Source organism: Kitasatospora sp. NBC_01266 (assembly GCF_036242395.1).
GTDB lineage: Bacteria > Actinomycetota > Actinomycetes > Streptomycetales > Streptomycetaceae > Kitasatospora.
Genome location: NZ_CP108458.1, coordinates 7,433,179 through 7,490,849 on the forward strand (window position 1 = coordinate 7,433,179; position 57,671 = coordinate 7,490,849).

The 57,671-nt window shown below is 71.3% G+C and carries 45 protein-coding genes (2 of these 45 only partly in view); 20 read left to right on the top strand and 25 right to left on the bottom strand.

Annotated features, from left to right (window positions below; genetic code table 11):
* The 5 genes from OG403_RS31965 to OG403_RS31985 all read right to left on the bottom strand — a co-directional run.
* Nucleotides 1–477 carry the beginning of an ROK family protein gene (locus OG403_RS31965; RefSeq protein WP_329570567.1) on the bottom strand. It extends 480 nt beyond the left edge of the window, so the window shows 477 of its 957 coding nt (coding positions 1–477); it begins with the start codon at nt 475–477; its stop codon lies beyond the left edge, outside the window.
* Entirely contained in the window at nt 470–1,417 is a 948-nt protein-coding gene (locus OG403_RS31970) for an SIS domain-containing protein (protein ID WP_329570569.1), read from the bottom strand. The genes OG403_RS31965 and OG403_RS31970 overlap by 8 nt, the downstream gene beginning before the upstream one ends.
* Before the next feature lie 96 nt (nt 1,418–1,513).
* Nucleotides 1,514–2,359 carry a carbohydrate ABC transporter permease gene (locus tag OG403_RS31975; RefSeq protein WP_329570571.1) on the bottom strand — a complete coding sequence of 282 codons (846 nt, stop codon included), beginning with the start codon at nt 2,357–2,359 and terminating at the stop codon, nt 1,514–1,516.
* Nucleotides 2,359–3,312, bottom strand: coding sequence for a carbohydrate ABC transporter permease (locus tag OG403_RS31980; RefSeq protein ID WP_329570572.1), 954 nt, complete (start codon nt 3,310–3,312; stop codon nt 2,359–2,361). The genes OG403_RS31975 and OG403_RS31980 overlap by 1 nt, the downstream gene beginning before the upstream one ends.
* Nucleotides 3,313–3,418: 106 nt before the next feature.
* Nucleotides 3,419–4,693 carry an extracellular solute-binding protein gene (locus OG403_RS31985; RefSeq protein WP_329570574.1) on the bottom strand — a complete coding sequence of 425 codons (1,275 nt, stop codon included), beginning with the start codon at nt 4,691–4,693 and terminating at the stop codon, nt 3,419–3,421.
* Nucleotides 4,694–5,061: 368 nt separating this feature from the next.
* Between OG403_RS31985 and OG403_RS31990 the strand changes: the two genes are divergently transcribed.
* The gene (locus OG403_RS31990; RefSeq protein ID WP_329570576.1) at nt 5,062–5,820 is read left to right on the top strand and encodes a DeoR/GlpR family DNA-binding transcription regulator; all 759 of its coding nucleotides are present in this window, start codon (nt 5,062–5,064) and stop codon (nt 5,818–5,820) included.
* Nucleotides 5,821–5,857: 37 nt separating this feature from the next.
* Here OG403_RS31990 and OG403_RS31995 read toward each other — a convergent pair whose 3' ends face one another.
* Complete coding sequence (locus OG403_RS31995; RefSeq protein WP_329570578.1) at nt 5,858–6,187, bottom strand: hypothetical protein; 330 nt, start codon at nt 6,185–6,187, stop codon at nt 5,858–5,860.
* Between the two features lie 312 nt (nt 6,188–6,499).
* On the opposite strand from OG403_RS31995, the gene OG403_RS32000 reads away from it, so the two are divergent.
* Nucleotides 6,500–7,519: an LLM class flavin-dependent oxidoreductase gene (locus OG403_RS32000; RefSeq protein ID WP_329570580.1), complete on the top strand. Its 1,020-nt coding sequence runs from the start codon at nt 6,500–6,502 to the stop codon at nt 7,517–7,519.
* A 31-nt stretch (nt 7,520–7,550) separates the two neighbouring features.
* Here the strand turns inward: OG403_RS32000 and OG403_RS32005 are convergent, their stop codons facing one another.
* Nucleotides 7,551–8,075: a GNAT family N-acetyltransferase gene (locus OG403_RS32005; protein ID WP_329570582.1), complete on the bottom strand. Its 525-nt coding sequence runs from the start codon at nt 8,073–8,075 to the stop codon at nt 7,551–7,553.
* A gap of 66 nt (nt 8,076–8,141) precedes the next feature.
* On the opposite strand from OG403_RS32005, the gene OG403_RS32010 reads away from it, so the two are divergent.
* A complete protein-coding gene (locus OG403_RS32010; RefSeq protein ID WP_329570584.1) occupies nt 8,142–8,711 on the top strand; it encodes a TetR/AcrR family transcriptional regulator in 570 nt (189 codons plus the stop codon).
* 132 nt (nt 8,712–8,843) lie between these two features.
* Nucleotides 8,844–10,283: a DHA2 family efflux MFS transporter permease subunit gene (locus OG403_RS32015; protein WP_329570585.1), complete on the top strand. Its 1,440-nt coding sequence runs from the start codon at nt 8,844–8,846 to the stop codon at nt 10,281–10,283.
* Nucleotides 10,284–10,405: 122 nt separating this feature from the next.
* Here the strand turns inward: OG403_RS32015 and OG403_RS32020 are convergent, their stop codons facing one another.
* Nucleotides 10,406–12,370 carry a phosphocholine-specific phospholipase C gene (locus tag OG403_RS32020; RefSeq protein ID WP_329570587.1) on the bottom strand — a complete coding sequence of 655 codons (1,965 nt, stop codon included), beginning with the start codon at nt 12,368–12,370 and terminating at the stop codon, nt 10,406–10,408.
* Nucleotides 12,371–12,549: 179 nt separating this feature from the next.
* Nucleotides 12,550–13,437: a transcriptional regulator CynR gene (cynR, locus tag OG403_RS32025; protein ID WP_329570589.1), complete on the bottom strand. Its 888-nt coding sequence runs from the start codon at nt 13,435–13,437 to the stop codon at nt 12,550–12,552.
* A 125-nt stretch (nt 13,438–13,562) separates the two neighbouring features.
* Between cynR and OG403_RS32030 the strand changes: the two genes are divergently transcribed.
* From OG403_RS32030 to OG403_RS32065, 8 genes are all read left to right on the top strand, one after another.
* A complete protein-coding gene (locus OG403_RS32030) occupies nt 13,563–14,177 on the top strand; it encodes a carbonic anhydrase (RefSeq protein ID WP_329570591.1) in 615 nt (204 codons plus the stop codon).
* 99 nt (nt 14,178–14,276) lie between these two features.
* A complete protein-coding gene (gene cynS / locus OG403_RS32035; RefSeq protein WP_329570593.1) occupies nt 14,277–14,747 on the top strand; it encodes a cyanase in 471 nt (156 codons plus the stop codon).
* Nucleotides 14,748–14,860: 113 nt separating this feature from the next.
* Nucleotides 14,861–15,361: a nucleoside deaminase gene (locus tag OG403_RS32040; protein ID WP_329570595.1), complete on the top strand. Its 501-nt coding sequence runs from the start codon at nt 14,861–14,863 to the stop codon at nt 15,359–15,361.
* Nucleotides 15,362–15,371: 10 nt separating this feature from the next.
* Nucleotides 15,372–15,779: an NUDIX hydrolase gene (locus OG403_RS32045; protein WP_329570597.1), complete on the top strand. Its 408-nt coding sequence runs from the start codon at nt 15,372–15,374 to the stop codon at nt 15,777–15,779.
* Between the two features lie 137 nt (nt 15,780–15,916).
* Complete coding sequence (locus tag OG403_RS32050) at nt 15,917–16,318, top strand: hypothetical protein (RefSeq protein ID WP_329570599.1); 402 nt, start codon at nt 15,917–15,919, stop codon at nt 16,316–16,318.
* Between the two features lie 75 nt (nt 16,319–16,393).
* The gene (locus tag OG403_RS32055) at nt 16,394–17,035 is read left to right on the top strand and encodes an RNA polymerase sigma factor (protein ID WP_329570601.1); all 642 of its coding nucleotides are present in this window, start codon (nt 16,394–16,396) and stop codon (nt 17,033–17,035) included.
* Nucleotides 17,032–17,376 (top strand): hypothetical protein, encoded by a 345-nt coding sequence (locus OG403_RS32060; RefSeq protein WP_329570603.1) that lies wholly within the window; start codon nt 17,032–17,034, stop codon nt 17,374–17,376. Before OG403_RS32055 ends, OG403_RS32060 begins: the two co-directional genes overlap by 4 nt.
* A 122-nt stretch (nt 17,377–17,498) precedes the next feature.
* Nucleotides 17,499–18,827 (top strand): phenylacetate--CoA ligase family protein, encoded by a 1,329-nt coding sequence (locus OG403_RS32065; RefSeq protein WP_329570604.1) that lies wholly within the window; start codon nt 17,499–17,501, stop codon nt 18,825–18,827.
* Between the two features lie 56 nt (nt 18,828–18,883).
* Here the strand turns inward: OG403_RS32065 and OG403_RS32070 are convergent, their stop codons facing one another.
* From OG403_RS32070 to OG403_RS32080, 3 genes are read right to left on the bottom strand one after another with little or no spacing between them, the layout of a single operon-like run.
* Nucleotides 18,884–21,487 (bottom strand): acyl-CoA reductase, encoded by a 2,604-nt coding sequence (locus OG403_RS32070; protein WP_329570605.1) that lies wholly within the window; start codon nt 21,485–21,487, stop codon nt 18,884–18,886.
* On the bottom strand, nt 21,484–22,683 hold the full coding sequence (locus OG403_RS32075) for a LuxE/PaaK family acyltransferase (protein ID WP_329570606.1): 1,200 nt from the start codon (nt 22,681–22,683) through the stop codon (nt 21,484–21,486). Before OG403_RS32075 ends, OG403_RS32070 begins: the two co-directional genes overlap by 4 nt.
* Nucleotides 22,680–23,828: a GNAT family N-acetyltransferase gene (locus tag OG403_RS32080; RefSeq protein ID WP_329570607.1), complete on the bottom strand. Its 1,149-nt coding sequence runs from the start codon at nt 23,826–23,828 to the stop codon at nt 22,680–22,682. Before OG403_RS32080 ends, OG403_RS32075 begins: the two co-directional genes overlap by 4 nt.
* A 729-nt stretch (nt 23,829–24,557) precedes the next feature.
* Here OG403_RS32080 and OG403_RS32085 point away from each other — a divergent pair.
* The gene (locus OG403_RS32085; protein WP_329570609.1) at nt 24,558–25,733 is read left to right on the top strand and encodes a Rieske 2Fe-2S domain-containing protein; all 1,176 of its coding nucleotides are present in this window, start codon (nt 24,558–24,560) and stop codon (nt 25,731–25,733) included.
* Nucleotides 25,734–25,820: 87 nt separating this feature from the next.
* Here OG403_RS32085 and OG403_RS32090 read toward each other — a convergent pair whose 3' ends face one another.
* From OG403_RS32090 to OG403_RS32120, 7 genes are all read right to left on the bottom strand, one after another.
* A complete protein-coding gene (locus tag OG403_RS32090; RefSeq protein WP_329570611.1) occupies nt 25,821–26,339 on the bottom strand; it encodes a hypothetical protein in 519 nt (172 codons plus the stop codon).
* Between the two features lie 239 nt (nt 26,340–26,578).
* Nucleotides 26,579–27,634 carry an MDR family NADP-dependent oxidoreductase gene (locus OG403_RS32095; protein ID WP_329570613.1) on the bottom strand — a complete coding sequence of 352 codons (1,056 nt, stop codon included), beginning with the start codon at nt 27,632–27,634 and terminating at the stop codon, nt 26,579–26,581.
* Nucleotides 27,631–28,662, bottom strand: coding sequence for a methyltransferase (locus OG403_RS32100; protein WP_329570614.1), 1,032 nt, complete (start codon nt 28,660–28,662; stop codon nt 27,631–27,633). Before OG403_RS32100 ends, OG403_RS32095 begins: the two co-directional genes overlap by 4 nt.
* A gap of 14 nt (nt 28,663–28,676) precedes the next feature.
* The gene (locus tag OG403_RS32105; protein ID WP_329572669.1) at nt 28,677–30,362 is read right to left on the bottom strand and encodes a phytoene desaturase family protein; all 1,686 of its coding nucleotides are present in this window, start codon (nt 30,360–30,362) and stop codon (nt 28,677–28,679) included.
* A gap of 40 nt (nt 30,363–30,402) precedes the next feature.
* Nucleotides 30,403–32,163, bottom strand: coding sequence for a phytoene desaturase family protein (locus OG403_RS32110; RefSeq protein ID WP_442911019.1), 1,761 nt, complete (start codon nt 32,161–32,163; stop codon nt 30,403–30,405).
* Nucleotides 32,075–41,542 (bottom strand): non-ribosomal peptide synthetase/type I polyketide synthase, encoded by a 9,468-nt coding sequence (locus OG403_RS32115; protein ID WP_329570618.1) that lies wholly within the window; start codon nt 41,540–41,542, stop codon nt 32,075–32,077. The genes OG403_RS32110 and OG403_RS32115 overlap by 89 nt, the downstream gene beginning before the upstream one ends.
* Nucleotides 41,543–41,826: 284 nt before the next feature.
* Nucleotides 41,827–43,113: an LCP family protein gene (locus OG403_RS32120; protein ID WP_329570619.1), complete on the bottom strand. Its 1,287-nt coding sequence runs from the start codon at nt 43,111–43,113 to the stop codon at nt 41,827–41,829.
* A 587-nt stretch (nt 43,114–43,700) separates the two neighbouring features.
* On the opposite strand from OG403_RS32120, the gene OG403_RS32125 reads away from it, so the two are divergent.
* From OG403_RS32125 to OG403_RS32150, 6 genes are all read left to right on the top strand, one after another.
* Nucleotides 43,701–44,807, top strand: coding sequence for a serine hydrolase domain-containing protein (locus OG403_RS32125; RefSeq protein WP_329572671.1), 1,107 nt, complete (start codon nt 43,701–43,703; stop codon nt 44,805–44,807).
* A gap of 63 nt (nt 44,808–44,870) precedes the next feature.
* A complete protein-coding gene (locus tag OG403_RS32130; RefSeq protein ID WP_329570621.1) occupies nt 44,871–48,992 on the top strand; it encodes a Pls/PosA family non-ribosomal peptide synthetase in 4,122 nt (1,373 codons plus the stop codon).
* Nucleotides 48,993–49,319: 327 nt separating this feature from the next.
* The gene (locus OG403_RS32135) at nt 49,320–49,817 is read left to right on the top strand and encodes an SsgA family sporulation/cell division regulator (RefSeq protein ID WP_329570623.1); all 498 of its coding nucleotides are present in this window, start codon (nt 49,320–49,322) and stop codon (nt 49,815–49,817) included.
* A gap of 349 nt (nt 49,818–50,166) precedes the next feature.
* Complete coding sequence (locus OG403_RS32140) at nt 50,167–51,210, top strand: alpha/beta hydrolase (protein ID WP_329570625.1); 1,044 nt, start codon at nt 50,167–50,169, stop codon at nt 51,208–51,210.
* A 378-nt stretch (nt 51,211–51,588) separates the two neighbouring features.
* Nucleotides 51,589–52,338 (top strand): dienelactone hydrolase family protein, encoded by a 750-nt coding sequence (locus tag OG403_RS32145; RefSeq protein WP_329570627.1) that lies wholly within the window; start codon nt 51,589–51,591, stop codon nt 52,336–52,338.
* Nucleotides 52,339–52,533: 195 nt separating this feature from the next.
* Nucleotides 52,534–53,208 (top strand): hypothetical protein, encoded by a 675-nt coding sequence (locus tag OG403_RS32150; RefSeq protein WP_329570629.1) that lies wholly within the window; start codon nt 52,534–52,536, stop codon nt 53,206–53,208.
* A gap of 36 nt (nt 53,209–53,244) precedes the next feature.
* Here the strand turns inward: OG403_RS32150 and OG403_RS32155 are convergent, their stop codons facing one another.
* The 5 genes from OG403_RS32155 to OG403_RS32175 all read right to left on the bottom strand — a co-directional run bounded on the left by OG403_RS32155 (nt 53,245) and on the right by OG403_RS32175 (nt 56,462).
* On the bottom strand, nt 53,245–53,694 hold the full coding sequence (locus OG403_RS32155) for a hypothetical protein (RefSeq protein ID WP_329570631.1): 450 nt from the start codon (nt 53,692–53,694) through the stop codon (nt 53,245–53,247).
* Nucleotides 53,642–54,049, bottom strand: a complete 408-nt coding sequence (locus OG403_RS32160) for a hypothetical protein (protein ID WP_329570633.1) — start codon at nt 54,047–54,049, stop codon at nt 53,642–53,644. Before OG403_RS32160 ends, OG403_RS32155 begins: the two co-directional genes overlap by 53 nt.
* A 774-nt stretch (nt 54,050–54,823) precedes the next feature.
* Nucleotides 54,824–55,222 carry a nuclear transport factor 2 family protein gene (locus OG403_RS32165; RefSeq protein WP_329570635.1) on the bottom strand — a complete coding sequence of 133 codons (399 nt, stop codon included), beginning with the start codon at nt 55,220–55,222 and terminating at the stop codon, nt 54,824–54,826.
* 198 nt (nt 55,223–55,420) lie between these two features.
* Nucleotides 55,421–55,846, bottom strand: a complete 426-nt coding sequence (locus OG403_RS32170) for a DUF4231 domain-containing protein (protein WP_329570637.1) — start codon at nt 55,844–55,846, stop codon at nt 55,421–55,423.
* Between the two features lie 334 nt (nt 55,847–56,180).
* A complete protein-coding gene (locus OG403_RS32175; RefSeq protein ID WP_329570639.1) occupies nt 56,181–56,462 on the bottom strand; it encodes a hypothetical protein in 282 nt (93 codons plus the stop codon).
* Nucleotides 56,463–56,600: 138 nt separating this feature from the next.
* Here OG403_RS32175 and OG403_RS32180 point away from each other — a divergent pair, with 138 nt between their 5' ends.
* Complete coding sequence (locus OG403_RS32180) at nt 56,601–57,308, top strand: RICIN domain-containing protein (protein WP_329570641.1); 708 nt, start codon at nt 56,601–56,603, stop codon at nt 57,306–57,308.
* A gap of 107 nt (nt 57,309–57,415) precedes the next feature.
* On the opposite strand, the gene OG403_RS32185 is transcribed toward OG403_RS32180, so the two are convergent.
* A protein-coding gene (locus OG403_RS32185) for a nuclear transport factor 2 family protein (protein ID WP_329570643.1) crosses the window boundary here: on the bottom strand, nt 57,416–57,671 show its 3' portion. 71 nt of this gene lie beyond the right edge of the window; the window shows 256 of its 327 coding nt (coding positions 72–327); the start codon falls outside the window, past its right edge; the stop codon is at nt 57,416–57,418.

The window sequence follows — 57,671 nt, forward strand, 5'->3', positions numbered from 1 at the left end:
CAGCGGGTGGCCGTCGCTGATGACGGCGGCGGAGATGCCGGTGCCGATGGCCACGAAGAGGACGTCGCGCGCACCGCGGGCGGCGCCGCGGACCGCTTCGGCGTACCCGCCGGCCCGCACGTCGTGGCCGAGCGTGACGGGCAGCGCGGTGCGCTGCTCGAGGAGCTCGGCGAGCGGGAGATCACGCCAGCCGATGTTCGCCGAGTAGACGGCGCGGGCCGACTCCTCGTCGACGATGCCGGGCACGACCACCCCGGCCCGGCGGACCGCCAGGCCGCGCTCGGCGGCCTGGCGGGCGAGGAGCAGCAGGGTGGCGGCGATCTCGTCCACCACCGCCTGTGGGCCGGCGCCCCGGGGGGTCGGCCGGCGCACCGTCCGCAGGGCCGTCAGGTCCCGGTCCAGCAGCGCGCCCTTCATACCGGTGCCGCCGACGTCCAGGGCGATCACACACTCGCCCTCAACGGGCTTTTCAGGCAACGGAGTTCTCCAGGACGACCGAGCGGGTGAGGTTCAGCGGGCGGTCGGGGTCCAGCCCCTGCGCCTCGGCGATCGCGACCGCCAGGCGCTGGGCCCGGATGAGGTCGGCGAGCGGGTCCAGGTCTTCGGCGGCGTGCTGGGAGCCGGCCACCAGGGTGCCGCCGACCCGGGCGATGTCGCCGGCCAGGCCGGTGGGCAGCGCGCCGAACATCCAGGTCACCCGGCCGGGCCTGGTGATGCTGATCGGGCCGTGCCGGTACTCCATGGCGGGGTAGGCCTCGGTCCACGCGCCGGCGGCCTCGCGCATCTTCAGCCCGGCCTCCAGCGCCAGCCCGTAGGTCCAGCCGCTGCCGAGGAAGGTGAACTGCTCGGCGCCGCGGACCTCTTCGGCCAGCGGCGCGGCGATCGCCCGCTCGGCGTCCTCGGCCGCCCGGGCGAGGGTGCGCACGCCGGCCGGCAGCGCGTCCTCGGCCTCCAGGTGGGCACGTAGCAGCGCCAGCGCGGTGGTGGCGAAGCGGGTCTGCACCACCGACTCCTCGTCGGCGAAGTCCAGCACGGCCACGTCGTCGGCCGCCGTCATCACCGGCGTCGCGGGATCGGCGGTGATCGCGCCGGTGCGCACCGTGCCGCGCACCTGGTCGAGCAGCGCCAGGACCTCGGTGGTGGTGCCGGAGCGGGTGATGGCCAGGATCCGGTCGTAGTCGCGCGGGCCGGGGAACTCCGAGGCGGCGAAGGCGTCGGTCTTGCCGTGGCCGCCGCTCTCGCGCAGCACCGCGTAGGACTGCGCCATGAACCAGGAGGTGCCGCAGCCGATGACGGCCACGCTCTCACCCCGGCGGGGCAGGGCGGCGGCGTGCTGGGTGAGCGAGGCGGCGGCCTGGCGCCAGCAGTCGGGCTGGGAGGCGATCTCGACGCTCGTCCGGGAGGGTGTGGTGGGCATGCGCAAGCTCCTTCGGAGCAGAGGGGGTTGGGGCGGGAGGTGGGGCGGTTGCTTCACGCAGCGGGTACTTCAGGGAGCGGCTACTTCGCGGAGCGGCTACTTCACGGAGCCGGCGGTCAGGCCGGAGACCACCTGGCGCTCGATGAACGCGAAGAGCACGACCACCGGCACGATGGCGATGACCGATCCGGCGAAGAGGTAGTTCCACTGGACCGTGTAGTCGCCGATGAAGCTGTTGATGCCGACGGTGAGCGGCTGGCTGCTCGGAACGGTGGAGAGGGTCAGGCCCATCACGAACTCGTTCCACGCCGAGATGAAGGTGAAGATGACGGCGGTGACCACCCCCGGCATGGCCAGTGGCAGGATCACCCGGCGCAGCACGCTGAGCCGCCCGAGCCCGTCGATCATGGCGGCCTCCTCCAACTCCACCGGGATCGAGGAGATGTAGGCGGTGAGGATCCAGATCGCGAACGCCAGGTTGAAGGCGGCGTTGCACAGGATCAGCGTCCAGACCGAGTTGAGCATGCCGAGCTGGAAGAACTCGCGGTACAGGCCGACCAGCAGCGAGGTGGGCTGGAACATCTGGGTGACCAGGACGAGCAGCAGGAAGTACTTGCGGCCGCGGAACTTGATCCGCGCGGTGTAGTACGCGGCGGGCAGCGCGACCAGCAGGGCCAGCAGCGTGGAGCCGGCGGCCACCAGCAGGGTCACCTTCAGGTTGTCGCCGAGGGTGGAGTCGCGCCACACGTCGATGAAGTTGGACCAGGCGAAGTGGTGGGGGAGGTAGCCGGGATCGCGCAGTTCGTCGGCGGGCCGCAGCGCGGTGATCACCATCTCGGCGTACGGCAGCAGGAAGACCATGGCCAGCAGCCAGGCGACGGCGGCGACGACCATCGTACGCGGTCGCAACCGCGGCTTCACGGAATCCGTCTGACGGTTCATCAGCTCTCGTCCTCCTTCCAGCGGCTGACCTTGAGGAAGACCAGCACCATCACCACGACCAGCGCGAAGTTGACCACCGACATCGCCGCGGACTCGCCGATGTCGGTGTCCTTCAGCTGGTACATGAACACCGTCGTGGTGGAGGTGGCGTTGCTCGGACCGCCCTGCGTCATGCCCCAGATGATCGGGAAGGAGTTGAAGACGTTGATCAGGTTGATCACCACACCGACCAGGAAGGCCGGGCGCAGCAGCGGCAGGGTGATCTTGCGGTAGGTCTGCCAGGTGGACGCGCCGTCGACCCGCGCGGCCTCGTACACCTCGCCGGGGACGGTCTGCAGTCCGGCCAGCAGGGTGTAGGTGGTGAAGGGCAGTGAGACGAAGATCGCGACGAACATCATCCACGGCCAGGCCGTGTCGGGGGAGCCGAGCCAGTCCTTGGGGCCGCTGATCAGGCCGAGGTCGGTCATCGCGGTGTTGAGCACGCCGGCGGTCTGGTTGAGCATCCACTTGAAGCCGATGGCGGTCATCAGCACGGAGGCCGCCCAGGGCGCGATCAGTGCCCACCGGGTGAGCCGGCGGCCCGGGAACTCCTGGTTGAACAGCTGCGCCAGGGCCAGCGAGAGCAGCATCGTCAGGCCGACGACGGTGACCGTCCAGATGACGGTGGAGACCAGGACGTGGCCGAGGTCGGGCTCGGCGAAGAGCTTGCGGTACTTGTCCAGGCCGGCCGAGCCGCGGACGAACCCGCTGCTGCTGATCCGCAGGAACGAGGTGTGGACCATCTCGTAGACGGGCCAGAGCACGACCAGCACGATCAGCAGGACCGCCGGGGCGATCCAGGGCAGCGGGCCCAGCCGCTCGAGGCCCGAGCGCCGCGGCTTCGCCTGGGCCGAGCGGGGCGGTTCGCCCCGGCTCGGCCCGGGGGCCTTGGGGGCGGTGGAGGTGAGGGACACGGGTGGTGCCTTCCGTGTGTGTGCGGCAGTGCCTGCCGTACGGCTTTCGACGTGCGGTGCGCGGTGGGTGGGGGGAGCGGCCGTCCCCCCACCGGCGTCCGGGGGCCTAGTTGTCGGAGGCGGCGTCCTGGGCCTTCTTCTGCAGGTCGCCCAGCACCTTGGCCGGGTCGCCGCTGACGGCGGTGCCGATGCTCTGCTTGATCTGGGCGGAGACGGTGTCCCAGGTGGTGTTGCCCACCGGGTAGAAGGCGGCCTGCGGCAGCAGCGCGAAGAACGGCGTCAGGTCCGGGTGCTTGCCGCTGGAGGTCATCGCCTGGAGGGTGTCCTGGGTGACCGGCATCAGGTTGTAGGTCTCGTCGAACTTCAGCGTGTTCTGCTCGGAGTACGCGAAGTCCAGGAACTGCTTGATCTGGGCCTGGTGGCCGTTCTTCTTGAAGGCCATCATCCAGTCCGCCACGCCCAGGGTGGACTTGAGCGCGCCGTTCTTGCCGGGGATCGGCGCCACGCCGTAGTCGACCTTGCCGGCGGTCGACATCTGGATCAGCGAGGGGTGGCCGTTGAGCATGGCGGCCTTGCCCGCGGCGAAGTCGGCGAAGGCGGTCTTGCGGTCGGTGGTGGCGGGGTTGGCGTAAGTCAGGCCCGGGGCGACCAGGTTGCTCTTCAGCCAGCTGAAAGTGTCGATGTTGGCCTGGCTGTTGAGCGTGTACTTGCCGGAACCGTCGGTGGGGCCACCGCCGTTGCCGAGCTCCCAGATCATGCTCTCGCCCTGTGCCTCCTCGGGGCCGAGCGGCAGCGCGTAGGGGGTGACGCCGGGCACCTTGGCCTTGATCAGGGCCGCGTCGTTCTTGATGTCGTCCCAGGTCTGCGGCGGGGTGGTGATGCCGGCCTGGGCGAAGATCGTCTTGTTGTAGAAGAAGGCGCGGGCCGAGGAGACGAACGGGATGCCGTACTGGGTGCCGTCGACCTGGCCGGCCTTGGCGAAGCTGGGGATCAGGTTGCTCGCGGTGGCGGGGGACAGGACGTCGGAGGTGGGGTAGAGCAGGTTGTCGGCGACCTTGTCGGCGTAGCCGCCGGTCTGCAGGATGTCCGGCATGTTGCCGCTCTGGATCATCGTCTTGACCTGCGTGTCGATGTCGTTCCAGTTGATCACCTGGACGTCGACCTTGATCTTCGGGTTGGCGGCCTCGAAGGTCTTGGTGAGGTCGTTCCAGTAGAGCGAAGAGCTGTTGGACGCCTGGTCGCCGTAGTCGGCCGCGACGAGCTTGAGGGTGACGGTCCCGTCCGCGGAGGCGGACCCGCTGCCGCCACTGCTGCCGCACGCCGTGAGCGTGAGGGTGCTGATCGCACACGCCGCCGCAAAGCTGAGCACACGCTTGTTCACTGCAGTTACCGCCTTCGCACCGTCGGACCCGCGCCTGTGAGGGTCCACTCCTGGGATGTGCAAGGTCTGACGAGCTCGGGCAGCGTTGCGTCGCCCCGACCATAGGATGCGTGAAGCTGATCAGACCTGGCAAGTTTTGAGCAGTTCCGAAAAGGATGCTGCCGCGCCGCGAAGTATTCACGAAGGTGGACTCATGGGTCCAGGGGTCGTTACTGGACCGTTGTGATCTGGCGATGCTCGCTCTTGCTCAGTTGGCGTCAGGTGTGAGCAGTGGCTACGCGGCGCCAGTCCACCCGTAGCGGCCGCTCTGAGCTGTGATGAAGGGTGATTCGGGCGGTATCGGGCCGGTCAGCGGCTACACTGCCGCCATGCTCAAAGCTGATCGAATTGCGCGCATCCTTGACCACGTCGCCAAGGCGGGCAGTGCCGACGTGCACGCACTCACCGAGCTGCTCGGCGTCTCGAGCGCGACGATCCGCCGGGACCTGCAGTCCCTGCACGAGCAGGGGCTGCTGCACCGCACCCGGGGCGGGGCCGTGACCGGTGCGGTCAACCTGGAACTGCCGTTGCGGCACCGGGCCGGACGGCAGCAGGCGGAGAAGCTGCGGATCGCGCTGGCCGCCGCCCAACTGGTCCCGGAGGGCGCCGTGGTGGGCATGACCGGCGGCACCACCGTCACCGAGATCGCCCGGGTGCTGGCCGAGCGCAGCGGGCTCACCATCGTGACCAACGCCGTCAACATCGCCGCCGACCTGATCGTCCGCCCCGACAACCGGCTGGTGGTCGTGGGCGGCAACGCCCGAACGGCCAGCTACGAGCTGGTCGGACCGGCGGCCGAGCGGATGCTGAGCCAGTACCACCTGGACGTCGCCTTCATCGGCGTGGACGGCCTGACCGCGAGCGAGGGCTGCACCACGCACGACGAGATGGAGGCCCACACCGACCGCGCGTTCCTGCGCAGCAGCGCCCGCTCGGTGGTGGTCGCGGACAGCACCAAGATCGGCCGGGTGACCTTCGCCGGGATCTGCCCGCTCGCCGAGATCGACGACCTGGTCACCGACGACGCGCTCGCCGCGGAGCAGGAGGACGCCATCGCCAAGCACGGCGTCCGCGTCCTGCGCGCCTGACGCGCGGGCTCACCCGTGCCAGCTCACCCGTGCCAGCTCAGCCGTACCAGGAGACCTCGGTCGGCCGCGATCGGTGCAGCGGCACCCGCTCGGTCATCTGAAGCCGCACGTCGTCCTGGAGCAGGACACTGGTCGGCTCGCCCGTGATGCGGCCGGGGAGGCTCACCTGTACCTCGATGGGGCACGGCGGGTCGGTCGGCAGCACGGTGGTCAGCGACCGCACCTGGGCATGGTGGTCGTGGACGCGGTCGACCGCCACCTCCTTGCCGTCGACCAGCAGGTCGACTTCCCGAGTCCCGCCCAGGTACACCTCGGCGGTCACGGAGCAGCCGGCGTGTTCGCAGTGGAAGTGGTAGTCGCGGCCCATGACCGCCTCCGATCGCGGCGAAGATCCTGCGGTTCCAGCGTGGCACCCGGTGACGGTGAACGCGAGGACGGGCGGTCGCGGCCCAGCTGGTGGGTGCGGGCGATCCCGACCTCGCTCCCGCGCCAACTCGGCGTGTTGCGGCAGCATTGCAGGTTGTGCCACCGGGTACCGCGCTGACCTGTGCTGATGCCGCTCTGGTCGAAACCGGTCGCGCTCTGTGCCCGCTGCGGGGCCGGTGCCTCGGTTACAGTCGGCTGCCGTGCGCGCCTGCTCGGTGCGCACCCGGCCAGGACCCGGACGAGGGAGGAAGCTGTGCCGCTGGAGGCGGAGCCGCTACGGAAGTTGGGCTTCCTGACGATCGGGCTGTTCGAGGAGGACGACCCGGGGCGGGGCCACGAGGCGACGCTCGAACTCATCGCCCTGGGTGAGCAACTCGGATTCGACAGCGCGTGGGTGCGCCATCGTCATCTGCAGTACGGCATCTCCTCTCCGGTGGCCGTCCTGGCGGCGGCCTCGCAGCGCACCAGCCGGATCGAGCTGGGCACGGCGGTGATACCCCTGGGCTGGGAGAACCCGTTGCGGCTGGCCGAGGACCTGGCGACGGTCGACATCCTCTCCGGCGGCCGCCTCAACCCGGGGGTCAGCGTGGGGCCGCCGACGCACTACGACCACGTCAAGGGCGCGCTCTACCCCGACACCGGCGACAGCGAGGACTTCGGCTTCGACCGGGTCCGGCGGCTGCTGGACTTCGTCCGGGGCGAGCCGGTCAGCGAGTTCAGCGGGACCGAGGGCTTCGAGGAGTTCTCGAAGCGCGTTCAGCCCCACGCTCCAGGCCTGGGGCGCCGGTTGTGGTACGGCGGTGGCAGCCTGCGGTCGGCGCGGTGGGCCGGCGAGCACGGGATGAACCTGCTGACCAGCAGTGTGGTGAAGGCCGAGCAGTCCGAGGACTTCGCCGAGATCCAGCTGTCGCAGATCAGGACGTTCCGGGCCGCCCACCCCGAGGGCGACCGCGCCCGGGTCTCCCAGGGCCTGGTCGTCATCCCCACCGACACCGCCACCCGGGAGCAGCGCGCCAGGTACGAGGAGTACGCGCGCAAACGGGCGCCGCGTACCGCCGCGCCGCAGGGGCCGGCCCGCCTGATGTTCGCCCCCGACCTCGTCGGCAGCTCTGCGGAGATCGCCGAACGGCTCTACGCCCACCCGGCCTTCCGCGAGGTCGACGAGGTCGCCTTCGCGCTGCCCTTCACCTTCCAGCGCGACGACTACCTGCAGATCCTCACGGACATCGCCACCAGGCTCGGCCCCGCGCTCGGCTGGCGACCGGCGGCCTGATCTCGAGGAAGGGCGGCAGGAGGGGGGCGGTCTAGCCCTGCCCGGTGGGCTGCTCGCTCCGATCGCGGCAGAGCAGCCGGGTGATGCTCCCGTCCTCCTCGGTGAGGTCCCTGAGCTGCCGGAATCCGAGCTTCTGAAGGGCCGTCAGCGAAGCGGCGTTCTGCTCCGCCACGGTCGCGTAGACCTGCGCCAGGTCCGGCGTCCCGAAGCCGTGGGTGACCACGGCCCTCGCCAGCTCGGTGCCGAGGCCGCGCCCCCACAGCTCGGGGGTGAGGGCGTAGACCAGCTCGTGCCCCTCGACGACCTTCGCCGGCTTGATCTCCGCGTGGCCGACCAGGCGGCCGCCCTGGCGCACCGCCCAGACGTCGAAGCGCTCGCGCTGGTAGGCATGGGCGAAGATCCGGGCGAACGCGGCGCGGTAGTCGGCCTCGGGCCAGGGTCCGTCGCCCATCCACCGGGAGACCCGGGCATCCATGAAGAGCGCCACGAAGTCGTCCTCGTCGGTGGGTGCGTACGGTTCGAGCAGCAGCCGATCGGTGTGCAGCGTGGGAGTCATGACGGGGGACGCTAATCGCCGGGCAGCCCCTTGACCAAGTTAGTGAGTGACCAATAACTTAGTTCCATGGCAAGGACGAGCATGCGGATGTCGGCGGAGGAACGGCGCGAGAGTGTCATCCGCGCGGCGGTGATCGAGTTTGCCGAGCGTGGCTACAACGGCACCTCCACCCAGGCGATCGCCGCCCGGGTCGGTGTCTCCCAGCCGTATCTGTTCCGGCTCTTCCCGAGCAAGCGGGCGCTGTTCGAGGCGGCGGTGCGGCGCTGCGTGCACGACGTCAAGGCGACGCTCATCGGGGCGGTCGAGGGGCTGGAGGATCCGGAGGCCCGGGCCGCGGCGATGGGTGACGCGTATCTCGAGTTGCTGGCCGACCGCAGCCTGCTGCTGATGCAGATGCAGATGTACGTCTCCACGGCCGCCATGGAGGCGCAGGGGGAGGCGGAGGTGGGGGAGGCGGTACGGGCGCTCTGGCTCGACCTCTGGGACTCCGTGCAGGAGGCCTCCGGCATGAGCACGGAGAAGGTCACCGAGTTCTTCGCGCACGGGATGCTGATCAACACGCTGCTCGCCATGGGTTTTCCGCGCGACCACCGGATCTGGGACGGGTTCGGGATCAAGGGTGACCGCTGCGGGTAGCGGCGGGCTGCGGCCGGACCGGCGCTTGGCCGCGCGCCCGGTGGTCCTGGGCTCTTTCTGCCCACGAAAGTTATTGAGCAATTACTACCTATCTCCTGTCAGCACCACCTGGTTCTCGTGAGGAGTTCCGTCATGCGCAGAGGCAGCCCGGCGATCTGGGCCTTCGTCATCACCAGCACCGCCGGATTCATGGCCGCGCTGGACAACCTGGTCGTCACCACCGCACTCACCGCCATCCGGCGCCATCTCGGCGGCGGCATCAGCGACCTCGAGTGGACCGTCAACGCCTACACCCTCAGCTTCGCCGTCCTGCTGCTGTTCGGCGCGGCGCTCGGTGACCGGTTCGGCCGCCGCCGGATCTTCACCGTGGGGCTCGGGGTCTTCACCCTCGCCTCGCTCGCGGCCGCCCTGGCTCCGAACATCAACGCGCTGATCGCGGCCAGGGCCGTGCAGGGAGTCGGCGCGGCGATGCTCACGCCGGTCAGCCTGACGCTGCTCACCGCGGCGGTGCCGGCGGCCAAGCGCGGGCTGGCCTTCGGCGCCTGGGGCGCGGTCAACGGAATGGCCGTGGCGATGGGCCCGCTGATCGGCGGGACCGTGGTGGAGCACCTGTCCTGGCAGTGGATATTCGCCCTGAACGTTCCGCTGGGCCTGCTGCTGCTGCCGCTCGCCCGGCTGCGGCTGACCGAGAGCGTGGGCCCGAACGGCCGGCTCGACGCCACGGGCACCGCCCTGGTCAGCGCCGCGCTCTTCGGCATCGTCTACGCCGTCATCCGGGGCAACGACGACGGCTGGACCAGCGCCCCGGTGCTGACCGGCCTGATCGGCGGTGGAGTGCTGCTGATCGCCTTCCTCGCCTGGGAGCGGCGCAGCTCGGCGCCGGCGCTGCCGCTGCGGCTGTTCCGCAGCCGGGCCTTCTCGGCGGTCAACGCGGCCACCACGCTGATGTCCCTGGGCATGTTCGGGGCGATCTTCCTGCTCAGCCAGTTCCTGCAGGCGGCGCAGGGGTTCAGCCCGGTGGAGGCGGGCGTGCGGATGCTGCCGTGGACCGGGATGCCGATGCTGGTCGCCCCGGTGGCCGGGCTGCTGGCGGACCGGATCGGCGGCCGGAACATCATCGCCGCCGGGCTCGCCCTGCAGGCGCTCGGCCTCGGCTGGTTCGCGGCGGTCGCCACGGCCGACGTCAGCTACGCCGCGCAGGTCCCGGCCCTGGTCATGTCCGGGGTCGGGATGGCGCTCTTCTTCGCCCCGGTCGCCACGCTGCTGATGGGCTCGGTCCGCCCGCAGGAGCAGGGCGTCGCCTCGGGGATCAACAACGCGCTGCGGGAGGTGGGCGGTGCGCTCGGCGTCGCCGTCCTCACCGCGGTCTTCACCGCGCACGGGGACTACAGCAGCGCTCGGCGCTACGTGGACGGCCTGGTCCCGGCGCTCTGGGTGGGCGCGTCGGTGATCGCCGTCGCGGCGCTGACGGTCCTCGCCGCACCGCGCCGCACCGCGACCGAACCGGCGGACGAGGTGCGGGCGGGGACGACCGGCCTGGCCGCGGAGCCCCAGCAGGCGCTGCCTGCCTGACCGCCCCCCGCCCGGCGGGCCCGACGAACCGTCCTGCCGGGCCGTACGACGGCACCGCGTCCGCACGGATGCGGGGCCGTCGTTGTCGGGCACCCCCGGACTTGGGCTACCGGGCTACCGGGTTACTGGGCGTACAGGCGCCCGGCGAAGCGGCGGGCGAAGCCGTCGCCGGTGTTGGCGGTGACCGTGAAGTCGTACCGGCCCGCGCTGGTGGCGTGCAGCGTGGCGGTGGCGGTGCCGCCGGCCGCGACCGTCACCTGGGTGGCCGAGCCGCCGGAGGCGAGGTAGGCCGCGTTGGGGTTGATGGTGAAGACCGCGGCGACCGAGCCCGCGTTGCTCAGCGTCAGGGTCAGGGTGGCGCCGTCCTGCGCGTCCACCACGTACGCCTCGGGGTGCGCCTTGGTGCTGCTCGACCAGGTCAGCACGTTGCCCTGGAAGCCGCGCAGGTAGCCGTCGGGGCCGTGCAGGTCGATGTCGTACGGGCCGCCGCCGTAGGTCTTGGCGGAGAAGTAGTCGGAGATCGAGCCGCCGGCCGCGCAGGTGTACGGCCAGGCCGCGTAGGTGCGGTCGTTGACCGTGTAGGCCGTGAAGGCACCGGCGAGCGCACCCGCCGACACCGTCTTGAACCAGATCCGGCCGGTGGAGGTGTCGGTCCAGGAGGTGGTGTTGAAGACGTAGCCGAGCGACTGCGCGCCGCGGTCGCCGGACTCCTGGGCGGGCAGCGCGCCCGCGCTGGGGACCGTCGGGGCGGGCAGCGACTTCTCGTTGTTCGCGGCGGTGACCAGCGCGGCGGTGTTCGGCAGGTTGGTGGGGAACGCCACCGGGCTCACACCGAAGGTGAAGGCGCTGGTCAGGTCGCCGGAGACGGCGCGGCGCCAGTCCGAGATGTTGGTGCACCGCACGCCGGTGACCAGCTCGGCGAAGCGCAGCGGCGAGGTGTGGTCGAAGGTCTGCGAGCAGACCCGCCCGCCGGTGGACCAGGGCGAGATCACGGTCATCGGCACCCGCGGGCCCATGCCGATCGGCAGGCCGCTGACGAACTCGTCGGTGGTGCCGGACGGCGCGGTCGGCGGGGCGACGTGGTCGAAGAAGCCGTCGTTCTCGTCGAAGTTGTAGAAGACCACGGTCGAGTCCCAGGTGGCCTGGTCGCTCGCGATGGCCGCCAGCACGCCGCTGACGAAGTCGGCGCCGTCGGCGGGGCGGTTGGCCGGGTGCTCGCACTGGGCGGTGGGGGCCACCACCCAGGAGACGGTCGGGAAGGTGCCGGCCGCGATGTCCGAGGTGATCGCGCCCGCGATGTCGCTGACCCGGGCCATGCCGTTGACGTACAGCGGGTCGCTGGTCGCGGCGTTCTGGAACTGGGTGAACCAGGCCAGCGGGTTGTCGTCGAAGTTGTCCGCCTCCTGGTAGACCCGCCAGGAGACGCCCGCGTCCTGCAGCATCTCCGGGTAGGTGGTCCAGGAGTAGCCGGCCTCGCTGTTGTCGGTGACCGGGCCGCCGGCGGTGCCGTTCGGGTCGATCATGCCGGTCCACTGGTAGAGCCGGTTCGGGTTGGTCGGGCCCTGGACCGAGCAGAAGTACTGGTCGCAGATGGTGAAGGCGTCGGCCAGCGCGTAGTGGAACGGCAGGTCGGTGCGGTTGTAGTAGCCCATCGTGTACCCGGTCTTCTCCGGGATCCAGTTGTTGTTCAGCCCGCCGTTCCAGGCGCCGTGGGTGCCGCTCCACGAGTGGTCGAGGTCCTCGACCTGCTGGGCGTCGGTCAGCGCGGTGTTCAGGTGCCAGGGCAGCAGGATGCTGCCGCCGCCGGCCGAGCCCTTGGTGTTCTGGTTCCAGACGTTGGAGCCCTTCGGGAAGCGCAGCAGCGAGGTGTCGCCGTAGCCGCGCACGCCCGACAGGGTGCCGTAGTAGTGGTCGAAGGAGCGGTTCTCCTGCATGAGGATCACCACGTGCTTCACCGAGGAGAGCGAACCGCCCCCGGTGCTCGCAGCCATCGCTCGGCGGACCGAACCGGGGAGCACACCGAACGCACTGCCGGCACCGATGGCGGCGGCCGAACCGAGCAGCGCCCGGCGGGAGATCGGGGACATGCGAGGACCTTTCTTCGGGGCAGCGCGGAGCCAGCACCGCGCTGCACTCGTGGGTCATGACTACCGAGAAAGGTGGGCCAGCGGCAGGGAACTTGTCTGGACAACTTCGCTGTACGGCACATGAATCGGAGGCAACGAAAGCGTCGCCGGACGGCCACCGGCCTTGCGGCCAGCGGGTTTTACTCTCCGCCGGCCGCCGGCCGGGTGGCGAGCGCGGTGAAGGCGCGGGCGGCGGCGCTCTGGTAGGCGGTGTCCCGGCGCAGCAGGGTGACGGTGCGGGCGGGCAGGGCCGGGTCGAGGCGGACCGGGTGCAGGTCCGGGTGTTCGCGGGTGATGGCCTCGGGCAGGACGGTGGCCAGCGCGGTTCTGCGGACGAGTTCGGTGAGCGCGGTGATGGTGTTGGCCTCGACGCTGACCTGCGGTCGGCAGCCGTGCTCGGCGAAGTACCGGTCGATGTGCCGCCGGGTGGCGAAGTCCGGGCTGAGCAGGGCGAGTCGGTGGGAGTGCAGGTCGGCGACCGGCAGCGGATCCCGGCGCCGCGCGTACGGGTGCGCGGCGCCGACGACCAGGCCGAGGGTCTCGCTGAACAGCGGCTGGGCGGCGAGCTGCGGAAGATGCTCGCCGCTGAAGGCGATGCCGAGGTCGAGCCGGTCGTCGAGCAGCGCCGACTCGAGCTGATCCTGCGTCAACTCCTGGATCTCCAGGGTGATTTCAGGGTACCGAAGGTGGAATTCGGCGGTCAGCGGACCGATCAGGTAGGCGGTGGGCGTGGGGGTGGCCGCCAGGCGCAGGGTGCCGCGGGTGAGGTCCTGGACGTCCAGTACCGAGCGCTCCGCCGCCGCCAGGTCCTGCAGGGCCAGGCGCGCGTAGTGGGCGTAGCTCTGGCCGGCGTCGGTCAGCCGCACGGTGCGTCCGGTCCGGTCGAGGAGCTGGACGCCGAGCTGCCGCTCGAGTTGCTTGATCTGCTGGGAGAGCGTGGGCTGCGAGACGCGCAGCGCCTCGGCGGCCCGGGTGAAGCTCGCGTGCTCGGCGACCGCGAGCAGGTACCGGAGGTGGCGCAGTTCCATGGGAACAACTATAGGTGTGGCGAATAGCTCCGATGGTCACTGCGTCTTGGACACTATAGGTGCAGCTCGGGCAGGGTGGAACGCGTCAGGCCGAAGGGGCAGGGCCACTGAGAAGGAGCGCAGTCGTGAACGAGATCGCGGACGGATTCAAGCGGTTCAAGCAGGACGTCTTCCCGGTCCGGGCGGAACTCTTCGCGCGGCTGGCGACCGTCCACCGGCCGACCGCGCTCTTCATCGGCTGCTCGGACAGCAGGGTGGTACCGGAGCTGATCACCCAGCGTGAACCGGGCGAGCTGTTCGTCATCCGCACCGCGGGCAACCTGGTGCCGCCCTATGCGCCCGGCGCGGACGGCATCGCGGCGAGCATCGAGTACGCGATCGGCGTGCTGGGCGTCGCGGACGTGGTCCTCTGCGGGCACTCCGACTGCGGCGCGATGACCGCGCTGGCCTCGGACGGCTCGCTCGACCGGCTGCCCGCCGTCGCCGGCTGGCTGCGCCACGCCGACGCGGCCAAGGCCCGCACTGACGCCGAGCAGCACGCCACCCGGGCCGACCGGGTCGCCGCGCTGGTCCGGGCCAACGTGCGCGGTCAGCTGGCGAACCTGATGACCCACCCGGTGGTCGTCCGCGCCCTGGCGCAGCGCACGGTGCGCCTGCACGGCTGGGTCTACGACATCGGCTCCGGCGCGGTCGAGGAACTCGACTCCGCCGAAGGGCAGTTCGTCGCCCTGGCCGGCTGACACCGCCACCCCCGACACCCGATCCGGGCGTTCGAGCCGGATCGCCACCTCCCGCAGAAGAACTCCGTCCGAAGAACTCCGTCAGAAGAAGGATTCCCCATGATGCACGCACAGGCCGACCCGAACGCCCGCCAGCAGCTGGCGATCGCCGCCGTCGAGGCCAAGACCCGCAAGGACCTCAGCTGGCAGCAGCTGGCCGACGCCAGCGGCCTGTCGGTGGCGTTCACCACCGCCGCGCTGCTCGGCCAGCACCCGCTGCCCGCCGACGCGGCCAAGGCCGTCACCGAGTTGCTGGGGCTGGACGAGGACGCCGCCCTGCTGCTGCAGACCGTGCCGATGCGCGGCAGCATCCCCGGCGGCATCCCCACCGACCCGACCATCTACCGCTTCTACGAGATGCTCCAGGTCTACGGCACCACCCTCAAGGCCCTGGTCCACGAGCAGTTCGGCGACGGCATCATCAGCGCGATCAACTTCAAGCTCGACGTGAAGAAGGTCGCCGACCCCGAGGGCGGGGAGCGCGCGGTCATCACCCTCGACGGCAAGTACCTGCCCACCAAGCCGTTCTGAGCCGGACAGGCGGGCCGGGGGTGCACCGTCCCCCGGCCCGCCTGTCCCGAGAAGCACCCCGAGAAGAACCCTGAGAAGCACCTCACCCAGAGACACCGCCAAGGAGCAGCAACGTGGACTACGCACAGCGCACCATCGACCTCGCCCGCCGCAACGTCGAGGAGGGCGGGCGCCCCTTCGCCACCGTCATCGTCAAGGACGGCCGGATCCTCGCGGAGAGCCCGAACCTGGTCGCCCAGACCAACGACCCCACCGCGCACGCCGAGATCCTCGCCATCCGCGAGGCCTGCACCAAGCTCGGCACCGAGCACCTGACCGGTGCCACCATCTACGTCCTCGCCCACCCCTGCCCGATGTGCCTGGGCTCGCTCTACTACTGCAGCCCCGACGAGGTCGTCTTCCTCACCCAGCGCGACGACTACGAACCCCACTACGTCGACGACCGCAAGTACTTCGAACTGGGCACCTTCTACGGCGAGTTCGCCAAGGAATGGCAGGACCGGCGGCTGCCGATGAGCTACCGGCCCAGCGAGGCGGCCGTCGACGTCTACCGGGCCTGGCAGCAGCGCAACGGCGGCGAGCGCCGGGTGCCCGGCGCCCCCACCGCGAGCTGAGCCGCCGACGATGCCCGACGCGATAGCGAAGGTGGCGTGGCTCCGGCTGGACGACGGCCGGATCCTCGCCGCCCGCACCCACGGCACGGCCGCCTTCTACCTGCCCGGTGGCAAGCCCGAACCCGGCGAGAGTGACGAGCAGGCCCTGGTCCGCGAGATCGGCGAGGAACTCGGGGTGACCCTGGACCCGGCCACCATCACCCCCGTCCTGACCGTCCACGCCCCCGCCCACGGCAAGCCCCCGGGCAGCACCGTCCGCCTCACCTGCTACGCCGCCGGCCACACCGGCATCCCCGCCCCCGGCCGTGAGATCGCCGAACTCGCCTGGCTCACCCACGGCGACTGCGGCCGGGTCAGCCCGGCCACCGCCCTCGTGCTGGATCGCCTGGCCGCCGCGGACCGCCTGCTGCGCCTGTAGAAACCCGCCTGCCGCGGCTGCGGAAAACTTTTTCGGAACCGGTCGCAACCTCGGGCAGTGCCGTGCGTCTAGTGGGTTGAAGGCGCCCTTCAGCTGCTGTTCCAGACCGTTTTCCGTTACTTCCTCGGGAGAGTCCCATGTCTCTGCACGCCAAGCGGAACTATCGTCCCCGCGCCCGGGTCGTAGGCACCGTCACCGGTGTCGCGCTGCTGCTGGGCGGTGGCTTCGCCGCGCAGGCCGTCGCCGACTCCGGTGGCTCGAGCTCCGCGCCGCAGGTCACCAGCACCGGGGACAACGCCCCGCAGGTGGTCACGTCGGGTGGGTCGGCGGCTGCCGGCACTCCGCAGGTGGTCAAGCCGGGCGGGTCGGTGTCCGCCGGTACGCCGCAGGTCGTCACGCCGGGCGCTGCCGGCTCCGCCGGTACCCCTAAGGTCGTCTCGCCGGGCCAGTCGAGCAACGCGGGCCGGCCCGCCGTCGGGTCCGCCCCGGCCGGGAACGCGCCCCAGGTGCTCAACCCCGGCACCGGCGTCCAGAAGTAGCAGCAACAGCACCACCACGGGGTGGGCGGGCCGCGCGCAGGCCCGCCCACCCCTCCCGCGACCGGATCGAGGCCCATGCAGTACGCCATTCCCGCAGCGCCGACCTGGTGGTCCCGGCTGCTCGCCCGCCTGCCCCAGACCTCCCCGGTGTCCGGCCTGCCCCGGACCGAGGACGGGCCGCGACCTGCACGCCGGCTGCGGGCGGTCGCGGCGCCGTACGGCGACGGGCAACCGCCCACGCTGACCGAGCTGTACTGGGCACGGCGACTCGACATGGTGCGGCTCGCGCTCTTCCTGGTGGATGACCTGCACACCGCCGAGGACGTGGTCCAGGACGCCTTCGCCGCCCTGTGCCGCACCCACGGCAGCTCGCTGGACGGGCTCCAGGACCCCGCGGCCTATCTGCACTCCGCGGTGCTCAACGCTTCGCGCTCCGTGCTGCGCAAGCGCCGCACCGCCCGTGCCTTCACGCCGCCGCACGAGGGCTACGGGCCGCCCGTCGAAGAGGGGCTGCTGCTCGCCGAGGAGCACCGGCAGGTCATCGACGCCATGCGGCAACTGACCCGGCGCCAGCGAGAGGTGCTGGTGCTGCGGTACTGGTCGGAGCTGACCGAGGCGCAGATCGCGCAGACGCTCGGGCTGGCGCGTGGCACGGTGAAGTCCACCGCGAGCCGCGCGCTGGACATCCTGGCGAAGAAGTTGGAGGCGGACCGATGAATCCCACTGCCGAGGAGGACCGCCGGTCCGCGACCGAGGACCGGCTGCGCGCCGCACTGGCCGCCCGTGCCGCGCTCGTCACGCATGCCGACCTGCGCCACGACGTGCCGCCGCAGGGGCGCGGCTGGGGAGTGCGCCGGGTGCGCGGGATCGCCCTAGGCGCGCTGGGCGTGGCCGCCGCGGTGGCGGCCGGGTGCGTGCTGGTGCTGCTGCCCGGCCACTCGTCGGCCCCGGCGCCGGTGCAGCCCGCCCGCTCCCCGGGCATCACCAGTCCGTCGCCGTCGTCGATCGTGGACCCGGCCCCGTCCGTCGAGGGCCCCAGCGTGGTCACTCGGCCCTGACGGTGATTCGGGGATCGCACAAGAGAAGAGACGAACCGTCAGACCCGGTTGATCACAGCGCCGTTGCCCGTCCTAGAGTGATCACAGGACCACCGTCCTGACCACTAGGCGGAAGTGACACCATGACTGACGCTCACCTTGCGAACGCTGCGGACCCTGCGAACCCGGCGGACCCTGCGAACCCGGCGGACCCGGCGGACCTCGCGGACCTCATATCCTTCGCCCGGGCGCACTCGCCCTTCTACCGCGACCTCTACGCGCACCTGCCCGCAGCGGTCGCCGATCTCCCCTCCCTCCCGCTCATCGACCACACCGCGTTCTGGGACGCCCACACGGTCGCGGACAGCCGGCTGCTGACCGGTCCGCACGGTGACGGGATCGTCTTCAAGACCGGCGGGACCACCGGGATGCCCCGGATCTCGTTCTACACCCGCGCGGAGTGGCGGGCGATGGCCCGCCGGTTCAGCGACGGGATGCCGGCTGCCGGGGTGCGGCCCGGGGACCGGGTGGCGAACCTGTTCTATGCCGGGGAGTTGTACTCCAGCTTCATCTTCACCCTCAACCTCTTCCAGGAGGCGTCGGTCCCCACCGTCCAGCTGCCGATCGGCGGCGCGGCCACGCCGGAACAGGTGGTCGGGACGCTGCGGGACTTCTCCGCCACCGTGATCGCCGCCCTGCCCACCTCGCTCTCCCGGCTCGCCCGCGAGGTGGTGGACACCGTGGGAACGCTGCCGCTGATCCGGCTCGCGCTGTTCAGCGGCGAAGCCTTCCATGACGACCAACTGCCCCTGATCAAGCAGGCGTTCCCGAACATCACGGTGCGCTCCATCGGCTACGCGAGTGTGGACGCGGGCGTGCTGGCCTCGCCGGTGGCCGGGGAGTTCGACAACCGGGTGCACCAAGTCCTCACCCCCGAGAAGGTGGTGGAGCTGCTGGACCCGGAGACCGGTGAGCCGATCGAGGAGCCGGGGCGGGCCGGGCGGGTGGTGGCCACCGACCTGGTGCGGCGGCTGACGCCGGTGATCCGCTATCCGGTGGGGGACATGGCCGAGTGGGTGGACTTCCCCAGCCGCACCTTCCGGCTGCTGGGCCGCGCCGAGGAGGGGGCCCGGGTGGGACCGGTCACCGTCTACCTGGAGGACGTGCGGGCGCTGGTGGCGGGCGCCGACACGCAGGGCCGGGTCGGCGGCGTGCAGGTGGTGCTGCGCCACCACGACGGGCGTGACCAGATGGTTCTGCGGTTGGCCGACAGCACGCCGCAGGCGGCCGGGCGCGAGGCGCTGGCCGTGGCGCTGGCCGAGCAACTGGACGTGCTGCGTCCGTTCTTCGCCGATCACGTGGCACGCGGGGCGGTCCACCCGCTGGCCGTGGAGTGGGTCGGCCCGACCGGGCTGACCGTCAACCCGCGCAGCGGCAAGGCGATCCGGCTGCTGGACGAGCGGCTCGGCTGAGCGGGCGCACCGCTGGGGGTGACGGCGGCTGCCGTCACCCCCAGCGGTGGAGCGACTCAGAGGTCGTCGCGGGTCCGCAGGTCGACCACCTCGCGGAGCTTGCCGCTGGCCTCGGTGTGGGCCAAGGCGTCCACCGGCGACGCCTTGACCCGCAACTCGAGCACGCGGTCCTGTTCGACGTCCTCTGCCAGCTGCTGATACTCCGCCAGGAAGGCCCGGGCCAGCTGCTCGGCGCTGCGGTCACCGGGTGCGAAGTCGGCCAGCAGCACGGTCAGCGTCGCGCCCGACTCGGCGCTCTCCTCGATCACCAGCTGCACGGCTCCCACGTGGTCCAGCGCCTCCTGCGCGATCGCCACGAAGCGGCGGTAGTTGAGGAAGTGCCCGCCGGCCCGGAAGATGTCGCCGAACCGACCAAGCAGCTCGAAGCGCGGGGTGCGCCGGCCGCACGGACAGTCGCCGTCGATCCAGCGGCCGAGGTCGCCGATCTCGTAGCGGTCCAGCCGCTGACCGCGCCGGGTGTGCGCGGTGAAGACCAGGCGGCCGACCTCGCCGACGGCCGCCGGGCGGTCCTCGCTCCGGTCCAGGATCTCCAGCGTCTGTGCGCCGCTGAACAGGTGGTGCACCCGCTCGGGGGAGTGCGCGCACTGGTAGCCGAGCGGCCCGGCGTCCACGCTGCCGTAGGCCGCCGAGCGGATCAGCTCGACGCCGAACTCCTCGCGCAGCCAGTCCTGCTGGCGCTGCGGGAAGTGCTCGCCACCGAAGAAGAGCTTGCGCACGCCCCGGTAGGCGCGCAGTTCGTCGGCCGCCTCGGTGAAGACCCGCAGCAGGTAGTTCGGCATCCCGAACAGGGTGTCCACCTGGTGCTCGACGATCGACCTGGCCACCAGCGCGTGGTCCTGCTGGGCCGCCATCGGGAACTGCACGGCTTGCAGGGTCTCCAGCACCGAGTGGAAGCTGAGGAACCCGCCGGACAGCTGCCCGCTGAAGAACAGGTTCATCGACCGGTCGGTGCGCGGGTCGAAGCCCGCCGCCAGCAGGCCTTCGGCGCCGGCCCGCATGTGCTCGCGGTAGTCCTCCCAGGCGAAGGCGGAGAGCTTGGGGGCACCCGAGCTGCCGCCGCTGCGGAAGAAGACCTCGGCCCGGCTCAGATCGCCCTGCAACCGCTCGAACTCGCTCTTCACCGTCACCGACACCTGAGGTACCGTCAGTTCCCTGACGCCCAGCAGGTCGTCCAGGCAGGCGTCGGTGCTGAACCGCTCGTCCAACTGGACGTCGACCCGGCGGCTGTAGCGCTGCAGCGCGTAGACACCGTCGTGCGGCTCGCCGTTGTAGCTGTCGAGCATGCCGCCCGGCACCGTGACCCGCTGGGCGCCGGCGGTCAGCACCAGGCCGGCCAGCACGGCGGTGTCGGCCCGGTCGGCGCCGAGTCCCACCGTCTGCAGGTAGCGGCGCATCGGGCGCAGCACCTCCACGATCCGGGTGCGCGGCAGCGGCTTGACCCAGACGGTGCGGTGCAGCGGCGAGGCGCGCAGCGCGCTGCGCAGGTCGGCCAGCACGTGCCAGTTGCCCTCGGGGTCGGCGTGCACCCGGGTCAGGCCCAGGTGCTCCTCCAGCGCCGCCACCTGCACGGTGTTGCTGATCTCCGCGCTCTCCAGCAGATCGCGCTCACGCACGTTCAGTTCGCCCACCGCCTCGGCCAGCACGGCCGCGAAGCGCTCGGCGAAGGCGAAGACCTGCTCCTCGTCCTCGGTGTCCAGGTAGACCACCTGCGGGCTGGAGCAGGCCTGCTGGTCGAGCCGGCAGACGTCGGCGGCGATCGCGTGCAGGGTCTGCGGCTCGGCCCAACTCTCCTTCGTCAGATAGGCGAAGGACAGCTTGGGGCCCCAGTCGACCAGTCGGCAGCCGGCCGGCACCAGCTGGGCCACCCCGGCCAGCGCCTCCTCGCCGCCCCAGGCGGCGACGGCGTCGGCGGGGGTGCAGAGCCGGGCCAGCCAGTCGGTGCGGCTGGAGGGGAAGGCCAGCACGATCACCCGGGCGGCGATCGCGCCGGTCGGGTCGAGCGCCGCGAGCTGGGCCAGCAGCAGCTGGGTGAAGCGCGAACCGCCGCTGGTCTTGGCCGCGTTGACGTTTCCGGCGAGCAGCCCCTCGATCACGCTGAGCGCGCCGGCGGCGGGCGCGTTGCCCGGCGTGACGTGCACCAGCAGGCCGACCGGCAGCCAGCCCTCGAAGATCTCCCGACGGAAGTCGAAGCGGGCCAGCCGGCCCGGGTCGATGCCGCCGAGCTCGCGGATCAGCTTGGTCTCCAGCGCCTCCCGCTCCAGCGCCTCGGCGACGTCGCGCAGGGTGCGGACCGCCTCGTCCTCGGTGACCTGGGCGGCGGCCAACTCCTCGGCCAGCAGCTTGCGCTGCGCGCTCTCCGGGTCGTGCAGCGCGGTGGACAGCAGGTCGCAGGCGGCCAGCACGGTCAGCGGGCTGAGCGGCGGACCGGCGAGCACCGAGCGGACCTGGGCGTCCAACTCCGCCAGCCGGTGCTCGGCTTCGGTGTCGTCGATGAACTCGCCCTGCCAGTAGTGCGGCAGGCTGTGCGGTTGTTGGTCCACGAGGCCGTCCGAGACGCCGTCCGGAAGGCCGCGCGAGACGGAGTGCGGTGCGGTGGTCACGAGTTCCCCTTGAGCAGTTCGGCGGCGGCGATGGCGCAGCTGCGGTTACGGCTGAGCCCGGCCCGCCCGTGCACGGCGAACCAGGGTGTGGGCAGGCCGCAGCCGCACTCCTCGGGGGCGTGCTGCGAGACCAGGTCGCCCATCAGCACGGACTGGGCGGGCACCGAGGTGATGTAGGGCGAGATGAACTGGGCGTAGCCGCGCTCGCCGTAGCCCACCGGCTGCAGGGTGCGCACGTCGCGCACCAGCATCCGCGACCAGGTCGGCACGTGCAGGCGGTGGTTGGCGCACTCCATGTAGAGCACCGAGTGCTCGACCGCGCCGAAGCCGTCCCGGATCCGCTCGTCCGGGATGCCCAACTGCTCGTGGATCCGCCGGTACAGCTCCGGCTTGGTGACCTGCTTGTCCGCGTTGGACTTCCAGCCGCCGCCGAAGACCACCAGCGAGCGCGGGTCCAGGGTGATCGGTGGCAGGCCGAGTTCGCGCATTCGGTCGAGGGTGAAGGAGAGGAAGGCGGGGAACCCGAGGATGCGCACCGGCGCGCCCTCCTCGGCGAACCGCAGCAGTGCCCGCACGCAGCCGAACGGGTCGAACTCGTGGCCGCTGCCGGTGTGCTTGAGCGCGTACTCCGCCGAGCGGACCGGCGCGAAGTGGCACAGGTACTCGTCGGTGAACGAGGTGCCCAGGTTCAGGCCCGGCCGGGGCTGGTAGTTGGAGAGCAGGTAGTTGACCGGCTCGTCCTCGCCCAGCCAGCCGTAGGAGTCGAAGATCCGGGCCACGATCCGCTGGCCGTTGCGCAGCGTCCAGTCGTCGAAGAACATCTGCGACTTCTGCCCGGTGGTGCCCGAGGAGGTCAGGTGGATCCTGACCTCCTCCTCGGGTATCGAGACCACCTCGTGCGCCTTGAAGAAGTTGGCGTGCACGAAGGGCAGTCGGGCCAGGTCGGCGGCCGACTCCAGCGGGCGCGCGGACGCCGGGTGGGACTCCCAGAGGCTGCCGAAGAACGGCGAGCGGGCGGCGTGCCAGGCGTTGGACTCGTTCATCGCGAGCGCGAACAGCTCGTCGAGTTCGGGGCCCACCAGGTAGGGCTCGGTGAGGTCGAAGAGCTGCTGGACGTGCCCGAGCGCGGCCGGGTCGGGGACCTGGACCGGGTCGAGGTAGCGACTTGCCAGGCTCGCCGGGGTTGTTGTGCTCACTGGAACACCTCGTGCGTGTTGAGGTACTGCTGCTTCCACAGCTCGATGTACTGCTCGGTGAACGGCTGGAAGGCCGCGTCGATGGACAGGCCGCGGAAATCGAGCGGCTGCAGGCTGCGGGTCATCACCACGTAGTCCTGGAAGCCCTCGCCCTGGCGGCGCATCGCCGGGTAGGCGGCGGCGGGCAGGAAGCCGTGCGCGAGCAGCAACCGCAGGTCCTCGTAGCGGTCCAGCGGCAGCAGGGCTTCGATGTGCGAGGCGCCGCCCTCGGCCAGCCGGGCGATCAGGGTCTCGAAGACCTCGGCCAGCGTCGCCAGGCTGCCGCTGGCGGCGCCGATCAGCGCGCAGTAGCCGTCCGAGGGGTTCAGCTGGGCGTAGACCTCGTGGGCGCCGTCCGCCGAGGCCAGCATGACGTTCGGCGTGTGGAACGGGTAGAAGCGCTGTTCGGGGTCGGGCAGCGCCTCGGCGGTGCGGCGCCGCACGAACTGCGGCGCGTCGACGAACTCCATCTCGACGCCGCCGGAGCGGCGTTGGCGCACCGGCAGCGGCTCGTGGTCGACCGCGGGCAGCGGTTGGTCGGGGTGGCCGACCGATTGGTGCAGCGCGTGGACCAGGCTGGCCAGCCCGGTCGGCACCCGCTCCACGGGCAACCGCCGCTCCAGCACGCCAGGACGGTGCTTGGCGAGGAGCACCATGGTCTCGTGCTCCTCGGCCTTGCGCAGGTTCGGGAAGATGCCCAGCGCGCGGAACCCGGCGCTCAGGCAGACCCGTTGCGGTGCGGTCGAGTTGGTGCGGGCGGTGGCGTAGACCGAGTCGGCGGGCTGGTCGCCGGTGAGCAGCGACTCGGCCAACTGCCGCACCGCCTGGTGCGCCAGGCCGGAGCCGCGCGCGTCGGGGTGGATGACCAGCCCCTGGAGCTTGCCGAGCCGTTCGTGCGGATCGAGGGTCCCGATGATGGTCCCGATGATCCGGTCACTGCCGGTCTCCCGGGCCGCCAGCCAGGTGGTGTGCGGAGCGGCGATCTCCCGTGCCATCACGGCGGGATCGGTGCCGATCGGCAGCGCGTAGCCGCTCCCGTAGACCTGACGATAGAGCGCTAACAGCCCGTTGATATCGCTCTGCTGAACGGCAGAGAACTGCTGCATCAAAAAACCTCCCCAGTCTTGCTGGCGCGCCGACGGATCACGTCGCGCGTCATGTGGGCAGTCCTCTTCATCGAATGCGCAGCCCGGGTGGGGTTGGGTCGCATGCGGAAGTCCGCATAGGGCGGGTACCGTGCCGCAATTCCGCCGGAGTGGGGTGCCCGGCGGCGTGCAGCCGAAAGGAGGAGACGGTCACGGGGTGGCGCGACCGACTCCTTCACTCTAGCTCGCAGTTACCGAAGTTGACCATGTGTCAGTTCCCTGACCTGCTGAGATGGCTGGCGGGTGCGACTCAGATCACAGGATGACCGCGGCGGTGCGCGCCAAACGGTGGCATTCCGGCCGGGGTTGCGTCAGTTTTCGGACAGTCGCGAGCGCCGGGCCCCCAATTGGGCGAGCGGTGCGACTTTTTGCCTGGGTGGCAAAGGGCGGGGAACGGATTCCCCCTGTGAACTGCGCGGAAATCTGGACTCCCCTGGTTCGCGCCGGAAGTTCGACGCTCCGGGCGCGGGACCGCGCGCGCCGCGCGGCGAAGTCGGGGGTGGCCAGGCTGACGGAGGACGGTCAGGATCTGCGGGCCGACCACTCGCGACCGGTGTCGGTCGGGTCCGAAGTGGCGAATCGCCGTTCCGACTGCGACAGCCAAATCCTGCTCTGTGCATGGTTGGTGACGAAGAATCAGTCTTCGGCTGCCCTAGGATTTTCCCTGGATGCCCGATCTGGGAGGAATTCATGGGATTGTCGCGTAAATATGCGCGAAATATCACGCAGGGGCCGACTCCGGCCGATGTGGCGTTGCCGCCGGTGCTGCCCTATCCGGATGGTTGGTCGGCGGTGGCTTTCTCCGATGAGTTGAAGCCCGGTGCGGTGCTGACCCGGCCGCTCCAGGGCGAGGATGTCGTGCTGTACCGGCTGCGCGACGGCCGGCTGCGGGCGGTTCGTCCGTACTGCCCGCACCTGGGTGCGCATCTCGGCCTCGGTGCGGTGGAGGGCGATGACCTGGTCTGCGTCTTCCACCGGTTCGCCTTCGGTCCGGACGGCTCCTGTGTGCGGACGGGGTACGGCGCGCCGCCGCCCAGGGCGGCGCTGGCGCAGCTGCCGGTGCGCGAGGTCAATGACGCGGTCTTCGTCTGGCGCCACCACGACGGCCGGGCGCCGGACTGGGAGATCCCGGTCTTCCACGGGCTCGACGACCAGCCGCTGCGGTCCACCACCTGGGAGCTGGCCGGCCATGCGCAGGAAGTCATGGAGAACGCCGTGGACCTGGGGCACTTCGCCCCCCTGCACGGCTGCGCCAGGGCGGAGTTGGCGGCCCCGGTCGAGTTCGACCGGGAGACGTTCCGGGTCTCGATGCGGATCTGGGAGAAGGTCCCGGTCCTCGGCGAGCTGCTGACCGAGCTGGAGTTCCGCGGCTACGGACTCGGCTGCCTGCGCGGCGACATGCATCTGCCGAGGTTCGGCGTCCGGACCCGGATGATGGTGCTGATCACCATGATCGGGCCGCACCGGCTGCAACTGCGGCAGTCCGGGCGGGTCCTGGTGGCGCCGCCGGTTCGGCTGCCGCAGCCGCTGGCCCGGCAGCTGAACCGCTCGCTGACGTATCTGCTGGCCGGGCCGTTGTTCAAGGGGAGCTGCGAGTTCGCGGCTGCCGACTTCCCGATCTGGGCCACCAAGCGGTACCAGTCCCCGCCGAGGCTCGCCCAGGGGGACGGGCCGATCGGCCCGTACCGGCACTGGGCCCGGCAGTTCTATCCGGGTGGTGCGCCGCTGCGGCTTCCCGAGCCGTCCCAGGGGCAGGGCGGCGAGCCGCTGCCGGTGACGGGTGCGCCGGACGGCGGCCTGGCGGTGACCGCGCCGGCCGGGTCGCCACAGCGGCCTGACCGTGAATCAGCGAGCGGACCGGGCTGAGCCGTTCGGCCCGTCCGCCGGAACGCGCGAGCCCCCCGCCGCTGGGAACTGCCCAGGGGCGGGGGGCTCGTGGCGCGGTGTGCGGGATCAGCTGAAGGACACGTCGTAGACGCCGGCGCTGCGGAACTTGAAGTGGGACTCGCCCGTGATGCCCTCGAACTGTCCGGTGCCGCCGGTGACGACGCCGGTGCTCTCCGGCTCCGAGGTGACCCCCGGGTGCGGGATCTGGAGGAGGTTGGTGAGGGCGATCTGGCCGCCCTGGTCGAACTTGATCAGCTCGCTGCAGAGCACGGAGTCGCTGTCCGTGCCGACCTCGACCTTGCCGCAGTTGGCGTCGGCGGTGCCGATCGCGTTGCCGTCGGTGTCCTTGACCTTGGCCCGGCCGCTGAATTCGTCGCCAAGTCCCTGGGGCTTGTTGCCCTCGTCAGCGGTCTTGCCACTGTCGATGGTGATGTTCTGCACGTTGGCAGCCCGGGTCGCGTGGTTGGGGGTGGCCACCGGCTGGTCGCTCGCCAGCGCCGGAACGCTGAACGCGGCCAGCGAGCCGACCGCCAGGGCGGCGGCAGCGAGGGTCAGCGAACGCTTGACGGACATGACTCGTTGCATGGTGCTCTCCTCCGAAGCTTCGGGCCGGGCGCCCGAATTCGGCGAAAGTTGACCACATTTGGTGATTTCGTTGCCACTACCCGTGACCATGCGCGTCATGCCGGCCGCCTCGGGTGCCGGCCTTGTGGCACAAGGGAAATGGTCGTCTACGAAGGGATTGGTTGGCCCGTTCGAGTGGTCACGCCCGTCACTCGCACGGGTTGCCGGATTCACCCGCCCGGCCCAGCTCCGGTGGCGCTTCACAGCGAGACGAGTACCTTGCCGCGATTGCCCGCCGGGGCGCTGAACAGGCTCCGGTAGGCCTCCGGAACGGCGTCGAACCCCCGGTACACGGTCTGGTCGTAGCGGACCTCGCCGCGTCGCACCATGCCGCCCAACTCCCGGTGCAGCGCGGCCCAGTTCGGCTCGGTGAACCACTCCGGCGCGAAGATCCCCCGGATGGTCGTGCGGGGGAACATGATGTACGGGAGCAGCCGGGGCCCGCTGTGCTCCCCGTCGACCTGGGTGGCCCACTGCCAGCAGACCGCGACCTGGCTGTCGGTGTTGAGCATGGCGAACGCGGCGTCGGTGATGCTGCCGCCCAGGTTGTCGACGTACTTGTCGATGCCGTCCGGAGCGGCTTCGCTGAGGAGCTTGTGGGCCTTCTCCACGTCGTCGTCCGTGCGGAGCGGGACGACCCGGTCGAAGCCCAGCCGGGTCAGGTGGCCGGCCTTCTCCGGCGAGCCGGTGGTGCCGACCACGCGGGCGCCCGCCCGCTTGGCCAACTGGCCGACCAGAGTGCCGATGGTGCCCGAGGCGCCGCTGATCAGGACCGTGTCACCGGGTCGGACGGTGAGGAACTTCGTCAGGATGCCCCAGGCGGTCATGCCCGCGCCGCCGAGCACGCTCAGGGCGGTGGAGAGCGGCAGCGCCTCGTCGTACTGCTCCGGGTCGAGGCGCCGGTAGGCCGGGAAGACCATCGGGAACCGCCCGGTCGCCCAGAGCTCGGCCTCGCCGTTGCTGATCAGGTGGGTGCGCCAGCCGCCGAAGCCCTGGACCAGGTCGCCTGCCTGATGCATCGCCCGGGGCCCCGCCTCCAGCACCTCCATGATCGAGTCGGCGCCCATGTGGTCGCCGACCGGCGTGTCCTGGCAGATGCCCTGGAGGTAGGGGTCGACAGAGATGTACCGCGTCCGCAGCAGCATCTCGTCGTCCCGCAGCCGGACCTCGAGCTGCTCGGTCACCTTGCGGTAGATCCTGCGGACATCGGGGACGCCGTCGAGGTGTTCCTGGACGACCCACTTCTCGATCTTCACGTGGTGCTCCCTGGCAGCTGGTCGGTGAGGTGGTGGGTGGCATGGTCGGTGGGGCGGTCGGCGGTCGGAGCGGGTGCGCACTCCAGGAGGTGGTGACCGCTGGGCAGCTGGTCGCGGGCGAGCACCTCGAAGCCCGCCCGGTCCAGCAGCTTGCGCAACTCGGGCTCGGTGAAGCCCCTGGTGCCGGTCTCGCAGAGCACCAGTTGGAAGAGCGCGTGCGGGCCGTCCGACTCCGCCTCGATCATCGGTTCCAGCACCAGCAGGCGGGCCGCCCGGTCGCCGCCGCGCATCGCCGTGCGCACGGCGGTCAGCAGGCGCAGGCAGTCCTCGGGCGGCCAGTCGTGCAGCACGTTCTTCAGCAGGTAGCGGTCGCCGCCGGCGGGCACGGCCGCGAAGATGTCGGCGGGGTGGAAGAGGAGGCGGGCCAGCGGGCTGACGGCCCGTTGGCAGACGCTCGGCCGGTCGACGCAGATCCCCTCCAACTGCGGGTGGCGGGCCAGCAGTCCGGCCAGCAGGGTGCCGTCGCCGCCGCCGACGTCGATCACCCGGCACACGGCGGAGAAGTCGTGCCGGTCGGCGAGTTCGGCCGCCACCGGGCGGGCGAGCTCGGCCATCGCCGCGTCGAAGACCCGCCCGGCCTCCGGTTCGCGCTCCAGGTGCTCGTAGAGCGAGCTGCCGAAGACCTGCCGGAAGCCGGACTCCCCGGTGCGCACGGTCTCGGGAAGCGCCGCGAAGGCGTCGTCGTAGGTCTCGGCGAGCAGGATGCACAGGTTGCGCACCGAGCGCGGGTGGTCGCCACGCAGCGCGGCGCAGCTCGCGGCGAGCCCGAAGCGCCCGTGCTCGTCGCGTTCGAGGACGCCGGCCAGGGCCAGCGTCTGGAGCAGGCGCAGCAGGACCTCGGGGTGGGAACCGGTGCGGTCGGCGAGTTCACCGTGCGACAGGAATCCGCCGGCCAGGACGCCCGCGAGGTCCAGCCGGGCGGCGGCCGCCAGGGCGCGGGCGAAGCAGCCGCCGGCGGCGAGTCGCATGAGGCGGTCATTGATCACGGGAGCGGCTCCAGGGTGGTGTCGGCGGGTTGCCGGGGCAGGGTCGGTGGGTGGACCTGTTCGAGGACGTGGGTCGGCGGGGGCGCGCTGTCGTCGATCCAGGCGGTGAACGGCCTGCCGTCGTCGCGGCAGATGAAGTGCATGACGTGCCGCCCCGCCGCGGCGGCCCGGATCAGCCCGCCGGTGGTGGCCCAGACGCCGGAGAGGTAGAAGTTCGCCAGGCCCGGCAGCGCGGGGCCGTTCTTCTTGATCTCGGCTTCGAGGGTCTCGCCGCCCGCCGTGAACGGCTGCCAGCCCAGCACCGTCCCGTCGTAGTTGCCGGTGTAGCGGACCTGGGTGAGCGGGGTGGACACGTCGCGCACGGCGATCGACTCGGTGAGGCCGGGGAAGCGCTCTTCCAGGAAGCCCTGGATGGTCGTGCGCACCTGGCGTTTGGCGGCCGAGTACGCGCGGCTGTGGCGCACCGGCAGGGTGTGCAGCTCCGTTCCGCCGCGGCTGCGGGTGGACTGCTCGGGGCCCCCGCGCAGGGCGCGCCAGGGCTCGATGTCGCTGAAGTAGCTGGCGTAGACGACGGTGCTGTCCGGCGGGGAGAGCTCCGGGTAGTGCCGGCTGCGGAACTGGACGTTGATGCTGGGATGGCGGATGCCGGGCAGCGCGGCGGCCAGGTCCTCGTCCAGCAGGTAGGTGGTGCAGGGGTCCCCGGCGGGGAAGGCGCGGCGCAGGCCGAGGAAGAGGGTGACGTAGCCGGGGAAGACCATGCCGGGCTGGTCGATGGTGCTGGTGTAGAGCCGCCGGTAGGTCGGGTTGAGGTAGCGGCCGTTCAGCAGCTTCATCAGGGTGGTGCGGCCGTCGCAGGCGGAGACCACGATGTCGGCGCGCAGCTCGCGCCCGTCGCTGAGCCGCACGCCCACCGCCCGGTCGTCCTCGACCAGCACCTCCTCGACCTTGGCGTTGTAGGTCACCGAGCCGCCGAGCCGCCGGTAGCGCTGCTCGATGGACCTGGCCAGGCCCAGCGATCCGCCCTCGGGGACGCCGGCGGAGCGGTTCGCGTGCGAGGCCAGCTGGAAGTAGAAGGGCAGCACGGGGAAGGCCGGGTGCTTCTCGTAGAGGATGAAGTTGAAGGCCTCGCGCAGCAGCGGGTCCTGGAAGCGGGCCGAGTAGTCGGTCATCAGGGTGCCGAGCGACCGGCGGATCACGTTGAAGTGCGGCAGGAAGGAGGCCAGCATCCGCCAGCGCTCCGCTCGGCGCATCAGGCCGACCGGGGCGAGGAAGGGGTAGTTGGCGAGCGCCTTGCGGAAGGTCCGCAGGCCGTCGCAGAAGTCCTGGATCAGGCGGGCGTCGGCGGGCGAGAGGGCGAGCAGGTGCTGCTGGAGCCGGTCCGGGTCGGAGTAGAAGTGGACCGCTCGGCCGTCGCGTCCCCGGACGATGTTGAAGACGTCGAAGTGGCGCATCCGTTTGCCCTGGAGCGCGCCGAGTTCGAGCCAGATCTGGTGCATCTCGTTGCCGGGGCCGTTGCCGAGCAGCCAGCTGACGCAAGCGTCGAAGGTGAAGTCGCCCCGCTCCCAGGCGGTGCAGCAGCCGCCGGGGATCTCGTGCATCTCCAGGACCTGGGTCCGGTAGCCGTTCATCCGCGCGTAGCAGCCGGTGGAGAGGCCGCCGATCCCCGCGCCGATGATGATCATCGCTTCTCTGGTCGGCTTCTGCCGTGACATGTCTGGGGCCCTATCGGGGTCTGGCGGCCGGCTGATGCGTGGACCGCTTGGCGTGGTGGGGCAGTGGGCCCAGCCGGTCGGGGTGCCAGGGCGTGCGGTCGGTGCTCTCCCAGGCCCGGAACTCCAGGCCCAGCTCCGCGCAGAGGAACTGGGTGGCGAACCGGCCGGAGGAGGCGGCCCGGATCAGTCCGCCCATGCCGATCCACTGCCCGGCCATCGAGAAGCCGGCCAAGCCCGGCAGGCGCATCCGCTCCTTGTTGACCAGCCGGGTGGCCAGGTCGTCCGCCGCGGAGAAGGACATCCAGGCGAGGATGGAGCCGTGGGTGTTGCCGGTGAACCGCTCGGTGGTCACCGGGGTTGCCACGTCGAGCAGTTCGATCCGCGGGCCGATCCCCGGATAGCGTCGCTCCAGGAAGTCCCGGACGAAGTCGGCGACCTGGGACTTGCGGGCGCGGTACTCCCGGCGATCCGCGGTGCGCAGCGCCTTCCACTGGGCGTAGTCGCTGAAGTAGGTGCAGTGCAGCACGGACTTTCCCGGTGGCGCGAAGCCCTCGGAGTAGCGTGAGCGCAGTTGCACCACCAGGCTGCCCTGCAGCGAGCCCGGCAGGGCCTGCTGCTCGGCCCCGGAGAGCAGGTAGGTGGTGCTGTGCGCCTCGTTCGGGCCGAGGTCGCCGTCCAGGCCCACGAAGGCGGAGACCACGCCCGGGTACAGGATGCCGGGCGCGGTGAGCAGTTGCTGGTAGAGCCGGTCGACGGTGGGGCTGGTGTACTGCCCGCCCAGTAGTCCGTAGACGGTGGTCCGGCCGTCGCAGGCCGAGACGACGTGGTCGGCGAAGTGCCTTGTGCCGTTCTTGAGTTCGACCCCGATCGCGCGGTCGTTCTCGACCAGGATCCGGGCCACCCGCGCCCGGTAGTCGATCCGGCCGCCCAGGGAGGTGTACCGCTGCTCGATCGAGCGCGCCAGTCCGAGTGAACCGCCTTGGGGGATACCGCAGTTGTCGTTGTGCGCGGCGGCGAGGTTGAACAGGTAGGGCAGCAGCGGGAAGTTCTCGTGGTCCTGGAAGAAGATGTTGGGCAGCGCCCGGCGCAGCAGCGGGTCCTGGAACCGCTCGGCGAAGGCGCTCATCGGGGTCGCGGCGGTGCGCCAGAACAGCCGGAAGTCCGGCAGCACGGTGCGCAGCGTGCGGAGCTTCTCGGTGGGTGTCTGGAGCGCGGTCGGTTTGAGGAAGGGGTGGAGGTCCAGGGCGGTGAAGCGGCGCAGGTCCCGGCAGAAGGCGCGGATCGGCTTCGCGTCGGCGGGGGAGAGCTCCAGCAGGTGCCGCTCCAGCCGGTCGGGGTCGTGGTAGAAGGTCACCGACCTGCCGTGCTCGTCGGTGACCCGGTTGAACATCTCGAAGTTGGTGATGCTCTTGCCGTCGAGCGCGCCGAGTTCCCGCCAGATCCGGTTGGCGTCGTTCCCGGCGGCCGTGCCGATCAGCCACTCGATGCAGTAGTCGAACAGGTAGTCCTCGCGCGACCAGGCCGTGCAGCAGCCGCCGGGCAGCACGTGCTTCTCGAGGATGCGCGTGCGCATGCCGCTCATCTGCGCGTAGCAGCCGGTGGACAGGCCGCCGATGCCCGCGCCGATGATGATCACTTCGGGCGGGTCGCCGGCCCGGCGGGCGTCCCGGGCGGCTCGGCCGTCACGCACCGCGGGCACCGACGCCGGTGAGGATCGCGCGGACCAGCCCGGCGTTGGGTGCGAGATACTCCCGGTCCAGCATCTCGGCATGGACGCCGAAGCCGCGGTGCAGCTCGGCCCCGCCCAGCGAGCTGCCGTGCCAACTGCCCTGTCGGCCTTGGGCGTAGAGCGCGAGTTTCGGCACGTCGGAGATGACGCTGACCGGGGCGGTGAGGGTGGCGAGGTTCGGCGTCCGACCGCAGAAGTCCAGATAGTCCCGAGCCTGGTCGAGGGTCTCCTGGGCGACGATCTCGGAGCCGGTGTGCTGGTGCAGGTGTGCGCCGAGCTCGCGCTCGAACGCCGAGAGGTGCTCGTCGGTGACGGTGAAGGACTCGGGGATCCGGTACGAGTCCATGATCAGCACGTGCGCCACCTCGCGCCCGCGGTCCTCCAACTCCCTGGCCACCTCGAAGGCGAGGTTGCCGCCGAGCGAGTAGCCGAACAGGGTGCAGGGGCCGTCGCTCTGCAGCGACTCGACCAGATCGGCGTAGCGGGCCGTCTTGTCGTCACCCGCCAGGTAGTTGAACGCGATGACCTCGAAGTCATCCAGATGCTCGGCCAGTTGCCGGTAGACCAGGCCGTGGCCGCCGGCCGGCGGGAACGCGAACAGCGGCGCGTGCGCTGTGGCCGCGCCGGTGTTGAAGTGCAGGCAGGGCCGGGTGTCGCCGCCCCGGCCGGCGGCGAGCTGCTCGACGGTGGCGGCCATGCCGGACAGGGTGGTGGCCCGGAACAGCAGGCTGACCGGGATGCTGAACCCGAACTCCGTCCGCAGCTCGTGGATCAGCTCGATCAGTCGCACCGAACTGCCGCCGACCTCGAAGAAGTCGTGCTGCAGGCCGACCTGTTCCAGGCCGAGCAGCCGCTGCCAGTGATCGGCCATCCGTACCTCGTACGGCGTCACCGGCGGCTCGAAGGCCCGGGTGTCGACGGAGCGCGGGGCCGGTAGCGCCGCGAGGTCCACCTTGCCGTTCGGGGTCAGGGGCAGCTCCGCCAGCTCGACGAAGTGCGCGGGGATCATGAACGACGGCAGGGTGCGGGCGAGTTGCCGACGCAGTTCGCCGGCGTTCAGCGCGGACCGGGGGCCCGGCACGCAGTACGCGCACAGCACCGACTCGCCGCTGTCGTCCTGGCGGGCCGTCACCACGGCGGCGGTCAGACCCGGACGGTGGGACAGCTGCGCCTCGATCTCGCCGACCTCCACCCGGTGACCGCGGACCTTCACCTGCCGGTCCAGGCGCCCGAGCAGGTGGAGACCGCCGCCGCCGTCCCAGTGCGCGAGGTCGCCGGTGCGGTACAGCCGCAGCGGCTCACCGCCCAGCGCCACGGTGACGAATCGCTCCTCGGTCTGCGCCGGGTCGGTGTAGCCGATCGCGACCCCCTCGCCGCCGACCCACAACTCGCCGGGGACACCGGGCGGGACCGGCTGCCGGTGTTCGTCGAGGATGTACAGCGCGCTGTTCGGGAACGGCCGCCCGATCGGCACCATCCGGGTCGCCTCCAGCACCTCGGCGGCCCCTTCGTAGTAGGCGCTGTCGACGGTCGCCTCGGTGAGCCCGTAGGAGTTGACCAGCCGGGTCCGCGGCCCGGCCAGCCGGTGCAGCCGCCGGTGCTCCTCGACCCGCCAGACGTCCGAGCCGACGATCAGCAGGCGCATGAAGTCCAGGCGGTGGCCGGTCCGTTCGCAGTGGGCGAGCAGCGGGCGCAGCACGGCCGGGACGAACTCCGCGCAGTCCACCCGCTCGGTGCGCATCGTCTCGTACAGCCGGGCGGTGTCGAACAGCAGGTCGCGGTCGGCCAGCACCAGGGTGCCGCCGGAGCACAGGGCCCGGACCAGGTCCCCGGTGAAGACGTCGAAGGACGGGGCCGCCAGCTGCAGGTGGACCCGGACGTCGGTGTCGAGGCGGTACTCCTCGCGCCAGGCGCCGTACGCCGAGGCCAGGTTGCGGTGGCTGATCTGGACGGCTTTCGGGCGGCCGGTCGATCCGGAGGTGTGGATGAGGTAGGCGGGCGAGTCCAGGTCGACCGGGGGATCGGCCGGCGCGGTCGCGGCGTGCCGGGGTGCTGTGTCCGGTGCCGGCGGGTCCGCGAGGGCCAGGATCTCGGCCGGCAGTTCGGCCAGGTCGCTGCTCTGGGCGTCGGTCCCGGTGACCACCAGGGTCGCGCCGGCGTTGCCGACCAGCGCGCGGAGCCGGTCGACCGGGTGGGAGGGGTCGAGCGGCAGATAGGCGGCGCCCGTCCTGAGCACCGCCAGCAGGGCGGTGATCAGCTCGGGCGACTTCTCCAGGCAGACCCCCACCACCGTGCCTGCCCCGGCCCCGCGAGCCCGCAGGCGGTCCGCCAGCCGGCCGGAGCCGGTCGCCAGCTCGGCGTAGCTCAGCCGTCGGGTCGCACCCGAGGTGGACGGCGCCACCACCGCGACCGCCGCGGGCTGCTCGGCCGCGCTGCGCAGGATCAGCTCGTGCACCGGCAGGTCGGGGGAGACCCGGCGCCCGGCGCCGCTCCACTCGTCGAGGATGACCGCCCGCTCCCGCGAACCGAGCAGCTCCAGCCGCCCGACCGGCTCCGTCGCCGTGGCCCGGGTCAGCGCGTCCACCAGGTTGGTGTAGTGCGCCGCCAGCCGCTGGACGCTCTCGGGCAGGTAGAGATCCGTGTTGTACTTCAGCACGCAGTGGAAGCGCTGGTCCGCCTCGTCCTCGTAGACGGACAGGGTGAGGTCGAACTGGCCCTCTTCCTCGGGGAGTTCGATGTACTCCAGGCGGTAGCCGTACTTCTCGGTGGCGACCTTGTGGGTGAGCAGGATGAACATCGCCTGGAACACCGCCGAGCGGCTGGGATCGTGCCGCAGGCCGAGCTGCTCGACCAGCAGCACGAACGGGTACTCCTGGTGGTCCAGGCCGCCCAGTACGGTCTCGCGGACCCGGGCCAGCAGCTCGCTGACGGTGGGCTCACCGGCCAGACTCACGTGCAGTGGCAGCGGATTGACGAAGTACCCGTAGACCGAGGCGAGTTCCTCCTCGGTGCGGCCCGCCACCGGGCTGCCGACGATGACCTCGTCCTGCCCGGAGTACCGGTGCAGCAGCAGGTAGTAGGCGCTCAGCAGCACCATGAAGACGGTGACGCCGTGCTCGCGCGCCAACGCGTGCACCCGGCCGCTCAGTTCGGCGTCCAGCAGGAAGAACTCGGACGCTCCGTTGTGGGTCTGCACGGCCGGCCGGGGCTTGTCGGTCGGCAGGCTGAGCACCGGGATCTCGGCGGGCAGCCGGCCGCGCCAGTAGTCCAGCATCCGCCGCGCGTCCGGACCCGCCAGGAAACGGTTCTGCCGGTTGAGGAAGTCGAGGTAGCGGGCGGGCACCGGCGGCAGGTCGACGCCACGGCCCTCGCGCAGCGCCTGGTGGACCGCCAGCAGTTCCTCGATGAAGGTGAAGGTCGAGATGGCGTCCGAGACGATGTGGTGGACCGCCTTCATGATCACCCAGTGGTCCGGCCCCCGCTGGAAGAGCCGGAAGCGGACCAGCGGATCGCTCTCCAGCTGGTACGGCTTGCGGTACTCGCGCACGATCAGGGCGCGGATGGACTCCCACTCCTGCTCCCGGACATCGAACAGGGCGAGGTCCGGCACCGGGTCGGCGCAGATCCGCTGCACCGGCTGGCCCTTCTCCAGCAGGAAGTTGGCCCGCAGGCTGGGATGGCGTGCGAGCAGCACCCGGAAGGCCTCGAACATCAGCTCGGGATCGATCTCGGTGCGGACCTCCACGGCACCGCCGATGTTGTAGGCGAAGCTGTCCGGGTGGAGCTGCTTGAGGAACCACAGCGCCTTCTGGTTCTGCGTCAGCGGGTACTGCTGCTCGTCGCTGAAGAGCTCCACCGCCGGGCCGCCGTCCGCGCCGGCCGCGCCGGCCGCGAGTCGGCTCGCCAGCGCGTCGTGGACCTGTTCCGCCAGCCGCCCCAGCGGAGCGCTGCCGAGCAGCGCCACCACGGGCAGCGTCACCTTCAGCTCGGTCTGCAGCCGGGCGCGCAGCTCCATGGCGAGCAGCGAATCCAGCCCCAGCGCGGTCAGGCCGGCCTCCGGACCCAGCTGCCCGGGCGGCAGGTGGAGCACACCGGCGGCCAGCGCGGTGAGCATGCGCGCCGCCAGCAGCCGCCGGCCCGCCTCGTCCGCCTCCCGGAACTCCTCCAGGAAGCCGCTCTGCTCCTGGGCGGACGGGCCGTCCTCGAGGGCGAGTTCGGCCACCAGCGGCAGCGGCGAGTCGTACCAGGCCAGGAAGACCGACCAGTTGACGATCGGCGCGACCACCAGCTGCGCGTGCTCCTGGCCGATCACCCGCTCCAGCACCGCCGTGCCGACCTGCGGCGACAGCGGGCTCATGCCACGGCTGTCGCGGTAGTGGTCGATCAGCCCCAGCTCCTCGATCATGCCGGTCGCCCAGGGACCCCAGTCCAGGCTCAGCGCGGGCAGGCCGAGCGCGCGACGGTGCTGGGCCAGCGCGTCCAGGAAGGCGTTGCCCGCCGCGTAGTTCGCCTGACCGGCGGTGGTGAGCAGCGAGGCGAGCGAGGCGAAGAGCACGAAGTGCTCGATCGGCTCGGCGGGCAGCAGGCGGTGCAGCAGACAGGCGCCGACGGTCTTGGGATCGTGGACGGCGTCGAAGCGGGTGCGGTCGAGGTCCGCGACGAGGGTGTCGTCCACCTGGCCGGCCAGGTGGAACACCCCTCGGATGGGCGGTTGGCCGGTGCGCCGGTACTCCGCCAGCCAGGCGGTCAGCCCCGCCTCGTCGGTGATCTCGAGCCGGACCGGGATCGGCTGAGCGCCCAGCGCCTCCAACTCCCGCACCAGCCGCACCGCGCGGGCGGCCGGGCTGTCGGGGTCGAGACCGGACCAGCTGCCCCGCTCGGGCAGCGCGCTGCGGCCGACCAGGATGAGTCGGCGCGCGCCCCGGCGCGCCAGGGCGCGGCAGAGCACCTGGCCGAGCGCACCGAAGGCACCGGTCACCAGGTAGCTGCCGTCCGCGCGCAGGCGCAGCGGCAGCGGCCGGGTCAGGCCGGCCGGCGGGGTGAGCCGGCAGGCCAGGCGGCGGCCACCGCGCAGGGCGAGTTCGGGCTCGTCGTCGACGAGCAGCTCCCGCAGCAGGGCCTCGGCCGCCGACCGGTCGGCGGCGGGGTCCGTGCCGCCGGCCGACTCGAGGTCGACCAACTTGCCTCGGTGGGCGGTGAGTTCCTGGTACCACAGGACCCGGGCGACCCCCCAGGCCGGTGCGCCGAGCGGTTCCACCCGGTCGCCGTCGGCCGCTGCCTGGGACCCGCGCGTGACGATGTGCAGCCTGCTGCCCGGCAGTGCGGCGGGCAGCGCCTGGGCGAGGGCCACCAGGGAGTACGAGCCGTGGCCGGTGTACTCGGCGAACCGGGCGGGAACGGCGGCGCCGAGGGTCGGCAGGTCGAGGTTCCACAGGTGCACCACGGTGTCGAACGGCCGCTCCGCGCGGCCCAGTTCGGTCAGCAGGGGGGCAAGGTCGGCGAGTGAGCCGATGGTGGAATCCCGCGCCCCGGTCCGGAACTCCGCACCCGGGCGCACCAGATGGCAGTGGGCACCCCGGGCGGTCAGCAGGGCGGCCAGCTCGTCGGCGACCCCCGAGGCGTCGGCCAGCAGCAGCCAGCCGGCTCCCGTCACGTCCGGCAGCTCACCGCTCTGCTGGCCGAGGCCCGGCAACTGCGTCCAGGTGGGCTCGGAGAGCCAGCCGTCGATCGTGCCGAGCGCGACCGCGGCCTGGGTCTGCTCGATGTCGGCCGCCCGGAAACCGCTGATCCGGCCCAGCGGCCGGCCGCCGTCCTCGTACAGCGAGATCTCGCCGACCAGCTCGGCGCCCTCGCGCCGGGAGATCCTGGTGTGCACCCAGAGCGGACGGTCGCCGACCGGCTCCAGGCGCACCTCCGCGACGGAGAGCGGCAGCAGCATGCCGCGCGGCTCCTCGGTTGACGCGAAGTCCGGCGGCCCGCCTGGCTGGCCGCCTGGCTCGTCCGCCTGCCCGTCCGGCTGCCCCTGCGCCTGTCCGTCCGGCAGTCGCGCCGTGAGCAGCGCCTGGAAGCAGGAGTCCAGCACGGCCGGGTGGACGTGGTGGCCCGCCGGATCGCTGCCGAGCGATGCCGGCGGCCGGATCCGGGCGAGCGCCTCGTCCCGGCCGATCCACACCTCCTCGATCCCCTGGAACGCCGGGCCGTAGTGGTACCCGAGCCGCGCCAGCGCCGCGTAGCAGGCCGGCCCGTCCAGCCGGCGGGCGCAGCGGGCCACGGCCGCCTCGGGGTCGAGCGGCGCGCCGAGGCTGAGCCGCTGACCGGCGCGCACCACGCCCTGGGCGTGCACCGCGCGCTCCCCGCTGTCGGCCGTGGCGACGGTGAACGCGGCACTCTCGGGCGCGAAGGAGAACTGCACCGTGCGGACGCCGTCGTCCGGCAGGAAGAGCGCCTTGCGGAACTCGACGTCGGCCAGCACCGCCCGGGAGCTGCCGGTCATCGCCCGCACCGCCTGCGCGGCCATCTCCAGATAGCCCGCCGCCGGGAACACCACGCTGCCCTGGATCCGGTGGTCGTCCAGGTAGGGCAGCGCCTCGGTGTCGATCCGGGCCTCCCAGACCGGCTCGACACCCGCCGTGCGACGACCCAGCAGCGGGTGGTCCACCCGGCCCAGGCGGACCTGCGCGACCGATGCGGGCTCCGCCCAGTACCGGTCGCGCCGCCACGGGTAGGGCGGCAGCGTGACGGGCCGGCCCACCGGGTGCAGCCGCCGCCAGTCGAGGTCGACGCCCAGGTTGTGCAGCGACGCCAGCGAGAGGGCGAAGCGCTCCGGCTCGTCCTCGTGGCGGCGGATCGAGGGCAGGGCCGTCCCCTCGACTCCCTTGGCGGCCAGGTTCTGCACGATCGCCGCACTGAGCACGGGGTGCGGGCCGATCTCCAGGAACAGCCGGTGGCCGTCGTCCACCAGGCGGTCCACCGCGGCGCGGAAGCGGACCGGCTCGCGGACGTTGGTCCACCAGTACGCGGCGTCCAGCTCGGGGCCCAGCGCAGTGCCCTCGCGGCCCGTCAGGTACAGCGGCAGCTGGGCCCGGTCGGGCTTCAGCCCCTCCAGCGAGGCGAGCAGCTCCTCCTTGATCGGTGCCATCCGGGCACTGTGGTACGGGACTTCGACGGCGAGGAACTTCGCGAAGAGGTCGTCGGCCGCCAGCTCGGCGGCGAGCCGCGCCAGCGCCTCACGATCCCCGGCCAGCGTGACCGAGGTCGGGCTGTTGACCGCGGCCACCGACACCCGCTCGCCGCACGGCCGCACGCGGCGCCCGGCCTGCGCCTCGGACAGGTTCACCGCCAGCATGGTGCCGGTGCCGACCAGCCGCTGCTGCAGGCGGCTGCGGTGCACGGTGACCTTGACCGCGTCCGCCAGGCTGTAGACCCCGGCCTCGTGGAACGCGGCCACCTCGCCGGTGCTGTGCCCGACCACCGCGTCCGGTCGCACGCCGTAGCTGCGCCACAGCGCCGCCAGGCCGACCTGGAGCGCGAAGTTCGCCGGTTGCGCGAGCCAGGGTTCACCCATCCGGGAGTCGGCCTCGTCCGCCTGGAGTTCAGCGATCAGCGACCAGCCGGTCTGGCGGCGGATCTCCTGGTCGCAGCGCTCGATCGCCTCGCGGTACACGGCTTCGGTGGTGAACAACTGGCGGCCCATCGCCCACCACTGCGGCCCGACGCCGGTGAAGACCCAGACCAGGCCCCGCTCCTGGGACTCGCGCTGCCGACCGGACAGCAGCCGCGGATGCGGTTCACCCCGAACGGCGGCGGCCAGTGCCTCGTCCAGCGACGCGCGCGAGGAGTACACCACGGACAGCCGCGCCGGAAGATGCTGCCGGCGGTGTGCCAAGGTCCAGCCGAGATCGGTCAACGAGGTGGTGGAGTCCGCGAGTTCCTGGCGGAGCCGGTCGGCCAGCTCGGGCAGCGCGGCCGGCTCGCGCGCGGTGAGCGGCAGCACGGTGAGCGGCAGCACGGTGACGGTGCCGCTCTCGGCAGGGGCGGCTCCTGCCTGGTCCGATACCTGCTCCGGTGCCTGCTCCGACGCCTGCTCCGGTGCCTGCTCCAGCAGGATGTGCGCGTTGGTGCCGCCGAAGCCGAAGGCGTTCACCCCGGCCCGCGCGGGCCCCTGGTGCTCGGGCCAGTCGGTCGGTCGGGTCGGGATCTCGAACGGCAGCGACGCCAGATCGATGTCGGGACTGATCTGTTCGAGGTTGATGTGCGGCGGGATCCGCTGGTGCTTCAGGCAGAGCACCGTCTTGATCAGCCCGGCGACTCCGGCAGCGGCCTCGGTGTGCCCGATGTTGGTCTTGACCGAGCCGACATAGCACTTGGCGCCCGGCTCGCGCCCGAGCGAGAGCGCGCGGCCGAGCGCCGCCGCCTCGAGCGGATCGCCGACCGGCGTGGAGGTGCCGTGCGCCTCCACGTACTGCAGGCTGCCCGGTGAGACACCGGCCTCGGCGCAGACCCGCTCGATCAGGGCGACCTGGGCGTCCGGACTGGGCACGGTGATGCCGTTGGTGCGGCCGTCCTGGTTCACCCCGCTGCCGATCACCACCGCGTGGACCCGGTCGCCGTCGCGCAGCGCGTCCGCCAGCCGCTTGAGCACCACCACCCCGACCCCCTCGGCCCGGACGTAGCCGTCGGCCGAGGCGTCGAAGGTACGGGAGCGGCCCTCGGCGGAGAGGAACCCGCCCTTCGTCTCCGCGATCGTGTACTGCGGTGCCATGTGCAGCAAAGTGCCGCCCGCCAGCGCCAGTTCGCTCTCGCCGCGGAGCAGGCTCTGACAGGCGAGGTGGACCGCCACCAGGGAGGAACTGCAGGCCGTGTCCAGGGAGATGCTGGGACCGCGGAAGTCGAAGCAGTGCGAGATGCGGTTCGAGACCATCGTCATCATGGTGCCGGTGGCGGTGTGCGCGGCCAGCGACTCGAAGCCGAGGTCGGCGAACTGGAGGATCTTGTAGTCCAGGGTGAACGCGCCGATGAAGACGCCGACTTCACGCCCGGCCAGCGCGGCCGGCCGCTGGCCGCCGTCCTCCAGCGCCTCCCAGGACACCTCCAGCAGTTTGCGCTGCTGCGGATCCATGTGCTCCGCCTCGCGCGGGCTGATCCCGAAGAAGGCCGGCTCGAACTCGTCGAAGCCGTCGATGTACCCGCCCCGGCCACCGACCAGCCGCCCGGGTTTGGCCCGGTCCCGGCTGCCGAGCGTCGCAACGTCGTACCGGTCGGCGGGAGTCGGGGTCAGACAGTCCCGACCCTCGATCAGGTTCCGCCAGAACGTGCGGTGATCGCCGGCGCCTCCGGGAAGCCGACAACCGATCCCGATGATCGCGATCCGTTCCCGGGCGTCCGCCGAGTCCGTGTTGGTGGTCGAGTCCTGAGGCCCCACGAGTACTCCCCGAAGCTCGCTGCATCCCTGAGTGATCAATACTTCACTATGGGTCACAACGTCTTCAAACTACCTGGAGTGCGACCACTCGAACGGCCCTACGGAGTCGCCCGCGGTGCGGGGAGTCGGGCACCTGGCCGACAGCTGCCGGCCGGCGTCGTCCGCAACGCGCGCCGCTGCCGCCACCGCCCCGAGCCGCTCGACCGGATCCCCGAACGCGCCGACCCCGACGGCCCGTTGCTCCCCCGGGAGGCCGGCCTCGCGCACCCGCCTGTCGCCGGGCGTCAGGGCGCCGAGTTGGGCACGTCCGGGTTCTGGGCGAAAGCCTCGATCGGCGAGCCGAACGGGGTGGTGTCCTCGGTGCTGACCTTGGCGCAGCCCGGCGCGGAGCCCGCGTTGAGCGGGTTCGCGCCCCCGGGGGCGGTGGTCGGGCCGGTACTGCTGCCACCGCCATTCCCGGCACTGCGCGGCGCGGCGGCCTTGACGGCGTCCGCCGCGGTGGCCGCAGGGGTACCGCCGCCGGAGAACGACTGGTCGCCCTGGATCGCCCGGAAGACCGCTGTGGCCTCGGGGGCCAGCACGAGGTCCTGCGCGAAGACCGGGTCCTGGCCGTTGTAGGGCGAGTTGGGGGTGGTCAGGAAGGTGATCTTGTTGGTGGGCACGTCGTTGAGCTGGGCGGCCAGTTCGGCGAGGTCGGCGAGTCCGTTCAGGCCGGGGTCGACGGTCAGGGACTTGGTCGCGGCGTTGGCCAGTGCGTAGAGCGTGCCCGGGTTGGTCAGGGTGCCGGCGCTCCGCAGCTTCTGGATCATCGCGGACAGGAAGACGTGCTGGGCGTCCTCGCGGCCGAGGTCGCTGCCGTCGCCGAAGCCGTGCCGGGTGCGCAGGAACTCCAGTGCCGCCAGGCCCTGCAGCGTGTGGGTGCCGGCGGTCAGCTTCAGGTGCGAGTCCGGGTCGTAGACATTGTTGTCGACGCAGACCCGGACCCCGCCGACGGCATCCGACATGTTCACCACCCCGGCGAAGTCGATCATCATGAAGTGGTCGATGGTGATCCCGGTCAACTGGTGGACGGCCGCCACCGTGCAGCCGGGGCCGTACTGCAGGCTGCTGGTGATCAGGGCCGGGCCGGTGCCGGGGTGCAGCTGCCCGGTCCGCGGGTCGGTGCAGCCGGGCAGGTCCAGCACGAGGTCGCGCGGGATGCTCAGCACCGTCGCGTTGGTGCGGTTGGCGGCCAGGTGGACGAGCATCTCGACGTCCGCGTTGGCCCCCGGGCCGCAGTCCCCGCCGATCGCGCAGTCGGCCGCGGTGTTGCGGGTGTCCGAGCCGATCACCAGGATGTTCTCCGGGCTGCGTCCGGCGGCGTCCTTCGTCTCTGGCGCCTGGCTCCCGGACCCGCTGAACAGCGGGCTGCTCCTGATGTTGCCGTCCAACTCCAGGTACACATAAGCCCCCGCGCCCAGCAGCAGCGCCAACGGGACACCGAGCCACAGCGCGATGCGGCGCCCGCGCCGCCGACGCCTCGGCTTCCCGTCCTCGTCCGCCGGGTCGCGGGAGGGCTGGTGGTCACCCATGCGTGTCAGTTCCCCGTCCGTGCCGACGGCAGTCTCTCAGCCGTGCTGCCGCTGCGTCGGCCCTCTCACGGCCTCGCCTCTGATGATCCATCAGTGTGCCGGGCACCGGACGTCGACGTCTCGCGACGCACCCTGAACGGTCCCTCATCCGCTCGTCCGGGGGTGCGCCAGCGCTGCCGGGCCTGCTGCGCGGGGACGGTGGCCGGCCGGTTCGCGGTCGCCGCCTGCCCGGGGCGGCCAACCCGTGGGCGCGGTGCGGTCACTGGGCAGATCGTCAGCCATCGGCGGCACCGCAGCGGCCTGGGGCCCGGGTGGCAACGCCGCACGTGTGCGGGCAGGTCGGCGCCGGGACCTGGAGCCGACCCGCGACCAGGAGCACGGTCCCGGTCGGCGGGCTCCCGGGAGCAGGCTCCCGGCCTCGCCCTCGTCCCTGGCGCGGACGCGCCGCCGCAGCCGCGCGTGATCGTCTTGGGGTCGGCCCGGGAGTCGCCCGGCGCCTTACCCACCACAGGAGTTGTCCCGTGCACGAGCAGGTCTCCCACCGGTCGCGGTTTCCCCGGCGGCAGCGCGACGGTCGACCCGGAGCCATCGCGGCCGCGGTCGCCGTGGCCGCCGGCGCGCTGCTGATCGGCACCGCCGCCCCGCTGCCGGCCTTCGCCGCCGCCCGGCCCGACAGCGTCCAGCAGCGCCTGGACGCGCTGGTGCACGACGACGGGATGCCGGCCGCGCTGGCCGCCGTCAAAGACCGCGACGGCCGCACCCGGAACTACACCGCCGGCGTCGGCGACCTGACCACCAAGGCGAAGGTGCCCACCGACGGGCTGGTACGGATCGGCAGCGACACCAAGACCTTCACCGCCGTGGTCATGCTGCAACTGGTCGGCGAAGGGAAGGTCGACCTGGAAGCGCCCGTCGACACCTACCTGCCGGGCCTGCTGCGCGGGGACGGCATCGACGGACGCCGGATCACCGTCCACGAACTGCTCCAGCACACCAGCGGCCTGCCCGACTACGTGAACCAGAGCGCCATCATCGCGAACCCCAAGCGGTACGCCGAACCCCGCGACCTGCTCGACCAGGCCCTGGCCAAGAAGGCCGAGTTCGCCCCGGGCACGCAGTGGGCCTATAGCAACACGAACTACGTGGTCGCCGGCCTGATCATCCAGCAGGTCACCGGCCGACCCGTCGGCGAGGAGATCACCCAGCGCGTCATCGACCGCATCGGGCTGCGCCACACCTCCTTCCCCACCCCCGGGGACATGGCCATCCACGGACCCCACCCGGAGGGCTACCTCCAGGACCAGGCCGGCGCACCGCTGCGCGACTTCACCGAGCTGGACCCCTCCTGGGCCTGGGCGGCGGGCGCGATGATCTCGACCCCCGCCGACCTCAACCAGTTCTACAACGCGCTGCTCGGCGGCCGACTCCTCGCGCCGGCCCAACTGGCCCAGATGCGCAGCACGGTGCCCGCCGACCCGCTGGGCCCCGGCGCCCGCTACGGCCTGGGCCTGGTGAGCCGTCCGCTGTCGTGCGGCGGCGTGTACTGGGGCCACGGCGGCGCCATTCCGGGCTACGAGACCGCCGGGGGCGCCACCGACGACGGCCGCGCCGTCGACCTCACCGTCACCACCCTCCCGGGCAGCGCCGCCGCCCAGCACCAGGCGGCTGCCGTGGACGCGGCCCTCTGTCGGTGACCGCGGTTTCTTAGACCGACCGGAAGCTCCACAACCAGGGCGGGCCGGGATCGTTCGCCAGGTATGGAGAAGACAGAACACAGCGCCGCGCCGGACTGCGCGACGGCGCCACCTGGCGCGGGCGGATTGCCGCCCGTGCCGGTGGTCCGGCGGCTGGCCCAGTACTTCGAGCGGACCTGCGACCGGGTACCCGGGAACGTCGCGGTCAGCTGCGGGCCGGCCGAGCTGACCTATGCCGAGCTGGACCGGCAGGCGAACCGTTTGGCCTGGCTGCTCAGACGGCGGGGCGTGGGCAAGGGCAGCCGGGTGGGGATCCTGCTGGAGCGGTCCCTGGACACCTATGTCGCGCTGCTCGCCGTGCTCAAGTCCGGTGCGGCCTACGTGCCGCTCGACCCGTCGTTCCCGGCCGACCGGATCGCCTTCATCGCCCGGGACGCGGGCCTGGCCGACCTGGTGACCGGTTCGGCCCTGCTGGAGCGCACCCGCGGCCTGTGCTGCCCGGTGCTGGAACTCGACGAGGCGGCGGAGAAGTTGTCGGTCGAGTCGGCCGAGCGCCCGCAGGTCGAGGTCGATCCGGCCTCGCTCTGCTACGTGATCTACACCTCTGGCACCACCGGCCGCCCCAAGGGCGTGGCCGTCTCGCACGCCAACATCGTCAACTTCGTCCGGGTGGCGGCGCCGGTCTACCAGGTGGCTGAGCGGGACCGGGTCTACCAGGGCCTGTCGATCGCCTTCGACTTCTCGGTGGAGGAGATCTGGCCGGCCTGGGTGGCGGGGGCGACGCTGGTGGCCGGACCGGGCGAGGAGCGGCGGGCGGGGCAGGGCCTGGCCGAGTTCCTGCACGAGCAGTCGATCACCGTCCTGTGCTGCGTGCCGACGCTGCTGACCACCGTCGAAGCCGAGCTGCCCGCGCTGCGCACCCTGCTGGTGAGCGGTGAGGCGTGCCCGCCCGACCTGGTGAGCCGCTGGGCCCGCCCCGGTCGGCGGCTGCTCAACCTGTACGGCCCCACCGAGGCGACCGTCACCGCGACCTGGACGGAACTGCTGCCCGGCCGCCCGGTCACCATCGGCGTGCCGCTGCCCGGTTACCGCGTCCACCTGCTGGACGAGCGGCTGCGACCGGTCCCGGACGGGCAGAGCGGCGAGATCTGCGTCGGCGGTCCCGGCGTGGCGATCGGCTACCTCAACCGGCCCGACCTCACCGCCGAGAAGTTCGTCGGCAACCCGGTGGAGCGGGACCGGGAGTCGAGCCCGCGGCTGTACCGGACCGGAGACCTGGGCCGGTGGACCCCCACCGGTGAGATCGAGTTCCTCGGCCGGATCGACACCCAGGTCAAGATCCGCGGCTACCGCGTCGAGCTGGCGGAGATCGAGGAGGTACTGCGCGAGGACGCCGCGGTGGAGAACGCGGTGGTGCTCGCCCGGGAGACCGGTGAGCAGGACGGCATCCCGCAGCTGGTCGGCTACGTCACCCTGACGGACCGTGGCGTGGGTGGCGTGGGTGGCGTGGGCGACTTGCGCGGTGGTCCGGACCGTCCGGACGACCAGGCCGCACTGCGCGAGCGGCTGCACGCCGCGCTGCGCCGCCGCCTGCCCCACTACATGGTCCCCGCCTTCGTCGAGGTGCTCGCCGAGTTCCCGCTGCTGGCCGCCGACAAGGTGGACCGCAAGGCACTGCCCGCGCCCACCTCGCCGCCGCTGGGCCGCGGCTCGCGCCCGCACGTCGCCCCCGCGACCGCGCTGGAACGTCAACTCGCCGAGCTGTGGCGGCAGACGTTGGGCGGCGGTACGGACATCTCGGTGGAGGACGACCTCTTCTGCGATCTGGGCGGCCACTCGATGACGGCGGCCCGGCTGATGTCCCGGCTGCGCGGGCTGCCGGCGCTGGCGCGGCTGGCGATGGCGGACCTGTACGCCCATCCCACGGTGCGGGGCCTGGCCGCGTTCGTGACGGCCACCGACCAGCAGACCGACCAGCCGACCGATCACCCGACCGAGGAGCTTGCCGAGGCCCCGATCGGCGCGGCGCCGCGCCCGGTACGGCACTCCACCGCCCGGGTCGCGGTCTGCGGTGCGGCCCAACTCGCCGCGCTCTACGGATGGCTGCTGCTGGTCGGCCTGCCGGCCCTGGTGCTGCTGTACCGGCTGCTGCTGGTCGCGGGCGTGCCGGTGCCGGGCCTGAGCGCCGGCGGGACCCTCGGCCGCCTCGCCCACCTCGACGTCGACCGGTTCGTTCCGCTGGAGATCGGCTGGACGCTGGCGAACGCCGTGCTGCTCCCGGCGCTCGGCGGCCGGCTGCTGCTGGCCGGCCTGCGACCGGGCTGGTACCCGCTCTGGGGCGCCGTGCACCTGCGGTTCTGGCTGTACACCAAGGTGCAGGCGCTGACCCCGGTCACCGTGCTGGCGGGATCCCCGCTGCTGACGCCGTTCCTGCGGCTGCTCGGGGTACGGGTCGGACGCGGCTGCCACCTGGCGGCCGCGGGCGGCCTGTCGCGGTTCGTGGCCATCGGCGACCAGGTGAGCATCGGCTACGGCGCGCGCGTCGAGACGCACACCATCGAGGGCGGCTGGCTGCGCCTGGCACCGGTGCGCCTCGGGGACGGCAGCTTCCTGGGGACCAACAGCGTGCTGCTGCCCGGCGCGGTGGTCGGCGCGGGCGCCTCCGTCGGTGAGCAGTCGCTGCTGGTGGCGGACCAGGTGGTGCCGGCCGGCGAGCACTGGGCCGGGTCGCCCGCCGCCCGGCTGCCCGCGGCGCCACCGGTGCTGCAGGCGATGGCCGCGCAGGCGGATGACCGGCCGTGGCCGATCCGGGTGCTGGCCGGCTACGCCGCCGGAGCGCTGCTGCTCCTGCTGCTGCCGGTGCTGGTGCTCACCACCGCCGGCGCGGCCGTCGCGGTGGTGGCCGAACGGGACGGCTTCGGTGCGGCCGTCCTCGCCACGCCGCTGGTCGGACCGGTGTTCGTCGCGGTCAACTGCGCGCTGGTGCTGCTGCTCAAGCGCGCCGTACTGCCACGGGCGCGGGCCGGGATCCACCCCGAGCGCAGCGGCTTCGGGGCCCGCAAGTGGCTCAGTGACCGGCTGCTGGGCTACAGCCTGACGGTCACCCAGTCGCTCTACTCCACGCTCTACCTGGTGCCGTTCCTGCGGCTGCTCGGCGCGCGCACCGGCCGCTGGTCGGAGGTGGCGACGGTCAGCTTCGTCGACCCGGACCTGCTGGTGATCGGCGAGCGCAGCTTCCTCGCGGACGCCAGCGTGGTCGGGCCCGCGCTCTTCCACCGGGGCCGGATCGCGCTGGCACCCACCGAGGTCGGCGCCCGCAGCTTCGTCGGCAACGGCGCGCTGCTGCCCGCCGCCGGCCGGATGGGCGACAACAGCCTGCTCGGCGTGCACTCCGTCGCGCCCGCCAAACCGATCGGCGCCGAGACGACCTGGCTGGGCTCTCCGGCGATCTTCCTGCCGCGCCGCGAGGCGAGCCGGACCTTCCCGGCGAAGTACACCTACGACCCGACCCCCGGCCTGATCGCGGCCCGCCTGGCGATCGAGTTCCTGCGGGTCACCCTGCCCGCGACGATCGGCGCCCTCAGCGCCCTGATCACCCTGCGCCTCGCGTTGCGGCTCGCCGAGACCGAGCCGGTCCCGCTGGTCCTGCTGCTCGGCCCGGCCCTGCTGCTGGCGGGCGGCACCATCGCCACCCTGATCGTGGTGCTGCTCAAGTGGCTGGTGATCGGCCGCTACCGGCCACGGGTCGAACCGCTCTGGGGCATCTGGGTGCGGCGCACCGAGCTGATCACCGGCCTGTACGAGAACCTCGTGGTGCCCGCCCTGCTCGGCCTGCTCACCGGCACGCCGCTGGCGCCCTGGGTGCTGCGCCTGTTCGGTGCCCGGATCGGCCGCCGGACGCACCTGGCCACCACCTACCTGACCGAGTTCGACCTGGTCGAGGTGGCTGACGACGCCGCCGTGGGGGAGGCCACCTCGCTGCAGACCCACCTGTTCGAGGACCGGGTGATGAAGATGTCCAAGGTCACCGTCGGGCGCGGCAGTTCGGTCGGACCCCGGTGCGTCGTGCTGTACGACGCCGAGGTCGGGGCCGGGACGGTGCTGGAGGCGCTGTCGCTGGTCATGAAGGGCGAACGGCTGCCCCGGCGCAGCAGGTGGCGGGGGATCCCCGCGCGCCCGTGCTGAAGCCGACTGTGCTGAAGCCGACCGGATGACCCGGTTACCAGGTGATCGTGTGACCAGTGCGCTGCCAGGTGAATCGTCGGCGAAGGGGTTACCCCGGATCGCCTGCCTCGTTGCTCCAGGCATGTGTTCCGACTTCCGATCGCCTGCCGCGCTGGGCGAAACGATTCTGCACGAGGCCCCGATCTTCACGCGTCTCGTCGAGCTCTGGCACCATCACGGCCGGATGGTGCCAGGGCAGCCCGATCAGGAGTGGTGCCGACTGGCCGAACCACCCCGGTTCTTCCTCGGCCGCACTGCCAGGAGCCTCCCCGGCCTCCGGGAGCACGAGTGACACCCGAGGACCCGTCAGGTGTCCCACCACAGCGCTCCGGCGCCGCGACCTGCGCCCTGCGCCTCGAGCTGCGGGCGGTGATCCTCCCCGGCCTCAGCGTCCCCGTCGCCGCCCGCCTGCGCTACGTCCGGGCGGAGCCGTACGCGGTGTACCTGGACACCCACGTCGACATGCACGCCCCCATCACCTGGGTGTTCGCCCGCGAGCTGCTGGCGACGGGGCTGCACCAGTGGGCGGGCCTGGGTGACGTGTCGGTCCACCCGGGCACGGACGGCGAGGCCGATACCGTCTACATCTGCCTCGGCTACGAGGACGAGGGAGTCGTGCTGCGAGCGCCGGCCCACGAGGTGCGGGACTTCCTGCGGCAGACCGAGTGCCTGGTCCCGCTCGGCCTGGAGGGCGAGCACCTCGACCTGGACGCGCTGGCCCGGCGGCTGCTGGGACCCTCCTCGCCGGATCCCGGCACGCCCGATCCCGGTACGCCCGGACCGTGAACTGCGGGCGCGCCGGGTGATCGGGTCGGCCTTCGGGGCGGTGTGCCGGCACGCCGTCACGGTGGCGGACTCCTGCGACTCGGTCCGCGACTCGGTCCGCGACAGCCGGCGTCCAACGGTATGGCGAGGCCAGGCAACTGCCGAGGGCTCAAGCAGCGTCATGGATCATGGACAGCGCGCCACTCCACCCGGAGCAGGTGCGCCGTCCTGAGGTCGGGAGGAGTGCATCCCCGGCAGCCCGCCGCCGGTACGCCGGAACACTGCTCGCGACCTCCTCGGCGGCCTCACCCGGAGGCCGCCGCCCGGTTCCGTCGGGCCGGGTGTGATATCGATCGGAGACTCCTTCACCGTGCAGCAGCCGCAGTCGCAGTCCACCCGCACCCGTGCGGTCCTGGCCGGTATCACCGCGCTCGCACTGTCCGCCGCCCTGGCGGCCTGTGGCAGCGGCAGCAAGCCGGCCGCCGACGCCAAAGCGGGCGGCAACGCGGCGGCGGCCGCCCCGGGCCCCCCGTCCGCAGCGGCGAGCAGCGCGCCGCCGGCGGACGGCAAGGTCGTGATGCCGACCGGTCCGGCCACCAACCTGAAGAAGGACCGTGACACCAAGGCGGGTCCGATCATGGTGACCACCCTGGCGGGCAAGAAGTCCGGTGTCACCGGCCAGGTCTGGGTCTGGCTGCCGCCGCAGTACAACGACCCGAAGTACGCCAAGTTCGGCTTCCCCGTGCTCACCCTCTACGCGGGCGGTCAGAGCAACGGCTACAACACCTGGACGGACGAGAAGCAGCTGCCGATCCAGGAGATCGACGCCCAGCTCTCCCAGCAGCAGCAGGCGCACCCCTTCATCATGATCATGCCGGTGCAGAACCTGACGGGTGACGAGCACCGGTCCCTGGACTGCTCCGACATCCCCGGTCAGCCCAAGATGGGCACCTGGATGTCCCAGGACATACCGGACTTCGTGCGCGCCAACTTCCGTACCCTCAAGGGCCCCGACAGCTGGGGTCTGATGGGTGCCTCCAGCGGCGCTGACTGCAGCGCCAAGCTGGCCATGCAGCACCCCGACCTCTACAAGGCCGCCGTGCCGATCGACGGCGACTTCAAGTCGGACTCCACGCTCTGGAAGGGCCACGAGGCCCAGCAGGCCGCCAACAGCCCCGACAAGCTGATCTCCACCAGCAAGGCCGACGTCAAGATGCTCGCCACCGCCGGCGGCGGCAGTTCCTACGAGGTCAACCTGGTCAAGCACTGGGTCGCCGACGCCGTCCCCCCGACCACCGTCGAGTACTACGAACAGCCCGGCGGCAAGCACCTCACCTCGGACTTCGGGAAGATGATCCCGATGGCCCTGGAGTGGCTCACCAAGAACCTCACCGGTCCGCAGAGCGACAGCTGACGACCCGTCCGATGGCCACGAGCCCACCGGGGGCGAGTACGTCATCGTCGAGCCCGAGGAACTGGAGCGGATCTCGCCCGAGCGAGCCGAGGCCCGCCAGGGCGCCCTGACGGTGGACAACCTTCCGGGGACTCGCCGCAAACAGACAACTGTGAACTGGGCTCCTGGCGTTGGCTTTCGTCCGATGGGCTATGCTGTGCGGCCATGACGACCGGGACGGCATTGCGCCACACACGGATTGGTGACCCGGTGCTGCGCTGAGCACCGTGCGGGCCAGTGCGGGCCCGCTGTTCGATCGAGGATCCGGCGCTGCTGCGCGGGCTCCGCCTCCGTCGTGTTGATCACAGGCTCAACACATCAACCACGACAGGAGAGTTCATGCCCACCAAGCCCCTGCGGATTCCCACCGCGGACGGCCAGGCCGACGCTTTCGCCGCCTTCCCCGACCGTGGCGCGCGGTACCCGGGGGTGCTGCTGTACACGGACGCCTTCGGTGTGCGGCCCGAGTTGGAGGAGAGGGCCCGCGAACTGGCCGAGCACGGGTACTACGTGCTCGTCCCCAACCTCTACTACCGGCACGGCCCGGCACCGCTGGTCGACCTTCCCGAGCACATCGGAGAAGAGATCCGGCCGGCGGTCATCGCCCGGTTGATGCCCTTGATCGAGGCGCACACCACCGAACGTGTCCTGCGCGATGCCGACGCCTACCTCAGGTTCCTCACCGCCCAGCCCGAGGTGAGCGCCGGACCGGTCGCCGTGATCGGCTACTGCATGGGCGCCGCCTTGGCGCTGCGCACCGCAGCGGCTCACCCCGACCAGGTGGCCGCCGTCGCCGGATTCCACCCCGGCCCCTTGGTCACCGGCGCGCCCGAAAGCCCGCACCGCCTCATCCCCAAGCTCACCGCCCAGGTCCACCTCGGCCTCGCCGAAGGCGACATGTCGCCCAAGGCCATCAGCGAACTCAACCAGGCCCTGGATGCCGCCGGCGTCGGCAACCCCACCGAGATCTACCCCGGTACCATCCACGGCTTCACCATGTCCGATACCGACGCCTTCAACCCGTCCGCACTGCGGCGCCACTGGGATCGCCTGCTTCCGCTCCTCGACCGCACCCTGGCCGACAGCTGAGCTCGAATCCACCGGCTGACGTTTTCGAGGCCCAATCTCTCCCCGAGGGCGGTCGGCCGTTGGAGGCGCGGGCGTGAGGGCGTGCGGGGCCTGCCGCGCGCGGGTCGCGGCCTGTCCGAGGGGTCTCCGGGCGGGGGTGGTGGTGGCGGTGTCGCCAGTGCTTCAAGAGACCTTCGGGTTCTATCCGTTGGCGGCGTGGTGCGCCAACACGCAGGAGTCACTGGCGATTGGACGATCACCGCTGACGACGAGGTCGCGGTCGGGAAGTTGCCCGAGCGGGCCTGGGAGGCGGCGCTGAAGCAGGACATTGATGTCCAGGACGGCTACGGCGTCGCCGAGCTGACCGGCCGGAACACCCGTACCGGCTGGCAGCAGGGGATGCGGCTGCTCGTGCGCCGGGTCAAGCCGTCCGGGCGGCAGGTGAAGAAGCTGACCGCGTTCGAGGTCCGCGCCGGATGGAAGTACTCGGTCATTGCCACGAACATCCGGCACATGTGGGGTGTCACCGGCTCCCACCAGCCCCAGTTCCTGGACGTCCTGGCCCGTTCGCACGCCACGGTGGAGGACCGTGTGCGGACGGACAAGGCCATGGGCCTTCGGAACCTGCCCAGCAAGTCCTGGCAGGTCAACGCCGGTTGGATGCTCGCCGCGAACATCGGGCACGACATGGACTGCTGGGTCCGCCTGCTGGCCCTGGGCCGACGCCCTCGTGACCGCGTGGCGACGTCTGACCGTGCTTCCGGCCCCGACCTGACGGCCGGTCACTACCCGACGCATCCGAGAGGAGAGGACCGCAGACCCGAGCCCGTGGAACCCGGCGGACCCGCACAGGTCCATCGGTGGATTCGGACTGAACAACTACCTGCGTAACTACCTACGCGGGTGATATCGGGTATTTCAGGAAGTTTAAGAAGTTCCCGCATTTTCGGTGCAGCTTGGTGAAGCTGCTACCCAGTCGGCTGCGGAGTCGAGCCGCAGCCACTGCAACTGCTGACTTTTGGTGGGGTTTGGCAGGAAGCTCAGGCAACGGGTGGTGTAGCCGCCACCGGGGAGCTTCCACAAGTTCCCCGCGGCCAGGAAATCGCCATCGACGTTCCCGATCACCGTGCTGTTGCTGTTGAGGTTGGCATTGGGCATCCCGAGGCTCAGCGGGTGGCCATCCACACTATCACCGAGCCAGTAGTACCAGCCCGTGTAGTTGTTGCCAAAATTACTCCCGTACCCCGGTGGGAGCGGGCCGTTGCCCACCATGATGTCACCAACGCTGGTGTGGATCACGGCCGGTGTGGCGCTAAACCCGCCATTACCGGTCAGCCTTACTGGGGTCGTGTCGCCGTTCCCGGTGAAGAGGTACATGCCGAGCGGGTAGGAGCCGGTCACGACCGGCGGTGCTGCGGACGAGGATGCCCCGGACGAGGACGGTGCTGCGGACGACGATGCTCCGGAAGAGGACGGTGCCGTGGAAGGGGACGAACCGGACGACGATGATGCCGCGGAAGAGGGCGGTGTCGCGGACGAGGACGAACCGGACGACGATGATGCCGCGGAAGAGGACGGTGCCGCGGACGAGGACGCCCCGGACGACGGCAGTGCCGCAGATGATGATGCCCCGGATGACGACGGTGCCGCGGACGATGATGCCCCGGACGACGACAGTGCCCCGGAGGTGATGCCGCTCGCTCCGCTGCTGGTCGGCGGCGAGTTGCCGCACGCCGCGAGGCCGACTCCGATGGCCAGTACAAGTGCCGCGTTGATGACTGCGATGCGCTTGGTCATACGAACGCCTCCTCGGACAGTGCGACCTGGAAGGGCAGCAGCCCACGGATGATGCGCGGTACGCCGCACCGGAAGTCATTCATGACGACTTTCCAGTACCGCCCGGCGCATCTGCGGCGATTTAGTCGGCGCCGAAATCGCAGGTCTTGTTTAGTCCGCGTGCTTCTCTTTCCTGGCGACCCGCCGCCCCGATCCCCTCAATAAGGATCACTCAGCCATATCGGTCGGGCAACTCGGTCAGCCCGGCAGGTGCCGCCTGCGTTGTACTTGCGAGATGCATTCTCGAAGCGGCCGGACACGGTCCTAGACAAGCCTCATTCTCCCAGGTCAGGAGGCATCTCGCGTTACCGGGGTACCCTGCGCGGCCCAGGGCATGCTGCGGCGCGTTCGCGGACCACTGGCCGATGCCGTATACGAGCGTGCGCCGGCGACAACCGCCGAGGCGGCACCAGCAGCACCGCCACGAACGGGTGACGCACCCCTCGACGCCGACGCGGATCCGGCAACAGCCGCAACCGCTCCACCAGCGACAATCCCGCGGTGTCCTCCAGAGCGGGCGAGTTGATCAGACAGGCGGTGGCAGACTGGCGGCACATCGAAGCTCCGGTGGTGTGAGGCGACTTGGGAAGGTCACCTCGTTCAACCGGAGCTTCGCTGCGTGCGTGACGGCCCAGCCCGCGTTCCTTGGACCGCCGCGACCTGCGGACCCTCAGGCCTGGTCGTACCAGGAGAACGCCGCGATCCGCCAGCCCTCCGGGGTGCGGACGAACTGGATGGTCTTGGTCCCGCCGCCCTCGAACGGCTCGCCGTCCAGGACGCCGGCCTTCCGGTACTCGCCGAAGCGCGACGCGATGTCGCCCACGATCTCGGTTCGCTCGGAGGTCTCCCACTCCGAGAACTCGACCAACCGGCCGTCGGCGAGCAGGCGTTCGCGCGGCTCGATGAACTCGTCCACGGCGTAGACCGTGTACTTCGGCCCGGTCAGCACGATCACGCCACCCGGAATGACCAGCCGACGGATCCGGGCCACGTCCGCGGCCTTGCCGCCGCGGTTGTCGAAGGCTCCGAAGAACTCGGCGGTTATCGCGTCAATCTCGATCTTGGACATGGCGCGACAGTAACACCGTTGGGGGGCAACGGACATGGCGTCGAGGCAACTTCGACCCAGGGCACCCACGAGATCACGCGACTTTGCAACAGCCGTGGCAAAGCATCATCGTGACTGGTGCAGCAGAACTCCAGGAGTGACCCGTCGTCGCGGGTGGCCATCGCCCCCTGCATCAGGTGGTACCAGGGAGCCGATGGCTCATTGGCTCTCAGAGGAAGAGGTCAGCGTGCGGCGCTCCTGCAGCCAACGCTCACTCAGGTGCGCCCATACACTCTGGTATTCATCGAAGATCGGCTGGAGCCGGTCGTAGGTGAGAGTGGCAGCGGGCGTTGACGCGATGAGGTACTCGAGGTCATCAGCGAGACGCTGGAACCGGTGCTGTGCCTCCTCCATCAACACCCAGCGCGATCTCCAGTTGAAGAACGACTCGACGGCCCCCAGCAGGGTGACCAGTGCCACGAGGGCGAAGGCCAAGCCGGCCCAGAAGTTCAGGTTCTGCAAGCCGAGGATGATTGTTGAGGCGGCGGACAGCGAGAGCGTCAGCACCTTCAACGCCGAAGAGGCCAGCCGGAAACGCTTCTTCCTGCTTCGGGCGTATACGTTGCCCTGCCGAATCTTCTCCAAGAGGTGACCAGCGGTCTCCAACGGAGCCAGCCCCGCTCCCACCTGCCCACTCGATCCCACTTCGCCCCCCACCGCTCCCAGCGTGCGACACCCCTGCGACTCCCGACCGTAGGCTCTCACACCGCAGGGCTGTGCAGGTCAACGGCAAACCCTGCCTGCCGAAGCCGGGATCCACGCCTCCCGTTCTCCACAGCCCACTCGGGAGGAACACCGCCCAGGACGTACGCACAGGCACGTCGCGCGGCTTCTTCGACACGGTCCGGTCCGCGTAGCCGCAAAGGGGCACGGCCGGTCCGGCGCTGTCGGCCAACAGCGGCCGGGCCTTCGGGCTGCACTACTGGCCGACCCGCACGTCGTGCAGCAGCAGCGGGAGCCCGGCACCGGCCACGGCGGCAGCCACGGCCGCCCGGATTCGGCGTTCCTGGTACGGCTCGGCGAACCGCGTGAGGGCGTCCAGCAGCCACCACTTGAGTTCGGACAGCTCGCCGGCGGTGCCGTCCGGTGTCGGCCCGGCGGCCTTCGACCATGGTCGGGAGTGGGTGGGGGCACCAGGATCACGCGGGAGCAGCGGCCGCCCGACGGTGCGTCGCTCCGCGGCCGGCCACCACTTGGGCATGTGCTGAGATGAATCTGCAAAAGAAAGAACTTCATATCAGTTGACTGATGATCAGTTGGTCGGCCAGGCTGGGCGACGCCAACCGCGCGATCCGCGAAGTCCGTTGGCCCACCCCCGCCGATCCGAAGGGACCGCCTCATGCGACGATCCGTCGCCGCCCTGCTCACCGCACTGCTCGCCCTGTTAGGCGTCGCCGTGCTGCCCTCGGCCGCGCAGGCCGACAGCCCGGGCCAGTGCGCCACCGGTTACGGCGGCCCGTCCGCCTCCGCGACCTGTGGCAGCGTCTCGCCCGGCACCATCTGGCAGGTCCAGGCGGTCTGCTTCTACGTGGTCGACAACGAGCCGATCACCTACTGGGTGGCCGGCAACAACGTGACCGGCAACGGCACTTCCACCGCGTTCTGCAACGGCGGCGACCGCGCCACCAGCACCATCCGGGAGGTCACCGTCGGCGAGGCCGGTTCGCAGGGCCGCCTGGTGGGCTACGCCGGCAAGTGCGTCGACATCGACCACGGCAGCACCAACCGCGGTACCCCGGTGCAGATCTTCACCTGCAACGGCACCAGCTCCCAGTGGTGGACCCTGGGCGTCGACTACACCGTGCGCGCCCTCGGCATGTGCCTCAACGTGGTCAACGGCGGTACCGCCGACGGCAACAACGTCGAGATCTACACCTGTATCGGCAGCCCGTCCGAGCAGTGGGTGCCGCAACCGGACGGCTCACTGAAGAACACGGGCAGCGGCAAGTGCCTGGACGACCTCGGCTTCAGCACCACCGACCGTACCCAGCTCGGCATCTGGGACTGCAACGGCGCGGCCAACCAGAAGTGGGTCCTGACCCCCTGAGGCCGCACACCAGGTGCGCCGGCCCCACCCATGCTGCTCGGGCGAACAGCATGGGTGGGGCCGGCGCGGCGCTGGGGCAGCCGCCGCCGCGTACGGGGGCGGGCTGCTCAGCCGAGGAAGTCGACGCGGTCGATCAGGCCTTCGCGTACCCGGTAGGCCACCAGGACGCGGATCGGCTCGTCGTACACGCCGTGGGCGAGTTCGTGGTCGACCACCCAGTCGCCCTCGATGAGCCGCCCCAGGATCTCCGCCCGGCAGCGGCCCTTGGCAAACAGTCCGGCGTAGCTGTCATGCAGAGCTTGACGGCCCTGCAGCGTACTGCCGTTGGGCCGGGTGACCACGACGTCCTCGGCGTAGGTGGCG

Bases quoted from the DNA above. Each gene is read 5' to 3' on its own strand.
- OG403_RS31970 (WP_329570569.1), bottom strand. From the start codon at position 1,417: ATGCCCACCACACCCTCCCGGACGAGCGTCGAGATCGCCTCCCAGCCC.
- OG403_RS31975 (WP_329570571.1), bottom strand. From the start codon at position 2,359: ATGAACCGTCAGACGGATTCCGTGAAGCCGCGGTTGCGACCGCGTACG.
- OG403_RS31990 (WP_329570576.1), top strand. From the start codon at position 5,062: ATGCTCAAAGCTGATCGAATTGCGCGCATCCTTGACCACGTCGCCAAG.
- OG403_RS31995 (WP_329570578.1), bottom strand. From the start codon at position 6,187: ATGGGCCGCGACTACCACTTCCACTGCGAACACGCCGGCTGCTCCGTG.
- OG403_RS32005 (WP_329570582.1), bottom strand. From the start codon at position 8,075: ATGACTCCCACGCTGCACACCGATCGGCTGCTGCTCGAACCGTACGCA.
- OG403_RS32010 (WP_329570584.1), top strand. From the start codon at position 8,142: ATGGCAAGGACGAGCATGCGGATGTCGGCGGAGGAACGGCGCGAGAGT.
- OG403_RS32015 (WP_329570585.1), top strand. From the start codon at position 8,844: ATGCGCAGAGGCAGCCCGGCGATCTGGGCCTTCGTCATCACCAGCACC.
- OG403_RS32020 (WP_329570587.1), bottom strand. From the start codon at position 12,370: ATGTCCCCGATCTCCCGCCGGGCGCTGCTCGGTTCGGCCGCCGCCATC.
- cynR (WP_329570589.1), bottom strand. From the start codon at position 13,437: ATGGAACTGCGCCACCTCCGGTACCTGCTCGCGGTCGCCGAGCACGCG.
- cynS (WP_329570593.1), top strand. From the start codon at position 14,277: ATGATGCACGCACAGGCCGACCCGAACGCCCGCCAGCAGCTGGCGATC.
- OG403_RS32045 (WP_329570597.1), top strand. From the start codon at position 15,372: ATGCCCGACGCGATAGCGAAGGTGGCGTGGCTCCGGCTGGACGACGGC.
- OG403_RS32050 (WP_329570599.1), top strand. From the start codon at position 15,917: ATGTCTCTGCACGCCAAGCGGAACTATCGTCCCCGCGCCCGGGTCGTA.
- OG403_RS32055 (WP_329570601.1), top strand. From the start codon at position 16,394: ATGCAGTACGCCATTCCCGCAGCGCCGACCTGGTGGTCCCGGCTGCTC.
- OG403_RS32060 (WP_329570603.1), top strand. From the start codon at position 17,032: ATGAATCCCACTGCCGAGGAGGACCGCCGGTCCGCGACCGAGGACCGG.
- OG403_RS32065 (WP_329570604.1), top strand. From the start codon at position 17,499: ATGACTGACGCTCACCTTGCGAACGCTGCGGACCCTGCGAACCCGGCG.
- OG403_RS32080 (WP_329570607.1), bottom strand. From the start codon at position 23,828: ATGCAGCAGTTCTCTGCCGTTCAGCAGAGCGATATCAACGGGCTGTTA.
- OG403_RS32085 (WP_329570609.1), top strand. From the start codon at position 24,558: ATGGGATTGTCGCGTAAATATGCGCGAAATATCACGCAGGGGCCGACT.
- OG403_RS32090 (WP_329570611.1), bottom strand. From the start codon at position 26,339: ATGCAACGAGTCATGTCCGTCAAGCGTTCGCTGACCCTCGCTGCCGCC.
- OG403_RS32100 (WP_329570614.1), bottom strand. From the start codon at position 28,662: ATGCGACTCGCCGCCGGCGGCTGCTTCGCCCGCGCCCTGGCGGCCGCC.
- OG403_RS32105 (WP_329572669.1), bottom strand. From the start codon at position 30,362: ATGATCATCATCGGCGCGGGGATCGGCGGCCTCTCCACCGGCTGCTAC.
- OG403_RS32110 (WP_442911019.1), bottom strand. From the start codon at position 32,163: ATGCCGAGATGCTGGACCGGGAGTATCTCGCACCCAACGCCGGGCTGG.
- OG403_RS32120 (WP_329570619.1), bottom strand. From the start codon at position 43,113: ATGGGTGACCACCAGCCCTCCCGCGACCCGGCGGACGAGGACGGGAAG.
- OG403_RS32130 (WP_329570621.1), top strand. From the start codon at position 44,871: ATGGAGAAGACAGAACACAGCGCCGCGCCGGACTGCGCGACGGCGCCA.
- OG403_RS32145 (WP_329570627.1), top strand. From the start codon at position 51,589: ATGCCCACCAAGCCCCTGCGGATTCCCACCGCGGACGGCCAGGCCGAC.
- OG403_RS32155 (WP_329570631.1), bottom strand. From the start codon at position 53,694: ATGTACCTCTTCACCGGGAACGGCGACACGACCCCAGTAAGGCTGACC.
- OG403_RS32165 (WP_329570635.1), bottom strand. From the start codon at position 55,222: ATGTCCAAGATCGAGATTGACGCGATAACCGCCGAGTTCTTCGGAGCC.
- OG403_RS32175 (WP_329570639.1), bottom strand. From the start codon at position 56,462: ATGCCCAAGTGGTGGCCGGCCGCGGAGCGACGCACCGTCGGGCGGCCG.
- OG403_RS32180 (WP_329570641.1), top strand. From the start codon at position 56,601: ATGCGACGATCCGTCGCCGCCCTGCTCACCGCACTGCTCGCCCTGTTA.